Here is a 57,206-nt window from a genome sequence, read left to right as displayed (position 1 = left end):
GGAAAAGCCGCGCAACCGGCCCGTCTCGTCATGGAGTGCGGTCACGACGACGTGCGACCAGAATTTCGACCCGTCCTTGCGAACGCGCCAGCCTTCCGCTTCGGTGCGTCCGCGAAGGGCTGCTTCGGCAAGCTCTTCTGCCGGAAAGGTGTCCCTGGTTTCCGTGGGATAGAAGCGGGAAAAATGCTGCCCGACGATTTCCTCGGCGCCATAACCGGTGATCCGCTCGGCGCCTTCATTCCAGCTTATCACCCGTCCTGACGTATCGAGCCCGAAGATGCCGTAGTCGCTGACGCCTTCGACCAGTTGCCGAAAGCGCTCCTCGCTCTCGGTCAGGTCCGCCTCGCGTTTTTTCAGAAGGACGCTCGCATCTTCGAGCGCCTGTCCGAGACTGCCGAGTTCATCGCGGAAGGGATCCGCCACCGTCACGACCTCGCCTTGCGACAGCCGATGCGCCTCAGCTTTCAGCGCATGCACACGGCGCACGATGCTTGCCGAAAACAGGAAGACGGCGACGAGCGCGCCGGCAAAACCAAGAAAGCCGGCTGCGATCATCAGGCTTCGCGACAGAGTGCGAACCCGGTCCGCGGCCTCGGTCCTCGCGTGAAGCAGATCCGCCTCCCGCCGGCTCATCGCGTCGATTTCCTGTCTCAGCACATCGAGGACCTGCTTGCCCTCGATGAGCTTGGCCGCAAGGTCCTCGCGTCCGCCGGCGCGCAGGATGTCGGCCTGTTTCAGGAGTTGGAGACGATCGACTTTCGCGACGACCAGGCTGCGGATGCGTTCGAAGCGGCTCTTCTGCTCTTCATCCCGCAATCGCCGGCCGACCTCGTCGAGCACGACAGGCAATCTGTCCTCGGCTCGGTTGAAGGGATCAAGAAAATCGGCTCTTCCGGTCAAGAGATAACCCCGCATCGCGGTGGCCGCTTCGGCGATCGAGGCATGGATCTCTTGAATACCCGACTGGATCTCGAGCGTGACCCGCACCTGATCCTCGGCAATCCGGCTTTGCCGGTCGGCCACGAAGACGGAAGCGAGAGCCGCAAGCAGCAGCGCCAGCGGCACAGTGATGATGACGATACCCTTTGCCCTCAGCGGAAGGTCGGCGAAGCGTAGCGCCTGCCGGCGCGTCGTCGCGGTCATTGCTGTTCTTCCCTGGATGTTGACACGAACCCGCCACGCACAGCCATGACGGCGGCTTGCGTCCGGTCGCCAGCGCCGAGCTTGCCGATGATCCGCTCGACATGGATCTTCACGGTACCAGGTGAGATTTTCAAGGCCCGGCCGATCTCCTTGTTCGTCAGGCCCTCGGCCACCTTCGACAGGACTTCGCGCTCCCGGATGGTCAGCGTCTCCAGAGCGCTGCTGTTGGTTTGCGGCTTGGTGGCCGCGCGGCGCAACAGCCTGGCAACGAGCGGACCGTCGAAGAAGGCGTCACCCTGAAGGACGCGCCGGATCGTGCGGAGAATGTCTTCCCGGCTGGCATCCTTGAGCAGGTAGCCCGTAGCGCCTGCTTCGATCGCCGCTTCCAGGTAGTCGAGGCTGTCATGCATGGTGATGATCATGACGCGTGTCCCCGGCGACACGCGCCGGATCTCCCTCGTCGCGGCGAGGCCGTCCATGCGCGGCATGCGGATGTCGAGGAGAGCAAGATCCGGCTTGTGCTGCGTACAGGCCTCCACCGCTTCGACGCCGTCGCGCACGTCCCAGGCAATATGAAAATCGTCTTCGCCGCCGATCATGGCGATAAGACCGGCACGGGCGATGTCATGATCGTCGGCGACAAGGATCGATGCCGTCATTCTGATGTCGTCTCCTGCTGAAGAGGGGCGGCGGCGCGGACATGCGTGCCGCCCGAAGACCCGGCCTCGATCTCGATCCGGCCGCCGAGCAGCGCCAGCCGTTCCCGCATGCCGACGATGCCGAGTTGCCCGCCCCGCATCTGGGCATGGCGCAACTCGCCGATGCCTTTGCCATCATCGATCACTTCGAGATGCGCTTCGCCCTTACCGTCCTCGAAGAGGCGCACGACCAAGCGGCTCGCCTCGGCGTGCTTAATCACATTGGTGATCGCTTCCTGCGCGACGCGATAGAAAATGATCCCCGTCGATGCCGGCCAGCGATCGGCGGCGGCATCGAGATCGGCGATCACCTCGAGATCGTCGATTGCATCGAGACGCGTGCGCAGAGCCGCGGCGACGCCGAGATCATCGAGCTCGGGCGGGCGAAGATCGGCGATCGCCCCCCTGAGATCCGCAACGGAATGGCGCGCGAGTGCGGCGAGCTGGTCGATCTCGGGCTTCAGGACATGCGCCTCGCCGATGCGGGCCGCTAGGTTCTGCAGGCGATAGCTGAGACCTGCTGCCAGCTGCGCCGAGCCGTCGTGAAGATCGAGCGCTACTCGCTGCCGCTCCTGCTCCTGCGCCTGGATCAGTTGCGCGACGAGGGCTGCGAGCTCGCTGCGCTGCCGTTCCAGATCACCGAGAAGCGCCTGATTTTCCGCCGCCTGCCGATCAAGATTGTAAGCGTCGGCCAGTTGACCTGCCACTACCTCCAATGTCTGCCGATCGTCGGCGTCGATGGCGCGGCCTCTCGATGGACCGATCAACGTGAGGTGGAAACCGGAGCCGTCCTGCGAGGTAAACAAGATGCTGTCGCTTCCCGGGCTCGTCGACTTGCCGACCATCAGCTGCACCGGCAGATCTCCCTGCAAGGATGGAAAAACGAGCTCGGCAAAGGCTGCTCCCGCGAAGTCGGCGAGCCGCGATAGAACCTCCTGGGCAGCCGTTTCGAAGGCTTGGGTGTCAAGCAGGTTTCGCGCCTCGATGATGAAGCGCAGCCGGGCCGCGCGCGCTTCCGCCGCCCGGTAAAGGGCCCTCAATTCTGTGACGTTCGGCGCATGCGTCGTGCCCGTATCGTGGTTCATGCCTGACGGTGCTGCTCCGAGATGAATGACGCGGGCACGATAGTCATTCCGGCAGGAATGTCATCTATGCCGTTCGGCAGACCCGATCGGAGCCACCCGGCAGATGGGGCAGCGGCATCGGGCACCTTAGATGTTGGTCATGCGGTCGACCGATGCGATGTCCGCCGGAACCGCTACATAGGAAAGTCAAAATGCGTACCATCATTGCTGTCGCCCTCGTTCTCGGTTTCGTTCAGGTCCAGTCGGCTGCGGCGGCTACCGCAACCGCAACCTGTGCGCCGACAAGCGAAGCGGAAATCGCCAAGCTCTTCGACCGCTGGAATACCTCACTCGCGACGTTGAGCCCCCAGGAGGTCGCCAAGAACTACAGTGAGGACTCCGTGCTTCTCGCGACCTTGTCGGACAAGCCTCGCCTGACCCAGGCGGAGCGGATCGATTATTTCGAGCATTTCCTGGCGAATGAGCCCAAAGGCCACATCGATAGCCGCGACATCCAGATCGGATGTAACTGGGCCGTCGACGTCGGCACCTACACCTTCACCCTGAAGGACGGTTCGAAGGTTCCCGCCCGCTACACCTATACCTATGAGTTCAAGGACGGGAAGTGGCTGATCACCTCGCACCACTCTTCGATGATGCCGGAGACGTAAGGCTTCACCGGCCTGCCGGTCCGACAAGGAGATCCCGTGTTCACCTCACGCGGGGTCTCCTGACTGCCAACCACTCGGTCGTCGTTCCCCCGAGCTATTACCTCCGGTCGATGGCAGCGATTGCTTGAGGCTGCGGTCACTTTCGTGCCGAACAGCAGCAGGACGGGCTCGAACATGACGAAAGAGAGGCCATACCGTGTGAGCCCCCTCTACCCCGCAAAGCCCTGAGTAAGTCCGCGCCCGAAGTTTTGACGGCCAAGTGGGATCGGGAGTAGCATCCATGCGGCAGCGGCAAAGTGGTCAAAGCGGCCGGCCCCGCGGAGATGCAATGATGAAGCACAAACCTCTCCTCCTGACGGTCGTGGCGCTGGCATTTGGTTCCGCATGGCCAATTTCCGACGCGTCCGCTGCCGCGCAGCCTATCTTCTGGAGTGCTTTACGGCCGGCCGATCAGGCCAAAGCGACAGTGCCGCTGTCGGGCAAGGCGGTGAGCAGCCCACAGGGCGAAACGCTCGCCTGGCGTGGCGAGGAGCATCCGATCGAATTGACGGGCTTCGTTCTGCCGATCGACCAGGAAGGCGATCTTGTCTACGAATTCATGCTGGTGCCTTGGGCCGGAGCCTGCAGCCACATGCCTTCCCCTCCGCCCAACCAACTGGTTCGTGTCGTTCCGGAAAAGCCTTTGCACCTGGCAAGAATGTACGAAACCGTCGCCGTAATGGGTACCCTGCGGCCCGGCTTGGATCAGTCGCAGTTCTTCATGATCGACGGCGTGCGCGTCCTCACCTACGGCTACAGCATAAACCATGCCCAGGTAGCGACAGTAACGGCGACGACCGATCCCGATCTGCTGTCACTTTCGCCTTTCGGCATTCTGCCTCGCTAAAGTGCTGCGATCATGCGACGCCACCCCGCGCTCGTCATTCCTATCCCTGTCATAGGAATCCAGCCACCGCGCTTCTGCGCGCTGAATGACTCTTATCAAAGCAAGGAGGTCTCCCGCGCCCAAGGGCTTAGGCGCACTGGATCTCTGTGACAACAAGCACAGAAATGAGGGAGAAGAAGCGATGCGGTGGAAGCGCAAGACGATGAAAAAAATGCCCGGGCGCAGCCGAAACTGCGCCCGGGCGAAATACTGTCGATCAGACGAGATCGAAACGATCGGCGTTCATGACCTTGGTCCAGGCCGCGACGAAGTCTCTCACGAACTTCTCCTTGGTATCGGCCTGGCCGTAGACTTCGGCAAAGGCGCGAAGCTGCGAGTGCGAGCCGAAGATCAGGTCGACGCGGGTGCCGGTCCATTTGGCGGCGCCAGTCTTGCGGTCGCGGCCTTCATAGACGCCTTCCTTGCCGGCAAGGGGAACCCACTGCGTGCCCATGTCGAGCAAGTTGACGAAGAAATCGTTCGTCAACGTCTCGGGACGCGAAGTGAAGACGCCTTGCTCGGGGTCGCCTGCCTTCAGCACGCGCAGGCCGCCGACGAGGACGGTCATCTCGGGGCCGGTCAGCGTCAAGAGCTGGGCACGGTCGACGAGTGCTTCTTCCGGCTTCATGAACTGATGGCGCTTGCCGTTCACATAGTTGCGGAAGCCGTCGATGCGCGGCTCGAGTGCTGCGAAGGAATGCGCGTCGGTCTGGGCTTCGGAAGCATCCGTGCGGCCCGGCGTGAAGGGCACGCTGACGGCGTTGCCGCCGGCCGCTGCCGCCTTCTCGACGCCGGCAGCACCAGCGAGAACGATCAAGTCGGCGAGCGAGATCTTCTTGGCCCCGGTCTGGGCAGCATTGAATTCCTTCTGGATGCCTTCGAGAACGCCGAGGACTTTGGCGAGCTGCGTCGGCTGGTTGGCGTCCCAGTCCTTCTGCGGGGCAAGGCGGATGCGCGCGCCGTTGGCACCGCCGCGCTTGTCGGAGCCGCGGAAGGTCGAGGCCGACGCCCAGGCGGTCGAGACGAGTTCCTGCACCGTGAGGCCGGTGGCGAGAACCTTTTCCTTCAGGTCGGCAATGTCCTTGTCGTCGACAAGCGGGTGGTCGACGGCCGGGATCACATCCTGCCAGATCAGGTCTTCGGCCGGAACTTCCGGGCCGAGGTAGCGCACCTTCGGTCCCATGTCGCGGTGGGTCAGCTTGAACCAGGCGCGGGCGAAAGCGTCGGCGAACTGGTCGGGATTTTCGAGGAAGCGGCGCGAGATCTTCTCGTAGACCGGATCGAAACGCAGCGCGAGGTCGCTGGTCAGCATGGTCGGCAGGTGCCTCTTCGAGGCGTCGTAGGCATCCGGAATGGAGGCTTCAGCGTTCTTGGCCTGCCACTGATGCGCGCCACCCGGGCTCTTGGTCAGCTCCCATTCGAAAGCGAACAGGTTTTCGAAAAAGTAGTTGCTCCACTGGGTCGGCGTCTGGGTCCAGGTCACTTCGAGGCCGCTGCCGATGGCATCGCGACCGACGCCGGTGTTGAACTTGCTGGTCCAGCCCAGGCCCTGAGCTTCGAGCTCGCCGCCTTCCGGGTCGACACCGACAAACGACGGATCGCCAGCGCCATGGGTCTTGCCGAAGGTATGCCCGCCGGCGATCAGCGCCACGGTTTCTTCGTCGTTCATCGCCATACGGGCGAAGGTTTCGCGGATGTCGCGGGCGGATGCCAGCGGATCCGGGGTGCCGTTCGGACCTTCCGGGTTGACATAGATAAGGCCCATCTGCACCGCGCCAAGCGGCTCTGCCAGTTCGCGTTCGCCACTGTAGCGTTCGTCACCCAGCCAGGTTCCCTCAGGACCCCAGTAAAGTTCTTCCGGCTCCCAGACGTCGGCGCGGCCGCCGGCGAAACCGAAGGTCTTGAAACCCATGGATTCGAGCGCGACGTTGCCGGTGAGGATCAACAGGTCAGCCCAGGAGATACGGTTGCCGTATTTCTGCTTGATAGGCCACAGCAGGCGGCGGGCCTTGTCGAGGTTCACGTTGTCCGGCCAGCTGTTGAGCGGCGCAAAACGCTGCTGGCCAGCCCCGGCGCCGCCGCGGCCATCGGTGATGCGGTATGTGCCGGCGCTGTGCCAGGCCATGCGGATGAACAGGCCGCCATAGTGACCGAAATCGGCCGGCCACCAATCCTGCGAATCCGTCATCAACGCGTGAAGATCCTTCTTCAGGCCGTCGAGATCGAGCTTCTTGAACTCCTCGGCATAGTCGAAGGCTTGGCCGAGCGGGTCGGCGCGGCCGGAATTCTGGTGAAGAATCTGCACGTTCAACTGGTCCGGCCACCAGTCGCGGTTGGATCGGCTGCTGCGAGGCGTATTGCCGTGTGGCACAGGACATTTGCCTGCGCTGTCAGTGGGGTTGTCCATGATCGTCTCCTTCATTGCTTGATCTGTCTGCGCGTAAAAAAGATGAGCCGAGCTGGCGCCCCACTCTCCCCTTGCAGTCTTCATATCGGATGCATGTAATAAATTTAAGTTGGATTTACTGATCGTTGCGATAAGCTGAACTTATGAAGAATCTTACCCTGAAACAGCTACGTTATTTTGAAGCACTGGCTAGAGATGGCCGCTTCCGACGTGCCGCCGACGCCTGTGCGATCTCCCAGCCGGCATTATCAATGCAGATCAAAGAACTTGAGCAAGAGTTGGGCGGTGAGCTTTTTGAGCGCAACGCGCGTGAGGTGAAGCTGACCGCTTTCGGCCAAAGCGTCGCACTCAGGATCCGCGATATCCTGCGTGGCGTGGACGAGCTGGCGGATCTGGCGCGTGCCGCGCGCGATCCTTTCCTGACGCGGCTGCGCATCGGCATCATCCCGACGATTGCGCCCTATCTGTTGCCAGCGATCATCAACGATCTGAACAGGAGCTTTGCCGGCATCCAGATCGAGGTGCGCGAGACGCAGACGTCAAAGCTGGTTCACGAGTTGGCGCAAGGCCAGCTGGACACGGCAATCGTTGCCTTGCCGGTGTCCGAGCCCTCGCTGACCGAGCTCGAGCTCTTCAAGGAAGAATTCGTGCTGGTCCGGCGGCCCGAAGACGAGGGCAAGCCGGTGCCCGAACGCGAGGCGCTGCGCGAAATGCGGTTGCTGCTGCTTGAGGAAGGCCATTGCTTTCGCGATCAGGCCTTGTCGTTCTGCAAGATAGGGCCGGCCCGCCCCCGGGAAGTCATGGAAGGCAGCTCTCTCTCCACCCTGGTTCAGATGGTCAGCGCCGGGATAGGCATCACCTTGATCCCGGAGATGGCTGTTCCCCTCGAAACGCGCTCGGCGCATGTTTCGATCTCGCGCTTCCAGTCTCCGCAGCCGTCGCGAACGATCGGGATGATCTGGCGCCATTCGACGCCCATGGCCAAACAGCTCGTGCAGGTTTCCGAGGCGGTCCGCCGGTCGGCCGACAGCATGCGCGAAAAGTATATCGCGCGGTGATGGACCTGACATCGCCTCGCCTCAAGATCGCCGCTTGAACGTATGCTCCGCTGCCGGAAACTGTCGCGATCGGACCTCTTCGGCGTAAGCGGCGGCGGCGGCCGAAATCCTCTTGCCGAGTTCGTCGTAGCGCTTGACGAAACGCGGGGTGAAATCGTTGAAGAGCCCCAGAATGTCGTCGGAAACCAGAACCTGACCGTCGCAGGCGGAAGAAGCGCCGATACCGATGGTCGGGACGTGCATGGCGGCCGTCACCTCCCGGGCGAGCGGCTCCACCGTGCCCTCGATGACGACGGCAAAGGCTCCCGAGCCGCCGATGGCATGGGCGTCACGGCGGATCTTCGACGTCTCGTGTTCGGTATGGCCGACGGAACGATACCCGCCTGCGGTTTGAACCTGCTGCGGCATCAGGCCGATATGCCCCATGACCGGGATCCCCCGCTTGGTCAGAAAGGCGATGGTCTCGGCCATCTCCTCGCCGCCCTCCAGCTTGACGGCATCGCAGCCAGTTTCCTGCAGGATGCGCACAGCGTTGCGGAAGGCGATCTCCTTCGATTCCTGATAACTGCCGAACGGCATGTCGACGACGACGCAGGCCTTGCCGACGCCGCGCATCACCGCCTTGCCGTGCGCGATCATCATGTCGAGCGTCACGCCGATAGTGGACTCCATGCCGTAGAGCACCATGCCGAGCGAATCCCCGACCAGCAGGAGGTCGCAATGCTCATCGAGCAGCCGCGCCATAGGTGTCGTATAAGCAGTCAGGCAGACAATCGGCTTGCCGCCTTTCATAGCTGAGATGCGCACTGGTGTAAGGCGCTTCTGAATTCCGGCCGCGCTCATCGGGTCACTCCCTTTCCCGGCAAGCTCCGCCCGCCGACAACCCTGTTGTTCCCGATCACTCGGTTGTCACTGACGACCCTATTGTCGAGAAGCCGTGTCGAGCCGACCCGAACGAACAGCGCCACGACGACAGGATCTGCGATCGACGTGACCAGCTGCAGCGTCGAGGCATCCCTGACAGCGACGACCTCGGGCTTTGCCAGAGGTTCGCGATTGAGAAATGCCGTGAGCTTTGCCTCGAGTTCCACCGGATCGGTCAAGCCCTCGGCGACCAGGCGCTCGGCCTCGTCAAGGGTCTGTGGGACGATCACCGCGGCACGCCGCTCCGCCTCGCTGAGATAGACGTTGCGCGACGACAATGCGAGGCCGTCGCTATCCCTGACCGTCGGCACCGATATCACGCGCACCGGCAAGGCCAGATCGTCCACCATGCGCTTGATGATGACGACCTGCTGGTAATCCTTCTCTCCGAAATAGGAGGTCTGCGGCTGCACGATATTGAAAAGCTTGCAGACGACAGTGGCGACGCCGGCAAAATGCCCCGGCCGCACCGCTCCTTCGAGTTCGCGCCCGAGATCCGGAACGTCGACGACAGCAAGCATCGGGCGGGGATACATGTCCTCGACGCCAGGTGAAAAAAGGAAATTGACGCCGGCTTGCCTTAGCATGGCGGCGTCGCGTTCCAGATCGCGTGGATATTTGCTGAGATCTTCCGCCGGGCCGAATTGCAGCGGATTGACGAAAATCGAGACGACGACGATGTCGTTCTCGGCGCGAGCGCGCGAGACCAGCTCCATATGACCGGCATGGAGATAGCCCATCGTCGGAACAAGGCCGACGGTCCGCCCCTGCCGCTTCAGCGCATCGAGCGTATGGCGCAGCTCGTCAATGCTCGAGAAAACCCGCATATATCCTCCCTGGGCCGGTCACTCCATCTTGGGCGCGGATAAGAAGTGTAATCGATGCGGCGGGTCAATGCATATTTCTCGATAAAAACGATTAGATGCATCGGCGGCTGGCCTTTTTGCGGAATAGAAAGAGGCTGCACTCCAGCACGACACCTAAGTACAATTTCCGCTCCGCTCTCGCGAGGCTAGCGTCCCAATGGGCACTCATTGAGGATGAATCCGGTTTCCCCCCGCGCCAGATCGAGTGACACGATCGCATTTTCTCATTTAACACCGGCCCGAAACGGGTTGACCGTTCACGGGACTTGATAAAACGATACGTCTCGTTTATATGAAATCAGGTTTCTCGCTCTGAGTGATACGCGGTCCCAACGAACGGAATGGCGATGGGGCACTCAACTATCAGATCGAGTCACCTGTGGACCGTTAGCGGCCGGATGGCTCGGCAGCTGTCGGCGGAGAAAGCCGGGTTGTTAAAAAACGGACCGAGGGTCCTGCGAACGGATGAAAAGATGTCGTGGTTGCGAAAGAAGAAGGAAATGGACGAAAGATCTGGAACCAATGTCACTGCCCTGGTGGCCGCGCCTCAGGAAAAGGTTGTCGCGCCTGGACACTCCTCTGCGCCGCCAGTCGTGGCATCTGCGGCGTCACTCATTGTCCCGGTATCCGCAATCGTCATAGCCGTTGCAGCCGTCGTTGCGGCCGGGGCAAATTGGGATTGGTGGGTTGCAAGACGTGCGGTGCAGTCCACCGAGGACGCTGCAGTTTACGCGGACATATCCTCCATCAGCGCTCGCGTCAGCGGCACCATCGACTTGGTGTCGATCGATGACTATTCCCATGTAAAGGCTGGCGACCTCCTGTTCTCGATTGATCCCAGGCCGTACGAAGTTGCGCTCCGCGCCTCGAAGGCAAAGCTGGATGCAGCTCAGGCGCAGCTTGGGGATAACGACACCCAGCGCTCGTTCCAGCTTACCCAGATCGATGTCGCACTTGCACAGCGGGAGGCCGCGAAAGCGGATGAGATCCAGGCGAGCAAGGAACTGGAACGACAGACACGTCTTGGTATCGACGGCAGGGCAAGCTCGATCCAGACCCTCGAAAAGGCCACTGCGGCGCACGAGCGTGCATTGGCGAGTTCGAAGACGGCGCGAGCCACAGTCGTTGCCCAACAAGTCAAGCTTGACGTGCTGTCGAAGCAGCGTGAGGTCCTTAAGGCCAACGTCGACACTGCTGCTGCGGATGTTGCCGCGCGTGAACTCGAATTGGGCTACGCAAATGTGCGCGCACCCGTCGATGGCGTGGTCGCCAGACGAAACGCGCAGCGTGGAAACTATGTCAGCGCCGGCACAAGCCTGATCTCAATCGTTCCGCTTCCTCAGGTGTACATCCTTGCGAACTATAAGGAAAACCAATTGGGACTGGTCAGGGAAGGACAAGCGGTCGACATATCGGTCGATCTGTTGCCTGGGGCAAAGCTGCATGGAACGGTTTCGAGAATTTCGCCCGCAAGCGGATCGACATTCGCGCTGCTGCCATCCGACAACGCGACCGGCAACTTCACGAAGGTCGCTCAACGCCTGACGGTTCGGATCGAACTCGACCCAAACCAGCCGAACTTTGACCGCCTTCGCCCTGGCATGTCGGTTATAACCCATATCTCCACAAAGGCCGACCATCATGCCTAGGATGAATCATCCGAACGACCTGCCACGCCAGGGATTCGTCGCGGTCGCTTTGCTCATGGCGTCCATATTAACTGCCTTTGACATACGTGCTGTAAGCATTGGGTTGCCGGACCTGCGAGGCGCTTTTGGCTTGACCTTTGACGAGGGGGCGTGGCTTGGCACCTTCGCCACCGCTCCACAGATTCTGGCTGCTCCGAGCGTCGGATGGTTGATCGCGGTCTTTGGGGTTAAAAGAGTAATGATCGCGCCGACCATCTTCTACTCCGCAATATCCTTTCTCATACCATTCTCCAGCAACTTCGAAATGCTGGCCGCACTGCACGCCTTAAGAGCGGTTTTGCTCGGCCAGTTCGTCGGCGCGACGCTCATGACGGCTTTTCGGAACATCGACCGAAAATTCTGGATTTTCGTACTGGCATTTTACGTTTTGAGAATCCCATTCGCGCAAAATCTCGGCCTGTATACGGCCGGAAGCTATACGCAGACCATAGGATGGCAATGGCTGTACTGGCAGGGCGCACTCGTCGGGCCCCTGATTGGCATCCTCTTCTGGTACGGCGGCAAGCCGACGCCGGTCGACCGTATGCTCCTCAATCGAGCCGACTGGGGCGGAATGGCTATCTTTGGCGTGGCTCTGACGACGCTCTACTTTGCTTTGGACCAAGGCAATCGATTGGACTGGTTTCGGTCCGGCCTCGTCATCTCGCTCCTTCTCGCCACAGCGTTTCTCGCGTGCATCTTCCTGTGGCACGAGGCTCGCGTGCAGTATCCCTGGGCACACATCTCGATCCTGTTCGCAAGAAACATCGCACTGGGCTTCGCCGCTATTGGCTGCTTTATGACAGCGAGTCTCGGGAGTTCCTTGTTGGAGCCGAGCTTCCTGATCGCGGTGGCACATTTGCGACCGGAACAAATCGGTGACTTCGCCGCACCTTATGCAATTCTCCTTCTGGCCGGCGCAACTGTCACTGCAGTCGCCCTTGTCCAGACTCTCAAGCAGCGAGCCGCGTTGATGATCGGCTTCATCTGCTTCGCTCTATCGGCGTGGCTTGGCACGCAGTTGACCAGCTTATGGTCGCTACCGGAGTTCCGACTGATCGTCATCCTTCAGACGTTCGGTGAAGAAATCGTATTTCTGGCCGCGGTCGCGACGTTGTTCAGCAACGTAAATCCAGCGAGGGCAATATCGCTCACCGCATATGTACAGGTCATGCGATTGATCTGCTCGGAAACTGTCACGACGACGATGAACACCTGGATACGGCAGCGGGAACAACTCCACTCCTATCTTATCGGCTTGCATGTTACGGGCGCGACGCCCGGGTGGAATACCACATTGACGCAACTCGGTTCGGGTTCGGCGGCGCGGGGTGTCGGCGTGCTGGCGAGCGTGGTGCAAAGGGAGGCGAACGCCGAGGCCTACATTGATGGTTTTTGGATCACCTTTGCGGCCGCGATTGCGGGGCTGGTTGTCGTCTCGCTTATGGCACCATCCCCCTCTCATCCGCTGACGACACGATAAATGATCCCACCGCGCCGCCGTATTGGGATCGCGATTGTCCGTGCATCAGGGGGAAGTGTCGTGGACGACCCGTCGGTTGCTTTCTTCATGAAGAAGGCGGCGCGTGTGCAGCCGTCGCTCGGCATTTAGGCGCCAGGAAGCGTTCGCTCTTAAATATGCCATCCAATCTAAATCTAGGGACTTAACATGGAAGTCACTCATATGCTCCGCTACAAAAGAATTCCCCTCTCCGACGGCGCGACCTCGATTCCGGCATTGGGTTTCGGTACGCTGATTCCCGATCCTGCCACCACCAAACGTGCCGTTGCCGCAGCGCTTGAAGCTGGGTTCCGGCATCTCGATTGCGCGGAACGATATGGCAATGAAGACGCAGTCGGAGAGGCGATGCGCGACGCCTTCGCCGCGGGCACGGTCCGGCGCGAAGATGTATTTGTCACGACCAAGCTCTGGAATACCAATCACCGTCCGGAGCGGGTGCTTGCTGCATTTCAGGCGAGCCTTCGACGTCTTCAGGTCGATTATGTCGACTGTTATCTCATCCACACCCCTTTCGCATTTCAACCCGGCGACGAGAATGATCCAAGGGACGAACACGGCGAGGTCATTTACGATTCAGGAGTGAGTCTAATCGACACTTGGCGCGCGCTTGAGGCGCTTGTGGACAGTGGCAGGTGCAGGTCCATCGGCCTGTCGGATGTTACGCTGGAAAAGTTGAAGGACGTTGTCGCGGTTGCGCGGATCAAGCCGGCCGTGGTGCAAGTGGAGTCGCATCCGTACCTGCCGGAATGGGAGTTGCTTGAATTTTGCCGAGAGCACGGGATCGTCCTGCTGGCCTTTGCGGCTCTCGGGCATGGCATGGAGCCCAATCTGCTCGAAGATCCGGTCATTAAGGCAATAGCTCATCGCGTCAACAAGACGCCGGCGCAGGTTGCGCTGGCCTGGGCAGCGCAGCGTGGCACTGCCTTCCTCACCACCTCGGTCACACCCAGCCGGATCAAGGAGAATTTTGACCTTTCCGAATTGCCGGAAGACGCGATGCAGCAGATCCGAGATGGCATAAAGACGAACATTCGCTTCAACGGCGTCATCGAGACTGGAGTCCCGGGTTTCATTCCTCGGGCCGGTCCAACTCAAGGCAGTCGGTGAGTGGGAGTTTTGGGAGATTTCCGAAGCGCTCCTGAGGCGTCCGCCATGGGTTCTGCCCCATTGCCTGTTGATCGGTGACATCGAATTGGGCTACGCCTGAACGATGATCACGACCCCAAATGCTGTCTCGGCGAGAAAACGAACCTCCATCGGATCGCGTCGCAATCCGGAGGCGGAGGCCGCAGTACTGGCAGCCGCGAGGGAACTCATCTCGGAGAAAGGCTACGCGGGATTTTCCGTCGAAGAAGTCGCGCGAAGAGCTGGAGCGGGAAAGACGACAATCTACAGATGGTACCCCACGAAGGCAGATCTCTTTATCGCGATCTACACGATGGAACGATCGACTTTTGTGACGGTGCCCGACGTCGGGAACCTGGTCGAAGAGCTGGTGCAGTACACGACGAGTCTCTGGCGTTTCTGGTCCTCCCACCCGGCCGGAGCTGCGTTGAAGGGATTAATCGCGGAGGCACAAGGCACCGAAGAAGCGTTGGGAGCACTGCGCGACAAGTTCCTTCCGGACCGTACCGCCGACCTGAGGCATATATTGACCAGTGGCGCGGCCCGCGGCGAAATACGCCTCGAGGAGGTCGATGACAAGGTCTCGCTTTGGGTGGGGTTTAGCTGGTTTAAACTATTGATCGGCGAACTTCATGACGAAGACGCGATTGCGCGTGTCATGATGCAGATCGCGGGTGCCCCACGACACGTTCAGTCCTGAGCGTCATGCCACTGCCAGCCTTGTCCCGCCTAGTTGAGATGCATGGCCGCGAACCCCGTGAAATTGTCCGTTTTTCCAAATCAAGGATTTGATCCCAACAGAGATTGGTTTCCTGCATTCGATTCCTCGCGAAGAATCGTTTTGAATTGAATTCCTATAGGCTCTGATGTCGCATCCCACAGGCTTGCAGTGGAACCGACGATGTGCGACTTCCGTTGCTCGCCCTGTCCGTCAAGATACCATCACAGTCGGTCGCTATGGACGTTACATGGAGGACGCATGGACAAGCCCTGGAAGATCAGCCGCGGACCGATTGCGGCAACCGAGGTCGACGTGGAGAAGGCAAACGCGATCAACACGTTGTTGATCCGGCCGGTTGGCGTCCTTCCTGCCAAGGCGGGAGATCCGGTCCTTCCGTTTGCCGTCGGCCTTTTCAACGAACTCCGCCCGCTCCTCAAGCCCGATGCCGGCGTCACAACGCTCAGGCGGGCGACCGCGGCCTATGTCCACGGCCGGCGCTACTACTTCGCCAGCGCCCAGCCCGATTCCATGCGCCATGACCTTGACGGTGAACCCGTCGAACCACTGTCGCCCGAAGACCGGCTGGTCGCGCAAAAACGCTTCCTGAGCCTCAAGCAAACCACCGGCAAAGCCGACGTGCCAGAGCCGACAGCGCCGGTTCCCGCTCCGGTGTTGAGCAAAAGCGAACAGATCCGCGCAGCCCTTCTCGGCAAAAGGAACGCCGCCAGCTAGAGCTGGCTGACGGCTTTCTCGTAGCAGTGTTCTATAGCGTTTCCATTCGAGGCCGGGGGCGCGGAAAACGCGCCCCCGGTCGAAGCCCGGCCGAAGGGGAGGGGCAATCGGCCGGGTCAGTTCAACGGGGCTTCGCCTGATGTGATCCGCTGCTCGTCTCCGGCAAACAGATGAACCGCATCGTGGATTGGCGCGATCCTCAGCACCTCGCCGGGGGCTGCCCTGATCCGGTCCCTGAAAACGCAAGTGAGCGTCTGCGTTCCCAGCCGGGCGATGAGCAGCGTTTCCGAACCCGTGGGCTCGACGACCACCGTTGTTACATCGATGCCGGCCGGGTCCAATCGGAGATGCTCGGGACGAATGCCGTAGGTCACGGCTTCAGGCGGACGGCGCTCGCTCGGCAGGAGCAGGCCATCGGCGGTTCGAAACCCGTCTTCCGTCATATTGCCGCTGATGAAATTCATCGCCGGGGAGCCGATGAAGCCGGCGACGAAAAGGTTGTTCGGCCGATCGTACAATTCCAGCGGAGAGCCCGACTGCTCAATCAGGCCGTCCTTCATGACGACAATCTTATCGGCCATGGTCATGGCTTCGATCTGGTCGTGGGTGACATAGATGGTGGTTGTCTGCAGCCGTTGATGCAGTTCCTTGATCTCCGAGCGCATTTGCACCCTGAGCTTGGCATCGAGGTTCGACAGAGGCTCATCGAAAAGAAAGACGGCCGGGTCTCGCACGATTGCCCGCCCCATCGCCACGCGCTGTCTCTGGCCGCCCGACAGTTGCTTCGGATATCTCTCCAGGAGACTTTCGAGTCCGAGGATCTTCGCGGCGTTGCCGACCCGCTGATCGATCTCCGTCCGCGGCATTCGTTTCAGCCGCAGCGAAAAGCCCATGTTCTTCGCAACGGTCATATGCGGGTAGAGCGCATAATTCTGGAACACCATGGCGATGTCCCGGTCCTTGGGCGCAAGCTCGTTGACGATATGCTTGCCGATCTGGATCTGCCCCGAGGTGATGCCCTCAAGGCCGGCAATCATCCTCAAAAGCGTGGATTTGCCGCAGCCCGAGGGGCCGACCAGAACGACGAACTCGCCGTCACCGATGTCGACCGAGACGCCTTTGATGGCTTTGAACGCGCCGTAATCCTTGCGCGCATTGTTGACCGAAACATGGGCCATAACAGTCCTCCCGAAATCGCTATCAAAGTCCGCTCAGGACATTTCTCAAATAATCGAGGCCGAGGCGCTCGCCCTGTTTGCGCGCGGCCAAGTCCTTGCCCGGCCAGCCATAGGCGGCATCCTCATGTTCGATCGACAGCGTGCCGTCGAAGCCAGCCCCGCGGGCCTGGCGCAGGAAACGCGGCCAGTCGATCACGCCGAGCCCCGGCAGCTTGTATTGCCACCAGCCCTTGCTGTGATAGCCGACAGCCTGCAAGCTCTCCGGATCGATTGCCGTGTCCTTGGCGTGAAGGATGGAGATGCGATCCTTCACCGCCTCCATCGCCTGATAGGGATCGACGCCGATGCGAATGAGGTGCGAGGGATCGAATTCCAGCCCGAAGCGGGGATCCCTGATTCTCTGAAAAAGCTCCTGCCAGCCTCTTGGCGTCGTTCCGATGAAATTGTCCTTCGGACCCGGCCAGTTCTCGATTGCAAAGGTCAGGCCGTATGACTGCGTCTCAGCGATCAGGCCGTTGGCGAAATCGGCGAAGTCATCATAGTTGGCTTCGTCGCTTGCAGTGTCGTCCCGGCCGGGGAAGATCACAAAGATTGGCACACCCGCTTCACCGATCGCGCCGGCAAAGTCGGCGGTCTTCGCCCGAAGCGCCCCACGCTTTGCGCGGTCAGCATCGAGCTGATTGCCGAAATAGGTGATTGACGACACGAAGAGGTTGCGGCTGCGTGCGAGCGCGACGGCGGCCTCCACCTGATCGGGCGTCTTGATATGGCCGCCGACATCGATCTCGATTGCGTCGAAACCTGCCGATGCGGCGAAATCCACCACTTCCTCCAGGGGGCGATCGTTGAATGTCGAGGTGTAAAAGCCGATCCTCACCAAAATCCTCCCATCTTCACCAAAATCCGTTCTTCACCAAAATCCGTGGGCCTTGCCGGCCGTTTCAACTGTTCAGGCGGTCCATGTTCTTGAGTGGCGAACGTGTGCGTTGAGCAGCGTCCGCCGATGCGAGCATGAGGGCTGCGGCCATCGGCATGGCCGCCGCCCCCATGGCCGAGGCATCCTCTCCGAGCGAGGCGCGATGAAGCGAGGGAAGGCTGGTGTCCTCGGCATCGAGATGCTCGTGCACATAGCGCAGCAATTCATCGACAATGCGGATCGGCAGTCTGCCGCCGACGAGGACGGCGTCGGGGTCGACGATCATGCCGATATGCTTGACGGCGACTGCCAGATGCGCGCTCATTTCCTTCAGCCACTGCGACACCAGGCGCCTGCCATGCGCATCCAACGTCAAGAGATCGTGCGGAACACTCACCTCGACGCCGTGCTGCGCGAGGAAATCATAGAGGAAGAACAGCGAGAATATCTCGCCGAGAAGCTGGACCTTATGGGCCTTCCCGTCCCCGCCGTCGGCGATCGGAAGCCAGCCAATTTCTCCGCTGAGGCCCATGGCGCCACGATGACCGTTGCCGTCGAGCACGAGGCCGCCACCCGGGCATGGATTGATGGCGATGTAGAAAAAGCTGCTGCTTTCAGCACCCAGTCCGTAATCGAGTTCGGCCAGGGCTGCGGCATTCGCTTCGTTCTCGATGAAGACAGGATGCTGCGTCAGGTTTTCCAGTGCGGCGCGCACGTCGAATGCCGTCCATTCCTGATAAGCCTCGGGCTTGCCGAGGAGCGAAATCTCTCCAAGCCAATCCGGCATCGCCAGACCGATGCCGGCGAGGCGCGCGTCGTCGATGAGCCGGCTGCGCTGGAAATGCGAAATAGCATCGGCCGTGAGCTGCAGGAATTCCGCCGGCAGGATGAAGCGTTTCTCGTGATGCACGCGGGCGCGGACATTGCCGACGGCATCGACGGCCAGGATCGTCAGATGGTCGCGATCGATATTGATGCCGATGGCAAAGCAGGCATCCGGATTGATTTCGAGTTCGATTGCCGGCTGGCCTCTCAACCCATGCCGCCGGCGGGCTTCCATGATCAGGCCCTCATCCAGCAGGCGATCGACGATCCGGGCGATTGCCGGTTTGGTAAAACCCGTCCGCCTGGCAATTTCAGCGCGCGAAATCGGCGCTTGGCGATGAATGCAGCGCAGGACGACAGCCCTGTTATGCTCGCCTGCATCTTCGACATTGGCGCCGGTCAGATCCGGGGACAGTCTGGCGCCGAGTGCCTGGTTCATGCTCGAAATCCTTCCTTGCACATAGCCTGAACCGCTGGTCATCCCTTGACCGCGCCGCTGGTCATCGCACCGAGGATCAGCCGCTGGAGCGACAGGAAGGCGACGATCGCCGGAACGACCGCGATCAGGCAGGCGGCGGCAAGCAACTGGATGGACGAGTCGGTTTGCATCCCGCGGAAGTTAAAGATCCCGACGCCGATCGGCATCAGATCATTTTTCGTGAGCAACAGAAAAGGCACCAGAAATTGCGACCAGCCTGCAATCACCGTGATGATGAAGACCGAGGCTATGCCCGGCGCCGATAATGGCAGAACGATGCGCCAGAAGACGGAAAACCTGTTGCAGCCGTCGATCATGGCCGCTTCGTCGAGGCTGCGCGGGATGCCGTCGACCGTGCTCTTCAACAGCCAGGTCGCCAGCGGAACGCCCAGCGCGATGTAGACCATAACGACGGCAAAATGCGTATCCAGCAGGCCGAGACGGTTCATGTAGCGATAGAGCGGCACCATGATGACAAGCGGCGAGATCATCTGGAAGAGAAGCAGCCCCATCATCGACAGGCCCTTGCCCCGGAATTGAAATCGGGAAAAGGCGTAAGCCGCTGGCAGTGCGACGATCAGGACGCCCAGTCCGCTAAGGGCGGCAAGTTTGAGCCCGTTCCAGAGATAGATCGGAAAGTAGCTGTTGTTGAGAACGGTGATGAAGTTGTCGATGGTGGGATTGTTTGGAATATATCGCGCCGCGCCGCGATAGATCTCGCGCTTGTCACGCATCGCCATCGACAGGAGATAGGTGAGGGGGCCGGCGAAGAACACGAACATTATCAGCATGAACAGATAGCTCATGGCATCGCCGAGCCGCGTTCCGGTCCGTCCGCTCATTGCTCTTCCTCCTTCGGCAGGAACGACGCATAGACGAAGGCGAGCCCGAGGCTGATGATCAGCATGAGCACGGAGAGCACGCTGCCGCCGGACAGGTCGTAGTTTCTAAAGACGATATTGAAGACGTAGAGCGAGATAACCTCGGTCGCACGCCCAGGACCGCCGCCCGTCAGCGTGATGATTGCATCGAAGGTATTCACCGTCTGGATCGTAATCAGGATCATGTTGACGAGGATTGCCGCACGCAACTGCGGAAGCGTGACGAAGAAAAACTGCTGCGATGCCGTCGCGCCGTCGACCTCAGCCGCTTCATAGAGCGAGGGATCGATCGACTTCAGCGCCGCATACATGACGACCATCGAAAATGCGGTGCCGCGCCATATGTTGGAGATGAGGGTGGACCACGGCGCAATAGCAGGGTCCGAGAGCCAGGCGACAACAGGCATGTGCATCAGCCTGAGAATGCTGTTCAGCGCGCCATAAGGCGCTTCGGAAAAGAGCATCTGCCAGATGATGCCGCCGGCAATTCCGGGGACGACCCAAGCAACCAGCGCCGTCGTCCTGAGGATGGTGGTGCCGAACAGGCCGCGCTTTTCGCCGCGGATGACCACGACAGCCACCGCAATACCTAAAATCTGCTGACCGATGACGCTGCCGCCGACAAAGATCAGGGTCGCCCATAAAATGTCGGGCAACTGCGGCGAGCTCAACGCATTGGTGATCGACCCCAGCGTATAATCCTGATTGTCGCCGATCAGCGTCGCATTGGTGAATGAAAGCCTGAATACATCGATGACGGGATAAAGATAGAAGATGCCGATGACGACGATCACGGGCATGATCCAGGGCAGGGGCGCACCGGCGAAACGGCGCATGAACGATCTGCTTTGAGGCGGGCTGTCAACCTCGATGGCGATGGGGCTCATTAGCTTCTCTGTCCGGGGTTTCGCTGGCGCATCGGCCCGAAAATCGGAATCGATTTTCGGAAAGCACGATGCGCAGATTCAAAGTCTTACAGCGTCCTTTGCGCGTCTGAAAAGACGTGCGGCGCTGTAGGTCGACGGCGCCTGGCGGGCAGGCGCCGTCGCGCTCAAAAGCACTAGAGTCGCTTGTAAGCCTCCAGCGCCGCGTTGTAGGCGGCATTCAAGGCGTCTTCCGGCTTTTTGGTGCCTGAGAGCACGTCGCCCATCATGATCTGGATCTGGTTGGAGATTTCGGGATAGATCGGCACACCCGGGCGTGCCTGTCCGTCGACCAGAGCCTTGGCGAAGGTCTTGTTGGCTTCGGTGGAGAAGACCTCATATTTGTCGAACAGCGATTTCCTGGTCGGCAACTGCTGCTGCAGCGCGTTTGCCGGCCCCATATAAACCTCGCGGGCGAGGTTGGCGCACATCTCGACCTTATCCTTGTCCTTGCTGAAGGAGGCGATCGTCCAACCGCCGGTGCCGGTCGAACGCTGATCGGCGCTGGGGCCGGGGATCGGCGAGAAGGTCCAGTTGTTGAACTCGTCCTCGTCGAGCGTGGCCTTCAACTGCGCATATTGCCAGTTGCCGCCGATGAAGAGAGCCGTCGTCGCCGCTGCGGCCGCAGCATTCAAATCGTCATAATTCGCGATCGTGCTGACGCGCTTGGGCGCGGCACCCGAATCGACGAGATCCTTGAAATAATTCAGGGCCTTCAGGAATTTCTCCTTGTTCTCGCCTTCGCCGAATACCGGCTTGCCTGAATCATCGACGAGCTTGCCGCCCAGCGCCCAATAATTCGCGAGCCAGTCGAACGTCGTCCCTTCCCAGCGCCCGCCATTGAAGAGGACACCTTCCATGCCCTCCTTGGTAGAGGCGAGCGCGGCCTTTTTCAGGTCGTCCCATGTCTGAGGCGCATCGGCAACGATCGACTTGTTGCGGTAGAGCACACGAAGATCGGTATCCCACCACCAGGCGCGGACCGTCTGGTCCTTATCCGTGATGCCACTGCGGATGAAGGGGAAAAGGTCATCCACTTCCTCCTTCGAAAAATACGGCGTGAAGTCCGCAAGCACGTGATTGACCATGAATTGCGAAAGCACGAAGGAGTCGACAGCGGCGCAGTCAGGCGCGTTGCCGGCCTTGGCCTGCTCCAGCATCTTGGCCTGTTCGGTGCCGATGTCCGAGGACATGAATTGCATCTGCAATTTCCAGTCCGGATGCTTCTTGATGAAATCGACGAAGAGCTTCTGATAGCCCTCGGCGATCGCCGGATCCGAATTGTTGGGACTGTCGTTCGTCAAACGGACGACGAGGGATTTGGGCGCATCGGCAAGGCCGATCCTGTCCTTCGTGGCAAGTTCCTGGGCAAATGAAGTAGATGCTGAAAATAACATGGTGCTCAGCGCAAATGCGCTGACGGTGGCGCTCTTCATGATGGGTCTCCTCCCCATTTTGAACGGATACAGCCTGGCGGTCGGTTGACCTCTCCTCATTTCCGTGCTGCATTAATTAGATTAAGTTACTTTGATTTGATGTCAAGCCACAGCTTGGAAGGCCAGACCTGGGAGGTTAGATGCTGGCGACAATCAACAGCAGCTAGTGCACAGTTCCGGAAAATCGAGATCGATTTCCGGAAAAGGATCTGCGCCATGAATGTGATGGAGCGTCCCGCGCGGCGCACCCACCGCAATTTTCCTGAAGAAGAGCACGAGGCAATCGCGGATGGCCGCGATGGAGTGAGTGCGGTTTGCCCTGGCTAAACTACGGCGGGGGAGTTAATTCTATGGAGGATAAGATGCGTTTACTCATTCTCGGTACCGGCGGCATGGCCAACCAGCATGCCGCCAACTTCAAGGCGATTGAAGGCGTCAGCGTCGTGGGCGGCGTCGATGTCGTCCCGGAAAGGCTCGCGGCCTTTTGCACCGAACATGGCATCGCCAACCATTTCACGACCCTTGAGGAAGCTCTCGCCTGGGGCGAATTCGACGCTGTCGCAAATGTCACGCCGGACCGCATTCACCACCCGACGACGCTACAGGCGATCGCAGCCGGCAAGCACGTCTTCTGCGAAAAACCGCTCGCCACCGATGCGATCAAGGCCATGGAGATGACCGAGGCCATCGAGCGATCGGGCAAGGTCGGCATGGTCAATTTCACCTATCGCAATTCGCCCGCCCTCCAGAAGGGCCGGCAGATGGTTCTCGCCGGCGAAATCGGGCAAGTGCGCCATGTCGAGGCGTCGCATCTGCAAAGCTGGCTGGTCGGTCGTCATTGGGGCGACTGGAAGAGCGAAAGCAAATGGCTGTGGCGGCTGAGCAAGAAGCATGGATCCAACGGCGCGCTCGGCGATATCGGCATCCACATCGTCGATTTCGCATCATACGGTTCAGGGCTTGACGTTGCTCATGTCTTCGCGCGGCTGAAAACCTTCGACAAGGCGCCGGGCCACAAGATCGGCGAATATGATCTTGATGCGAATGACAGCTTTACGATGAATGTCGATTTCACCGGCGGGGCGATCGGGACGATCCAGGCGACGCGCACGGCGGCCGGACAGATGGATCAGCTGCGCCTCAGGGTCTATGGCGAAACCGGCTCGATCGAGATGATCTACGATACCGGAAAATCGACGCTTCGCGCCTGTCTTGGCGAAGACGTGCACACGGCGACCTGGCGTGACGTCAGCTTCGATCCGGTCGAGACGAACTACCAGCGTTTCGTCCAGGCCGTGCGGGCGGGAAAGACGCAGGAACCATCATTCCGGCGGGCGGCCAATATCCAGAAAGTCCTGGACAAGGCGCTGGCCTCCGATCTCAGCCACGCCGATGAAGCGCTCGGCTGAGTTGGCCAAGCGCGCAGCGCGTTTGGGCCATCACGCCGAAGCTGGCGGCAGCAGCAAGGTGTTGAGGAAGGGCAGGAGGGCGGCACCGAGCGCAACGCCGCCGCCGCTGAAGCTCGCGGGTTTCATCGGTGAGATCCAGGGCGTCAGCAACGGTCTCGTCGAGGTATCGCGCCGCTCGATGGAAAGCTGATGGATCAGCGCTTCGATCACGCCCTGCGGCAGATCGCTGCCGATCATGACGACGCTCGGAGCGAGGAATCCAGCCATGGCGATGATCGGGTCGAGCAGATGGCCTGCAGCTTCCCGTATCCATTGCGACAGTGATGACGAGGGGAATTCTTCCCCTTGCAGCAGGCGGGTGAAGTCCTGGTCGCCGATCCGCGATCGCAGGGATTCGAAACCGACGACGGTATTGAGCTGGACATTGTCGGGGCCTGTCAGCATTTCGCCGATGCTGCCTGCCCGGCCATGCACGCCAGAATAGGGAATACCGCGAATCAGAAAACCGGCCTGGACGTCGTCGTCGATGATGATCATCGCAAGTCCGCCTTCCCTGCCGGAGCTGCCGATCGTGCGCTCGGCGAGAAGGCTCGCCGTACACTCGTTCTCGACATAAGGACGCGCGATCGTCGACATCGCGGCGATCTGATCGCTTTGCTCCTCCGTCCAGTCGTTGGCGGCGATGCCAAGGCCGATGATCGGCAAGGCAGCGTGGCGATCAACCATATTCCTGACAGTCGCATGCGCCACGCCGACCCTGTCTGCGGGGTCCACGCTGAAATAGACCCGGTCATGGACCTGGCCGCTGAGATCGATGAGCACGGCCTCGCCGCGCCTTTGGCGAAGCTTGACGCCGATCGAGAAAGCGCCTTCCGGGCGCAAGGCAAACTCGGTGGCGCTCGCACCGCCACTGAGCCCGTTGCGGCGGTTGGAGCTGACAAGCTTCTCTTCGGCCAGTCGGCGAAGAATATTAGTAATCCCCGGGCCGGTCAGGCCGCAATGCCGGCCAAGCTCCATCCGCGTCAGCGGGCCGTGGCGGCGGATGGCTTCCAGGATGACGCGAATGTTCCGGTCGGCGATTTCACCGGACCGCAGGCCGACTGTTTTGGCACGCGGAGCGCCTGTGTCCTGGGTTTGAAGCCGACGCGGCCCTGATCGAAGATACCGCATAGTCGCCGTCCTTAGAGCTATACGACGCTTTTGTATCACGCCATCGTCTGCCGCAATGAATTTCTTACGGACTTGACGCCAAATCAAAGTTACTTAATCTAAGAGCATCGGGACTGTTGGAGGAGCGGGACCGGGCAAGTCGCGATGTCGGTCGCGCCATCTCCCCCAAAACCATGACCACGGCTCCAGAAGCTTGACGACAAAATTGTCAGCCGTCGATTTTAAACAGGATAAGCCATGCCTCTGACCATTGCCCAGCGCCTTGATCGTTTGAAAGTTCGCATTGCCGAGTTGGCTCATTGGCGGGATAGACAAAGTGCTCCGATCGACGGCTGGACTTTCGAGGGCGAGCCGATCGCACATCAGCAGGATTGGCCGCACCGCCAGGGGGTGGTGCATTTTGCCGCGACCGCTGAAGCGCCGGAGGCGTGGCCTCTGGCAGATATTCGCCTGCAACTCGATCTTGGTGGCGAGAGCCTGATTACTCTCAGCTACCCCGACGACGAAACCGAAACATTCGGTCTCGATCCCTATCATCAGGAATTCCCTCTGAAGGGCCGGCGTTTCTCGATCGCGACGGAAACCGTCGCCCGCTTTCCATTCGGCGAACCCAATCGCGCTCCGCGGCTCAACAAGGCCCGGTTTATCTGGCTCGATGGTCCAGCTCACCGCCTGCATCTTCTGTTGAAGCAGGTTGCCGAGGCAATCGATGTGCTGGGCGAGCATGAAGTCGTGCCGCGTCTGATGGATGCCGCCGAGCATGCGTTGCGCAGCCTCGACTGGCCATCGGATACGGCCGCCTATATCTCCCGCACATCCGGCGCTGTCATGCAGCAGAAGATCTGGGAACTGCCGGAGCTTGAGACAAATCCGGCGGGCCTCACGGACGAACAAAGCGGCTCGGCAGCCACGGCCTTCGAGGCTCTGACGGCGAGGTTGAGGGAGTTGCAGAAGCGCTTCCCGCCGAATGGAGAACTGCTGCTGACGGGCCATGCGCATATCGATCTGGCCTGGCTTTGGCCTTATCGCGAGACGCGGCGGAAAATGCGGCGCACCTTCAACACGGCCCTGTCGCTGATGGAGCGCTCCGAGGATTTCCGCTTCAATCAATCGACCGCCCATTATTACGCGCAGATGGAAGAGGAAGACCCGGAGCTTCTCGAGCGCATCAAGAACAAGGTCGCGGACGGAAAGTGGGAAACCGTCGGCGGCATGTGGGTAGAGCCCGACACGAATATGCCGACCGGCGAAAGCCTCGCCCGTCAGGTTCTCTATGGCCAGCGTTATTTCGAAAAGACCTTCGGCACCCGCCATACAGTCTGCTGGCTGCCGGATTGCTTCGGCTTTTCAGGCGCGCTGCCGCAAATCCTGAGACAGGGCGGCATCGACAGCTTCTTCACGATCAAGGTCAACTGGAGCGAGACCAACCATATTCCCTCCGATCTCTTCTGGTGGAAGGGCCTCGACGGCAGCCGGGTGCTGACCCATACGTTCGACAATCCGATGCAGGGCTATAACGGCTTCGTGCAACCCGATTGCTACGTGCCGACATGGAAGAATTTCCGCGGCAAGACGCAGCACGATACCTCGCTTCTGGCCGTCGGTTATGGCGACGGCGGCGGCGGCGTCACCCCAGAGATGGTTGAGCGCGAAGTGCAGCTACGCGATTTCCCGGCTATCCCGCAGGCACGCTGGGGCACCGTCAAAAGCTATTACGAGCAGGCGCACCGCACCGCGGGGGAAAAGAACCTTCCGGTGTGGGATGGCGAAATCTATCTGGAACTGCACCGCGCCACGCTGACGTCGCAAAGCGGCGTCAAGCGCAAGCATCGCCAGGCCGAACGGGCGCTGATCACCGCCGAAACCATCGCTTCGCTGGCCCATATGCTCGGAGCAGACAGTCCGAGAAGCCTCGAAGCGGATTGGCGCGTCGTGCTGAAGAACGAATTCCACGACATTCTGCCGGGCTCGAGCATCCGCGAAGTCTATCAAGATGCAGAGCAGGAACTGGACGGCGTCATCGAACATGCCAAGGCCGAACAGGCGGCGGGATTGCAAGCGCTGTCGGCCAAGCTGCCGAAGGGCGGGGTCGGCGATGCCCTCGTCGTCGTCAATCCGTCTCTTGCGGCCAGACCGCTCAGCGCAACGCTCTCCGACGGCACGGTCATTGCGGCCGCCGATCTCGTTGCCCCCTTATCCGTCGCGGTCTTCGACAAGGGCTCGCTCAGGCCGGCACGCGGGCTGACGGCAGGCCCCGACCGTCTCGAAAACGACCACCTCTCGGTCTCCATCGGCAAGGACGGGGCGGTTTCGAGCCTCCTTCACAAGGCCACGGGCAGGGAAGCGGTTGACGGCTCGGCAAACCAGCTCTGGGTCTATCCTGCCGACAAGCCGCGCAACTGGGACGCCTGGGACATCGATGCGGATTATGCCGAAAAGGCCGTCCGCCTCGATGCGCCTGACAGTATCACCCTCGTTGAAGACGGACCGCACCGCGCGGCGATCCGCGTCGTTTACCGCTACCGGAATTCGAGCGTCACGCAGACCTATGTGCTGACCGCCAACGCCAGGCGGCTCGACATCGAAACGAAGATCGACTGGCATGACCGCCGCACGCTTCTACGCACCTTGAACCCCGTCGCTGCGCAGGCCCGCAAGGCGACGTTCGAATGCGCCTTCGGCATCGTCGAGCGGGCAACGCACACGAATACGTCCTGGGAGCAGGCGATGTTCGAGGCCGTCGCGCACCGCTTCGTCGATATCAGCGAGCCGGACTTCGGTGTCGCGCTGCTCAACAATGCCAAATACGGTCATAGCGCCCGCGGCAATGTGATCGGCATGAGCCTCGTGCGCGGGCCGATCTATCCGGATCCGCTGGCCGATGAAGGGGAGCAGAGCTTCACCTATGCGTTGATGCCGCATGAAGGCACCTGGCATGAAGGCGGCGTTCTCGACGAGGCGATCGATCTCAATCAACCGCTTGTCGCGGCTGAGGCCAGCGGCCTCTCCACCGGCACTTTTGCGCCGCTTACGGTCACCGGTATCCCCGTTGCATTTTCTGGCCTTAAGCCGGCAGAAGAAGGCGATGGTCTCATCCTGCGCCTCTACGAACCAGCTGGTCGGCGCGGCAAGCTCTCCCTCGGTCTACCTTCCGGATGGGCAGCATCGCAGCCGCTGAACATTCTCGAAGAGCCGATGGAGCGCAAGGGACCTGCCGACATCATGCCGTTCGAAATCCGGACCTGGAAGCTGGAAACTGCCTGACGCTATGTCACGCAGACCAAATCCTTTTTGACTTTGAATGCCGCGGAATGATCGGCGGCATTCAAAGAATGAAACCAGGGTGCAATCACTAGACGGATTCCGCCGGTAGCGTTGCGACCTTCCAGAGCATCGCCTAGGCGGGTTGGCCGCGGGACATTATTTCGGGATGTCCAGCGGCTTGAGGAAGGCTTTGACCATTTCGATGGTGAAGGCGAGATGCGCCTTGCGCCAGTCTTTTTTTGTCAGATCCTGATCGAAAATGAACGACAGCGTGTGTGCATTCGACAAGTGAAACTGACATAATGCCACCATCGTCACGTAATAATGAAGCGGATCGACGTCAGTGCGAACCGATCCGTCCTGCGCGCCGCGCGCGAGAAAATCCGCGATTAATTTGAGCACCGGCGACGACATTTCCCGAACGCGCTGCGATGTCTTCAAGTGCTTGGCTTTTTCGACGTTTTCATTCCTCAGAAGCTGCACTAAACGCAGATCCGAATCGAAATGCTGGTGGATATGCTCAAAGAGCGCGATCAACCCCTCCAACGGGTGGAGATGATCCACATCGATTTTCAGTTCCTGCTGGCGCAGGTTGAAGAGCGCCTCTTCCAGGACCACCACATAGAGACCAGATTTGCCGCCGAAATGATGATAGAGCATGCGGGGGTTTGCGCCGGACGTCGAAAGTATGCGCTCGGTGCGCGCGCCGGCGAAGCCATGTTGCGAGAACTCCTCGCGCGCGGCTTTCAGGATTTTCGCACGCGTGTCGGGCACGGCGCGCATCTTCCTGGCCGGTGCTGTCACCGCTTTCATGTCAGCGCCCATCGTTGCTTTTCTCCCGATCGATTCCTAGCGCAAAATTGAGGATGGCGCGATCCGAACCGCATCCGCCCATCACTGACAAAGGACTCCTTCCGCACTGGAGTTGTGGTGCCCCCAAATGACCGGCAAGCGCGGTGAGTGCAAGTGTCGAAGCGTAAAAGCGGCCGATCTCTTCGCTAGGTGCGTCGATCCGCAGGTGCGGCACGGATGTCACCGGCAGTAGGGCCACAGTACCGGGCGGCAGCCGTTCTCGCAGCCAACCCGCAAAGCTTCGGCGCACCGCTGCTGCCGTCTCATAATCGGCATAGCTGATGGCCGATGCCGAGGCAAAACGCTCACCAATATCCATCGCGAAACGGGGCTTTAGCGCGTCCAGCCGGGATCCAAGGCTGCGGGCAATCTCATAACCCTGGACGGTCGAATAGGCCCACTGCAATTGCGCGGACGGCCAATGCTCGAACACCCGCATCGGTGCCGCATTTGCAAACTGTCGTGCGGCGTCCCGAAAGGCGTGCGCATCCGCCGGATCCAGCATGTCCAACGTATCTTCAACAATCGAAATCGTTAGGCAATCCACATGCTGCGCAGGCGGCAAGAGCACGTCACCGACGCGAGCGAGGGTCTGTGCGTCGCGGGCGAACCAACCAATAGTGTCGTAACTCGGTGCAAAAGGAAGAACGCCATCAAGCGGCACTGCATAGTGGCTCGGTCGCATGCCCCAAATACCACTGAAGGCAGCCGGAACGCGAACCGATCCGCCGGTATCGGTACCGAGTGCAAAATCCACCAGTCGCGCTCCGACCGCAGCGGCTGATCCGCTGGACGATCCTCCCGGCAGCCAATCCGGATTTTGAGGATTGCGCGGTATGCCATAGTGAATGTTGCGTCCTTCCAGGCTGAAGGCCAATTCGTCAGTCACTGTTTTGCCCAGAAACGTGGCGCCGTTGGCAAGCAATCTGGTTACCACGGGCGCATGCGCCGCGGCAGGAGTCGCAGCCGCGCGCCAGTCGGGATTGCCGCCGCCAGTGCGCCGACCGGCAATATCGATCAGGTCCTTGACCGCGAAAGTAAGACCCGCAAGCGAGCCTTGCGCCGTTGCATCCAGACGAAAGATTTCTCCGGGCACGAAGGCTCCGGCAGTATCGACAATATGCTCGTCGTCCATCATCACACTTATGGCAAGGTCTTGAGGACGGCGTCCGAATTGCAGACGAAGCCGAAGCATTTCTTGACGTTCCAGATCGTCGCCTCGGTACAGAAGTCCGGCGAACTGGTGGCACAGCAATCGGCTAGCATGATGCAGCCATAGCCAAGGAAATTGGCATCGGTCAGCGTATGAAGCACGCATTGGTCGGTGTTGCAGCCGGCAAACAGGATGGTGCGCGTGCCGAGATTGCGCAGGATGGAATCCAGCGGCGTGTCCCAGAAACCGCTGATCCTGTACTTGTCGACCCGAACGTCAGCGGGCTGCGGCTTGAGCTCATCGACCACCTCGGCCGCCCAGGAATCCTTCTCCAGGACGTGCGCGCCGTTGGACGGCAGCGGATCGCCGAGCCCGATGCCCTCGCCACTGTTCTTGTAGAGATGAAGCTGGTTCGGCGGCATGTTGAGGAGGTCCGGTCTATTTCCCCAGTTTACCCAGATGACAGGTACCTCAGCTTGGCGGAGTTGCGGAAGGAGTTTCTGCAAAGGCGCGATCGCCGCGCGATCCGCCTCATAGTTGCCGCCGATATGATCCACCCAACCATCCTTGGCACAAAAATCGTTCTGCATATCGATAACCACAATTGCTGTGCGAGCGAGGTCGATCGTCACGCCTTGCGGTTCGGCATCGATTGTCACGACCCTTGGCAAAATGGCGGGCAACGTCATATCGACATTGGTCGGCGTTGCCCGCCAGGCGGTGTTACGGCCCTTTCCGAGGATGCCGCCACTCGTCGTATCTAAGCCCGCCATTTCCCATTCTCCTGCTGCTCTCGAACCAATTGCAGTCGTCGATGCAAGCGTCATGCCATAGCGGGAAAGCCCGGTCTGCCGCAGAAAATGGCGGTCCACGCACCCGGACTGCAGATCAATTGTGCAGCATTGAGCTGGATCTGGATAATAAATAATCATTTACTTACTTCGTTGCTGCAGACGCCGAAATTTCACGTTGATAATCAGACGGATATGGATCTGGCATAGGCTTTGCGTTCTCTTTTCAACGGGAGCTAAAGCGGTCCACCCGCCATCGTTCCGGCGTTCAATCAACAAAGGGAAGCAAAATGATCAAACGGCGAAATGTTCTCATGGCTATGACCACGCTTGCACTGGTCGGGACGAGCCTTGGCGGCGCGATGGCGCAAACCCCGTTGTCGGTCGGTATCCTTATTCCGGGATCGAAGACCGACAAAGGTTGGATGGAATCGGGTTATGACGGTCTGGTCGCGGCGCAGAAGAAATATGGCGACAAGATCGCCGTTCAGATGATTGAAAACATCAACTATGCAGACATGGAGCAGGCGCTTACGCAGCTCGCCTCCTCTAACGCACTGGTGATAGGCGTCGGCGGCCAGACCCAGGCTGCGGTGATGAAAATCGCGAAGCGTTTTCCCGACATCAAGTTCTCAATCGTCGGCGGCAATGCCGGCGCCGAACTCCCAAACGTCGCCGGTTATGATGTGAAACAGGCCGAGATCGCGTTCGTCGCAGGCGCGGCGGCCGCGATGCTCTCGAAGAGCGGCGCAGTGTCATATGTCGGCGGCATGGAACTCCCGTCGATCGTCAACGCCGGGAAAGAATTCGGTAACGGCGCGAAATACGTCAATCCGAATATCAAATATTTCGAAGCCTATACCGGCGACTTCGATGACCTCGCAAAGGCCAAGGAAGCGACGCTGACGGCGATCGCGCAAGGTGCGGACGTTCACTATCACATCCTGAACCTCGGCCTGCGCGGCATGGAGCAGGCCGCCAAGGAGAAGGGCACCCACATCATCGGCTCTTACACCAATTATTGCGGCACCGATCCGCTCTACTTGGCATATTCGATCACCGGTGTGGGCTTCCAGGTGAAATATGCGATCGACGAAACGATCGGGGGCACATGGAAGGCCGGTTACAAGCCCTTCGGCTTGGCGATGGGGCCGGAAGCTTCCGACATGGCTGTCTGCAACGCCACCGACGAAATGGCAAAGAAGCTCAAGGCCATCATCGAGGACATCAAGTCCGGCAAGATCAAGGTGCTGGAGGGCTGATGCGCAGCGAGAGAAGCATAGGGGCCAAGGCAGCGCCACTCCTTTCGTTGAAGGGTATCGGCAAGCTCTTCGGCGCGTTCGAGGCACTGGCGGGAATCGATATCGATTTTCACCCTTTCGAAGTCCATTGTCTCCTCGGCGAAAACGGCGCTGGGAAATCCACCCTTTGCAATCTCATCTTCGGCATCAATCGCCCCAGTGCTGGCCAAATGATTCTCGAGGGCAGACCCTACCTGCCCTCGAAACCGCGCGACGCGCTAACAAGTGGCATTGCCATGGTTCACCAGCATTTCAGCCTGGTGAATGAACTCTCGGTCATCGATAACCTCCTGCTCGGCCGTGGCTTCGGGCGGCTGGACAGAAAAGGCGAAAGTGAACGGCTCGAGGCGATGTCGCGGCGTTTCGGCCTTGAAATTTCGCCAGCCGCGATCGTCGGCGACCTGTCGGTCGGCCAGCGGCAGCGGGTCGAAATCGTCAAATGCCTCATGAACAGTCCGCGCGTCCTGGTGCTCGACGAACCGACCGCCGTGTTGTTGCCAGACGAGATCAGTGCCCTGCTCGGTATCTGCCGGCAGGTGGCCGAAAGCGGCTGCGCCGTGGTCATGGTTACCCATAAGCTCGCTGAGATCGAGCGCGTCGCAGATCGGGTCACCGTCCTTCATCGCGGACGAATTGCCGCTCGGTCGGATCAGCCCGCGTCCGAGATCAGCCGGCTTGTCGGAGCAATGATCCATCGTCCCGACATCGATCCGGATGCGGTGATTGGTGCCCGAGCCGTTGCCTCCCGCAAGCCTCAAACTCCCGTACGCCCGACCCGCGAAGCCATGCAGATAGATGGGATAACGGTTGTCGATCGTCTCGGTGTCAAGCGTCTCGACGACATCACTCTGACGGTCGGCTGCGGCGAAGTGGTTGGTATCGCCGGCGTTGAAGGCAACGGCCAAAGCGAACTCGGCGCCGTCCTTGCCGGCCTGCTGAGGCCAAGCGAGGGTCGTTGGTTTGCCGGGAACCGAGAACTCACAAAGGCGACCCCGCGCCAGATCACCGGGGCGGGCGTCGGCATCGTACCGGAGGATCGTCATGCGGTCGGAGCGATTTCCAGGATGACGCTGGCGGACAACCTGTTTCTCAATCGCATGCATCAGTTTAGCCGGTTCCGCATGATCGACCGTCGTGCACAGCGAAAGGCGGCCGAACAGGCAATGGCGCGTTTCGATGTTCGCGCCGCCGGACCGCTCGTTCCTTTTGGCAGCCTTTCGGGAGGCAACCAGCAGAAGGCGGTTCTCGGGCGTGAACTGACCACGCAGAATCTCAACTTCCTACTTGCCGCGCAACCGACGCGGGGCCTGGATGTCGGCGCGATCGAAGCGGTCTACGGGCTGGTCCGCGATGCCGCCGATGCCGGCGTTGGCGTACTTCTGATTTCATCCGAACTGGACGAATTGATTTCCGTCGCCGACCGGATCCTTGTCTTCTATCGTGGACGGATCGTCGGTGAACATGTCGCGCGGCCGGAGAACGGCCACGCTATCGGGGCACTGATGTCGGGGCAGGCAGCATGAGTGCAAGCACGACAGCAAATGCATCATCCTTTTCACCTCGCTCCGCCCTTCTGCCCGTGCTTCTTCCGGCTGCTGCCGTGCTTGCGGCCCTGGTGGTGGGGATGATCGTCGTGGTCGCCATGGGTGTAACGCTCGACAAGGCGGTCATGGCATTCTATCGCGGCGCTTTCGGCAATGCATATGCGATCTCAGCCTCGCTCAACCGCGCGGTCGCGCTCGCGCTCGTCGGCGTTGGCTTCGTCATCGCCAACCGTGCCGGCCTGACCAATGTCGGCGGCGAGGGCCAGATCGCTATCGGAGGCATCGTCGCCACCGCATTCTGTCTGATGCCCGGAATGGCAGACCTGCCCCTCGGGCTTTCCTATCTGCTGCCGCTCCTTGCTGCATCACTTGCCGGCGGGCTTTGGGGTGGGATTGCCGGAATGTTGCGGGTCAGGGCAGGCACCAATGAGGTTATTGCCACCCTCCTTCTCTCCTTTATCGCTGTCTGGCTTCTGTACTGGTGCGTGCAATCGGAGAACCTGTTGCGCCAGCCAATGACCAGTGCGGCGACATTGCCCGAATCGCTTGCCATTCCAGAGGCGACTCAGGTGCCGTTGCTGACCGGATCTTACAGCTCCCCGGTAACGCTCGGCCTGCCCATCCTGCTGGGGATTGCAATCATCGCGGCAATCCTGTTGCGCAGGTCGCTTTATGGCTTCGCCCTAAGCGCCGTCGGGCTGAACCCCATTGCCGCCGCCCGGGCGGGTGTGGCGGTCGGTTTTACTATCATATCGGCCATGTGCCTCGCCGGCGCATTGGGCGGGTTGGCAGGCGGCCTGATGCTACAGGGTGAGCAATATTCACTAAAGGCCGGCTTTTCCTCCGGCTACGGTTTCGACGGCCTCGTGGTCGGACTGCTTGCGCGCGGGTCGGTGACGGGCGTGATTGCCGGCGCATTGCTGTTCGGGTTCCTGCGTTCGGGGGGCATTTCCATGGAAATGGCAGCCGGCGTGCCTTCGGCGTTGATCGACGTGCTACAGGGCCTGATCGTCCTGACGATCGCCAGCGCCGCTTATTATCTCGAGCGGAGAATTGCACGATGACGGCAGAGCTCTTCACCCTGTTCCTCGCCTCGACAGTCCGGCTCGCGGTGCCGCTTTTGTTTGCGGCGACTGGAGAACTCGTGTCCGAGCGAGCGGGGGTCGTCAACATGAGCGTCGAAGGCATGATGCTGACCGGGGCTTTCGGTGGTGCGATGGGGGCGGCCTACACCGGATCGCCCATGCTCGGACTCTGCTGCGCCATCCTCGCCGTGCTGCCCATCGCTGTGCTGCAATCGGTGATGACCAACACGCTGCGTGCCAATCAGATTGTCACCGGCATCGGCATCAACATCATGGCTCTCGGCGTGACGACGCTGGGCTACCGAGCCCTTTTCGGTGCAAGATCCCGTGACATCATCCCCGGCTTCGATGCCTGGTCGCCGCCGTTGCTCGGACAAATACCGCTGGTGGGGGGCGTTTTCCAACAAGTGTGGCTGTTTTACCTGGCAGCCGCCATTATCGCTGTCGTTGGCTACGTCCTGGAACGGACCGGCCTAGGCATCGTTTTGCGCGCCGCCGGCGACAATCCGCAATCGGTCATCCGTTCGGGTGCGCCATTGAAGGGTGTCCGGCATGCAGCCGTGATCTTCACCGGGGTGATGTCGGCCCTTGGCGGCGCCTTCCTGTCGATCGGCGACATTCACACCTTTACCGAGGGCATGACAAATGGTGCTGGTTACCTGGCGATCGTCGCCGTGATCTTCGGCAGTTGGCGGCTCTGGCGGACAGTGGCCGCCTGCCTCCTGTTCGGCGCGGCAACCGCACTGCAATTTCAATTGCCGGCCTTTGGCATTCATATTCCGAATGCGCTGTTGATCATGATGCCTTATCTGCTGGCATTGCTGGCTGTTGCTGGTGTGGTTGGCCACCAGACAGCACCGCGGGCGTTGACCCAGAATTAAAAAAACACGCCAATAAGACGAAAGGGCAGGAATCGTGAGAGAACGCAATTATATAGACCCCGGCCGCTCGCCGGCCATCGGCGAAAACGGCATGGCGGCAACCTCGCACCCGGCCGCGACGCTGACAGCGATCGACATTCTGCGCGCCGGCGGCAATGCGATCGATGCCGCTCTGGCGGCGGTCGCTGTTCAGAGTGTCGTCGAGCCGGCGATGACCGGCATCGGCGGTGATTGCTTTGCGATCGTTGCCCCAGCAGGAAAACCCATTATTGCGTTCAACGGATCCGGCCGATCCTGTGCGAGGGCTGATGCTGAGCGCTTGCGTGCGAAAGGCTTGTCGCGGATCGATGAAGAAAGCCCGGACGCCGTCACCATTCCCGGCGCCGTCGATGCCTGGTGCCAGCTTTCGCAGACATTCGGCCGAATGGAACTCGCCGAGATCCTGGCGCCGGCCATTGCGCTCGCAGACAACGGCTTCCGCGTTGCCGGCCGGGTAGCGTATGATTGGGCGCGCGAAGGTAAGCGGCTGGAGCACCATGAGGCGGCGCGTACGCAATTCCTGCCGGGTGGCAAGGCGCCGACGACCGGCGACCGCTTTTCCATACCCGCATTGGCGGCCACCTTGCGGGCGATCGCCGCCAATGGCCGTGCCGCCTTCTATGAAGGCGCCGTTGCCGAGGAAATGGTCTCCGTGCTTCGCGAATGCGGCGGCCGCCATACTGTAGATGATTTCTCACGCCATCGCGGCTTTGCGACCGAGCCGATCGGTGCGGATTTCCGCGGCCGTCGTGTGCTGGAATGCCCGCCAAACGGCCAGGGTCTCGCCGCTCTGCTGATTGCCCGGATCCTTGACGGATTCGATCTGTCGGATGACGCCGTAAGCGAGGCCGATCGTGTTCACCTCCTGGCTGAAGCCAGCAAGGCGGCCTATCATCAGCGTGACCTGCTGATCGCCGATCCGGACCATATGCGGATTTCCGTCGAGGAAGTTCTGAGCGAGCGTTTCGTTGCCGCATTACGATCCAGAATACGAATGGACCGGGCAAGCGAAGCATCGATCTGGGATGGTCCGGTTCATCGCGATACCGTCTACCTGTCGGTCGTCGATCGTGACGGCAATGCAGTTTCGCTGATCAATTCGCTATTCTCCGCGTTTGGCAGCGGCATCTACGCACCGGTATCGGGGGTCCTGTTGCAGAACCGCGGAAGCGGCTTCTCACTGAACGAAGGCCACGCCAATGAACTCGCACCGCGAAAGCTGCCGCTGCACACGATCATTCCGGGCATGGTGGTCCACAATAACTTGCCCGTGATGCCCTTCGGCGTCATGGGCGGGCAGTTCCAGGCGACGGGCCACGCACATTTCCTCTCGCATCTCTACGACCGCGGCTTCGATCCGCAGCGCGCCAACGAGGCGCCGCGCAGCTTCTCCTTTGACGGCAGACTGTCGCTTGAGCCCGCGTTCGGCGATAAGGTCCGCGCCGAGCTGGAAGAGCGCGGCCACCGTACGGAATGGGCAAACGCGCCAATCGGCGGCTGCCAGGCGGTTCTTATCGACAGGGCTCGGGGCGTGTTTATCGGAAGCTCGGATCACAGGAAGGACGGGTTTGCGCTTGGATATTGATACTGAAGGGAACCACCTGCGCGTGCCTCTTCGGTCTTCAAGGCTAGCATGAAAATCAAGGTGCCGGCTGCTGATTACATCTTTCAGGAGCCCTTGCGACGCGGCCAACCAAGCTCAGTCCTCTAAACCAAGGCTCGCCAGCAGGCGGTTGATATAGGCTTCCAACCCGCCGACCATGTCGAAGCGAGTGGGATCGCGCAGCCAGAGCATCTGAAGGCCGTCCATCACGGCGATCAGCTCGGCTGCCATCGCCCGGCCATCGATCTTGCCGTCTATCGAGCCATCGGCAACGGCCCGTTCGAAGGTCGCCGCGATGTCGTTCTGCAGCTGAGTGGCGCGATCGAGAAACCATGCCTTGGCCGGGTGATCCTTCATGAGGCTTTCGGCATTCAGGATGGCGAAGGCCCTGATGACCTCGATCATTTCGGCGTTGCGGCGGAAGACCCCGACCATGCCCTTGAGCAGGCCGCGGAGGTCTGAACGGTAGGGCCCGATGAAGTTTTCGCTTTCGAGATCGCGCTTGTCCAGAATGGCAAGCAGGAGATCGACCTTGGTCGGAAAATGGTGCAGCAGGCCGGGCAGCGACAGGCCGACGTCGCGGGCGACATCGCCGATGGCAGCATTCTGGTAGCCGTCTTCGGCAAAGCGCCGCATCGCAGCCTTCAGGATCTCCGCGCGGCGCGCTTCGCCCTTGCTGGATCTGCGTCGTCGCTTTTCGTCCTGTCCGGTCTTCGATTCGAATAACTCTGCCATCGTCACTCCCGTCGGTTTCTTCTAGCGACAAGCTAGCGATCGGCAACCCTCCCATCGATTTCTCGGGCGCTCTCTATTCCTATATCAGGCGTGATCAGTTGACATCTTAAAAATACCGAGTAATCGGTAGGTTTAAGAACTGCCTTGCGAGGAGACTTTAGCGGCGCCGCCGGATGGATTGGCACCGTACAGAGGGCAGCACTTCGCAATGCCCGAATTCCATTGAAGGGGAGGTTTGCATGATCGATTCCATTCTCGACAAGATGACGCTCGAGGAGCAGGTCTCGCTGCTCTCAGGCGCGGATTTCTGGACGACGGTTCCCGTCGAGCGTCTTGGTGTGCCGAAGATCAAGGTGACGGACGGACCGAATGGCGCCCGCGGCGCGGGTTCGCTGGTCGGCGGCGTCAAGGCGACCTGCTTTCCCACTGCCATCGCGCTCGGCGCCACCTGGAATCCCGATCTCGTCGAGCGCATGGGTGTCGCGCTTGCCCACCAGGCGAAGAGCAAGGGTGCCGCCGTACTGCTCGCGCCCACAGTGAATATCCATCGTTCCGGGCTCAACGGGCGAAATTTCGAATGTTATTCCGAGGATCCGATGCTGACCGCCGAACTCGCCGTCGCCTATATCAAGGGCGTGCAGAGCCAGGGGATCGCCGCGACGATCAAGCACTTCGCCGGCAATGAATCCGAGATCGAGCGGCAGACCATGTCTTCCGATATCGACGAGCGGACGTTGCGCGAAATCTACTTTCCGCCCTTCGAACAGGCCGTCCGGCGCGCTGGCGTGATGGCCGTCATGTCCTCCTACAACCGTCTCAACGGCACCTATACGAGCGAGCATGAGTGGCTGCTGACCAAAGTGCTGCGCGAGGAATGGGGATTCGACGGCATCGTCATGTCCGACTGGTTCGGTTCGCATTCGACGGCCGAGACGATCAATGCCGGTCTCGATCTCGAAATGCCCGGCCCGGCGCGCGATCGCGGCGAGAAATTGGTTGCGGCCGTGCGCGAGGGCAGGGTTGAAGCGACGACCGTGCGCGCGGCGGCGGGGCGGATCCTGCTTCTGCTCGAGCGGATCGGTGCGTTCGAGAAGAAGCCCGATCTCACGGAGCAGGCAGTCGACCTGCCGGAAGACCGGGCGCTGATCCGGCGTCTCGGCGCAGAGGGCGCAGTCCTTTTAAAGAACGACGGCATACTGCCGCTTGCTAAGACGTCGCTCGACCGGATCGCCGTCATTGGACCCAACGCCGCGAGCGCGCGCGTCATGGGCGGCGGCAGCGCGCAGATCGCGGCGCATTATACGGTCAGCCCGCTCGAAGGGATTCGAGCGGCCCTTTCCAATGCCAACAGCGTCAGCCACGCTGTCGGCTGCCGCCATAACCGTCTGATCGAGGTGGCCAAGGGAAAGATCACCGTCGAATATTTCAAGGGGCGTGGTTGTCAGGGCACTCCGCTTCATGTCGAAACCGTCGACAAGGGTGAGTTCTTCTGGTTCGAGCTGCCGTCGGCCGAGCTCGACCCCACCGATTTCTCGGCGCGGATGACGATGCAATTCGTGCCGGAGGAGAGCGGCGCCCATGTCTTCGGCATGACCAATGCCGGACTGGCGCGGCTCTTCGTCGATGGCAGGCTGACGGTCGACGGCGATGACGGCTGGACACGCGGCGAGAACTACTTCGGCACTGCCAATGACGAACAGCGCGGCACGGTGGCGCTCGATGCGGGCAAAGCCCATGCCGTCACCGTCGAGTATGATCCGCCGGTGGCGAATGGAGAGGGGATCAACCTCACGGCCATTCGGTTTGGCGTCGAAAAGCCCTTGGGCGAGGCCGATATCGAGGACGCCGTCGAGACGGCGCTGAATGCCGATGTGGCGCTTCTCTTCGTCGGCCGCGACGGCGAATGGGATACCGAGGGCTTGGATTTACCCGACATGCGGCTTCCGGGTCGGCAGGAAGAGCTGATCAAGCGCGTTGCGGCCGTCAACGCCAACACTGTGGTCGTGCTGCAGACCGGCGGTCCGGTGGAAATGCCCTGGCTCGGCAAGGTTCGGGCCGTGCTGCAAATCTGGTATCCCGGGCAGGAGCTGGGCAATGCCGTCGCCGATGTCCTGTTCGGCGATGTCGAGCCCGGCGGGCGCCTTCCACAGACATTCCCGAAGGCGCTTGCCGACAATTCCGCGATAACAGGTGATCCGGCCGTCTATCCGGGTAAGGATGGGCATGTTCGGTATGCCGAAGGCGTCTTCGTCGGCTATCGTCATCACGATACGCGCGCCGTCGAACCGCTCTTCCCCTTCGGTTTCGGCCTTGGCTATACGCGCTTCAGCTGGAGCGAGCCGCGCCTGTCGGCGAGCGAAATGGGTGCCGAAGGCGTGACGGTCAGCATCGATCTGACCAATATCGGCGATCGGGCCGGATCGGAACTGGTCCAGCTCTATGTGCGTTCGCCAAAGTCAAAGGTGGCGCGGCCGGAGAAGGAACTGCGCGCCTTCGCAAAGCTTTCGCTGCTGCCCGGTGAGACCGGCACAGCCGAAATGAAGATCATGCCGCGCGACCTCGCTTATTTCGACGTCAAGGCCGGCGCCTTCCGCGCCGAACCCGGCGACTACCAGCTGGTGGTGGCTGCGAATGCCGCGAATATCAGGTTCGTCATCGAGCTGTCGTCAGCACTCGAATATGTCCTGCCACCCTCGTATTAAACGCAGGTTGGCGAGATCCATGTCGTATTCGAGCTGAGCCCGGCCGATAGCGCTTGGCGCGTCTGCGCCAAGCGTTGAGTGGTTCGAGCTGGATCAGGCCGCGTCGGGCTGGGTGCGGAGATTGGTGACTACGCGCCGGTTCTGCACCCTGCAGGAGCGATCTGTGCAGTCTCGGACTTCGCGCTCGTTCCCGTAGCCCCTCGCCCACATCCGCTTCGCGTCCACACCCTTGGAGGCAAGATAGGCCATGGCGGCATCGGCGCGCTTCTGCGACAACGCCTCCATTTGGGATGCGGAGCCGGAATCGTCGGCAAATCCCTGCAGCTTGAGCAGCCAAGTCGGGTTCCTGTTGAGCCAGGCGGCTTGGTTATCCAGCGTTGCCATGGCGACGGAATCGAGTGCGGCGGAGTCCTGCTTGAAATAGATCCGTCGGCCGACATTGAGGATGAAATCCTCTTCACTGCCAGCCCCTACATTCTCGAACCCGGGGGCGGGATCGTTGGTCTGGCCGGTCATCGGCGCAGCCGCGGGTTCTTCCAAAGAGGCGATCTCAGTGGTGGAGCAGGCGGCGAGCGCCAAGAGCATGGCCGCGGCGAGAAGGCGCCTCGCATATCCTGTTGTAGCAGACATCAGGGAATATTCCTCACTCGACCGTGGTTGTTTGGCTGACCTGCGCGGCACTTTCAGCCTGGTCGGCGATATGCGGCAGAACCTGCACCGCGGTGCCGATGGGGCAACGCTGGTAAAGATCGATGGCGTCTTCGTTGAACATGCGGATACAGCCGCTGGAGGCATCCTTGCCGATGCTCCACGGCTCCAACGTGCCGTGGAAGCGATAGCCGGTGTCGACGCCGTCGCGATGCAGGTACATGGCGCGGGGGCCAAGCGGATTCTTCGGTGAGCCTCCCGCCACGAATTCGGGCAGTTCAGGATGGCGCTTGCGCATCTCCGGCGGTGGCGTCCAGCGCGGCCAAAGCGATTTGGCGTCGATCGTCGCACGGCCAAACCATTTGAAGCCCTCGCGGCCGACGCCGACGCCGTAGCGGATGGCCGTCTTGTTCTCCATGATCACATAGAGAAAATGGTGTCTCGTATCGACGACGACGGTGCCGATCGGCTCGCTGCTGAAATATTTGACGACCTGGCGGTGCCACTTCCTGTCGATCTTGGCGAAGTCGGTCCTTCGGAACGTCACGCCATTGTCGACGGTGGTGCCGTCGAAAAAGGAAGACGCCGCGGCGAATACCGGTTTCCGCAGCGCGCCGGCGCCAAGCAACGCCAATCCACCAAGCACAATATTTCTGCGAGTCCACGGCATCGGCAATATCCCCCTTAGAGCCAAGCAGCGAAGTATCAGTAAATCAGATTTTTCATTTGCGACAACAGAAAATTCTTCTCCTCCCTCAAGAACGAGATCGAGTTGCGGGTCTCTGGATTGTATTGCACTGGTCGTTACTCCACGAGGACGATGTTACGCGCAGCAAACCCACAGATCATTTGATCCGCTCGACCCGAGCAAACTCAGGGGAAAAGATCGGGGAGTTCGGAGCGTGCGATGCGTCGCAACCTGACCGCTTCTGCCATGTCTATCGAGCGATAAGGAAACCGCAAACGGGTGTCCACGGGTCCCCAATTGCCGATGGCACTCAAAAGTTTATCGAGAGCGGCATTCGAATAGCCAAATTCCTGGCGAAAGGAAACGATATGCGCGTCCATAAACGCGCAGATGCGTCGCTCAAGATCGAGTGCGGCGTCGATATCGTTTCGCATCGAGACCGTCCAGGTCTGAGCACCGCGGGGGCTGAGGCAGGCGACATTGGAAAAGGAGCCAGTTGCCACACCTTCGTTGATGCCGGTTGCGAGATGATGGCCGGGGACGAAGAGTGACAGCCCGGACAGATGCCGGCGCGCCTCGGCATACCAGGGGCCGTCGCCATCGGCGAGCTTGATGCCGATCACCTCAGGCACCGCGGCGCAGACCATGCCGAGCTCCTTTGGCGCCAGCACGCGTTTTGCATGAGGCGGATTGTAGAGGATGAGCGGAATTCCGTCGGCAGCCTCGGCCGCTCGTTTCAGGAAGTCGACCGCTTCGGCATCGGTGAGCGGCCACCAGTCCGGCAAGATGACCTGAATGGCGCGGGGATCGAGCGCGGCGGCGCGGCGGACGCGATTGAGCATGATCAGCGGGTCGGGCTGGCAGGCGCCGATGACGAATGAGGTTGAAGACGTTTTGCAACGCTCGGCCAGCATTGCCTGGATGCAGTCGAACTCCACCTCCGTCTGATTGTGGAATTCGCCGGCGGTGCCATTTGAGTAAATACCATCGACGCCCGTATCGATGAGGATGTCGATCTCTTCGCCGAGCTTGTCGAATTCAATGCTGTCATCGGCTGCGATCGGCAAAAGCAGGCTCGCCCAATTTCCGCCGATGGCGGGATGCGGCGTCTTCGCATTCATCTGTTTTTCTCCGGTGGATGACGGATCAGTTGAGGTCGTCGCGAATGCAGGCCTTGAAGTGGCCGGGAGCGACTTCCCGCAATTGCGGAACGGCGCCGGCGCAGGCCTCGAGAGCGCTCGGACAGCGCGTGCGAAAAACACATCCGCTCGGCGGATTGGCCGGGCTGGGAATATCGCCTTTCAGGATCTGCCTGTTACGGCGAGCGTCCGGATCGGGCGACGGAATCGCCGAGAGCAGCGCGCGCGTATAGGGATGCTGCGGTCTCGCATAGAGATCGGCACTTGGTGCGATTTCCATGATGCGGCCGAGATAGAGCACGATCACCCGGTCGCAGATATATTCGACGACGGCAAGGTCATGCGAGATGAACAGCATGGTCAGGCCAAGCCGCTGCTGCAGGTCGCGCAGCAGGTTGATCACCTGCGCCTGGATCGACACGTCGAGCGCCGAGACCGGCTCGTCGGCGACGATGAATTCGGGCGACAAGGTCAACGCACGGGCAATCCCGATGCGCTGGCGCTGGCCACCGGAAAACTCATGCGCGTATCGATTGATTGCGTCGGCGGGCAGATCGACCTCCGCCAAGGCCGACTGCGCCCGTTCAAGCCTGTCACGGGCGGTGCCGATTCCCTGGATCTTCAGGCCTTCCGTCAGGATCTCGCCGATGGTCATGCGCGGCGAAAGGCTGGCGAAGGGGTCCTGGAAAATATACTGCATGCGCCGCCGCTGCCGTCTGAGCGCCGAGGCGGAAAGTGCCGTAAGTTCCGTCCCGTCGAATCGGACGCTGCCGGACGACGGCTCGACGAGGCGAAGGACGGAACGCCCGATCGTGGTCTTTCCACTGCCGGATTCGCCGACAAGCCCGACAACTTCACCCTTGCCGATATCGAACGAGATGCCCTGGAGAATGTTCAGCCGCGTGCCGCGGGAAGTATAATGTTTCGAAAGGTCGCGGACGGAAAGCAGCGGTGCGCTCATCTAGATCTCCTGCCATCTGATGCAGCGGCTGCGGTGCTGCGGATTGACCTGTTCGAGCTCGGGAACCGCGACGCGACAGGCATCGATCGCGAATTTGCAGCGCGGGGAAAAGGCGCAGCCGCTCGGCATGTTCATCAGGCTCGGGACCATGCCGGGAATGGCGGCGAGCTTTTCGCCGGCCTGTTTCATCCGCGCCGCATCGCCAAGGCGCGGCATCGAGGCAAGAAGTCCCATGGTGTAGGGGTGCTTGGGATTGCGGAAAACCTCGCCGACCGGCCCTTCTTCGACGATCCGGCCGGCATACATCACCGCCACGCGATGGGCGATTTCGGCGACGACGCCGAGATTGTGGGTGACAAAGAGCATGGCCATGCCGCGCTCGCGCTGCAGTTTGAGGAGCAGGTCGAGAATCTGCGCCTGGATCGTCACGTCGAGCGCCGTGGTCGGCTCGTCGGCGATCAGCAGCGCCGGATCGCAGGCGAGCGCCATGGCGATCGTCGCGCGCTGCCGCATGCCGCCCGACAGTTCGTGTGGATATTGGCCGGCACGGCGTCGGGCGTCCGGTATGCCGACGCTTTCAAGCAACGCGACGGCTGCGTTCATCGCCGCCTTGCGATCGGCGCCGCGATGGATGCGGATCGGCTCGGCGATCTGGTCGCCGATGGTGAAGACCGGATTGAGGCTCGACATCGGCTCCTGGAATATCATGCCGATGTCGTCGCCCCTGATCCTGCGCATGCTCTCTTCGTCGAGGGAGACGAGATCGCGGACCACGCCGTTCCCCGTCGCAAGGCGGATACTGCCTGCGGCGATCACGCCGATGTTGCGGGTGAGCAGCCGCATGACGGACAGGCTGGTGACCGACTTGCCGGAGCCGGATTCGCCGACGAGCGCAAGCGTCTCGCCGGCGGCAACGGTCAGGTCGATATCGTTGACCGCCGTGATCTCGCGGCCGCGGATGCGGAAGATCGTTCGCAATCCCTCGATGTCGAGTACGGGTTCGGCGGTCTGTTCCATCAGCCGGCTCAGTTCAGCAGGCCGGTTGCACGCAGGATCTCGTCGATCCGCGCCGTTTCGGCATCGTTGAGGGAGGCACGCGGCCGCGGCATGACGGCGGAATCGATGATGCCGAGGCTGCGCATAGCGGTCTTGAAGGCGCCGATGCCGGCTGCGCCGCCACTGACGCGGCCCTGCGCGACCCAGACGATTTCGAAGAGGCGGCAGAGGCGCTCCTGTTCCTTCTTCGCGGCGACCCAGTCGCCGCGCTGCGCAGCATTCCAAAGGCGGACATAGCCGTGCGGATCGACATTGGCGATACCAGGGACAACACCATGGGCGCCCATCAGCAGGGCGGTGTCGACGACGATCTCGGAGCCGGTCATCAGGAAGACGTCCTTGTGTTCGGCTAGGTCGAGGAGCGCATAGCGGAAGTTGCCGTCATCGCCGCTGGAATCCTTGAGGCCGATTATGGCGCCTTCCCTGGCAAGCGTGACCACGGTCTGGCGCTGCAGCTTGACGTGAACGCAGACTGGAATGTCGTAGGCGACCAGCGGAACATCCACCGCGTCGCGGATATAACGAAAGTGGTCGAGGATCTCGGACTGGCTGGTGACCGTATAGAATGGCGCCGTCACCACGACCGCATCGGCGCCAGCGGCCTTTGCGACCTTCGCATGGGCGATGACGCGATCCGTGGTCGGATCAATGACGCCGACGATCAGCGGTACGCGGCCATTCACCACCCTGGCCGAATGCTCGATGATGTCCCGCCGGGTCTTTTCGTCATGGAAGATCACCTCGCTCGTCGAGCCGAGCACGAATACGCCATGGCAGCCGGCATCGATCAGATGCTCGAGCACGCGTGTATAGGATGGGTAGTCGACGGTGAGATCCGGATTGAGCGGTGTTACGACAGGGGGGACGACACCCTTGAATTTGGTCATTTTCGCTTCTTTCGATTGTCAGTTCAGTTCGGCACGCGGGTCGAAGGCATCTCTGAGGCCATCGCCAATGAAGTTGATTGCCAGGACGGCAAGGATCAGCGCGGCGCCGGGGAAGAGCCATTGCCACGGATATTGTTCGAGCACGGCGGTCGAGCGGGCCGCGTTCAGCATGTTGCCCCAGCTTGCCGCCGGCGGGGCGATGCCGAGGCCAAGGAAGGACAGGCCCGCCTCGAGCAGGATGGCATTGGCGATCTGCAGCGTTGCATAGACCACGAGGATATCGATCGAGTTCGGCAGGCCGTGGCGAAAGAGCAAATGTCCGATGCCGGCGCCCATGCCGCGGGCAGCCATGACGAAGTCGCGTTCACGCAATTCCAGCAGCCGCGAGCGGATCATGCGCGCAAGCAGCGGCCAGGAAAGCAGCGAGATGACCAGCACCGTCGGCCAGATGCCGGTGCCGGCAATCGAGGCGAGCACAAGCAGGAAGATGACGGGCGGCAGGGTCATCACCAGATCGACGAAGCGCATCGAGACGGCGTCCGTCCAGCGTCCGGCAAGCGCCGAGATCGCCCCGAAAAGAAAACCGATGACCGCGGAAAGCGCAGTCGATGCGACGGCGACCAGCAGCGAAATCCGGCCGCCTTCGAGCACGCGCGCGAAGACGTCGCGGCCGACACCGTCGGCTCCGAACCAGTGCGTTGCCGTCGGGCCGCTATTCATGGCCAGAAGATCGATGTCGTTCGGCCGGAAAGCCCACCATAGCGGATAGGAAAGGATCAACAGCAGCATCGGAATGGCAATGCAGACGCCGGCAACGGCTGCGCGGTTGAGCAGAAACCGACTGAAGGCGTGGGCAAGTGGTCCGGGGCTCCGGCGTTCGGAAGAGCGTGCCAGCATGATCAGCCCACCTTGATACGCGGGTCGACGACCGCATAGGTGATATCGGTCAGAAGATTGACGACGATAACGCAGGCGCCGATGACGAGCGTCGCCCCCATGATGACGGGATAGTCACGGGTCTGCACGGCATCGACGAGCAACAGACCCATGCCCGGCCAGTTGAAGACGCTCTCGATGAAGATGGCGCCGCCGATCGCAAGTCCGATGGTGGAGCCGATCAGCGTTACGATCGGCAGAAGGGCGTTACGCAACGCATGCTTGCTGATGACCCAGAACTCGCGAACGCCCTTAGCGCGGGCCGTGCGCACGTAGTCCTGGTTCAGGACTTCGAGCAACGAAGCGCGCATGTAGCGCATAATCAATGCGGCTTGCGCGACAGACAGAAGTGCCGCCGGCAGAATCAGATGATGGAGGAGATCGCCCACCGAGAATTCCTCGCCCGGCGTCAGCATGCCGCCTGATGGCATCCAGTGCAGGCGGACGGAGAAAATATAAAGGCCGATCAGCGCGCTGAGGAAGGCAGGGCTCGAAATGCCGGCAAGCGCAACCACCGACAAGGAGAGATCGGCCAGCGAATTGCGGCGGACGGCGCCGATCACCCCGCAGGTGATGCCTGCAACGATGGCGAAGGCAAGTGCAGTGCCCATCAAGAGCACTGTCGGGCCGATCCGTGACAGCACCAGGCCCAGAACCGGCTGATCGAGACGCTTGATCGAATAGCCGAGATTGCCGGTCAGCGCCTGCTGCAACCAGCCCAGATACTGCGCGGGCAAGGGCTGATCGAGCCCGAGGTTTCGGCGCAGATCGGCGAGGTCTGACGGCGACATCGGCAGGTTCGGATCGATATAGGCATCGATCGGATCGCCGGGTGTGAGGCGCAGCAGCAGGAAGATCAGCATGCTCAGGGCGACGAGCATGCCTATTCCTATGATCAGGCGTCTGAGACTGTATTGGAGCATCGGTAATCCGTCTTATCGGGCCGTCTTGTCCGGCCGTCTTGTCAGGGTGGCCGAGGCCACCCTCAAGGCTTCGCGGAAAACGCCTATTCGGCGATCGACCATTTCTGCGGATTGGCCTGGTAGGGGCCGCCGCCCGGCGCCGGCGTCCAGACGAAATCCTTCACCTTGGTCGAGACGATGCCGTAGCGGTTTGCCACCCAGAGCGTCGCCCAGGGCAGGTTCGTGTTCATCACCTTGCAGACGTCCTGATAGGCGGCATCCCGCTTGGCGCTATCAGGTTCGGCCAAGGCACTATCGAGTGCCTTGGTAAGGTCAGGCATGCGAACCCTGGCGACATTCGGTCCGGCCGGAGGGATCTGCTTCTCGTTGAGGCCGACATTGATGCTTCCGGCGTCCGGCCCGTTCTGCAGCCCGGCATAAACCAACTGGAACTGGGCAATGTCCGGCGTCGCATTGAGCACGATGCTGTTATAGGTCGGGGCATCGACGGCGCGCGGGACGATGTTGATGCCGACCTGGGCAAGCATCGCCTGGACTGCGGCAAGCACGTTGGTCGCCAGCGGCGTGGTGTAATAGGTCAGAAGGGTGATCGGCTTGCCGCCATTGATCTGGTCCCAGCCGGCTTCCGTCAGCAACTGCTTGGCCTTCTCGGGATCATAGGCATAGCTGTCGATATCAGGGGGTATCAGCTGGTCGGCGACATAGGCACAATTGGCTGGCTTGGCCGCACCGCCATAGAGGCTCTGGATGATGGCATCGCGATTGATCGCGTACATCACCGCCTGGCGGACGCGCACGTCCTTCCAGAGCGGGGAATCGTGGTTGAAGCCGAGATAGTTGACGACGAAAGAGTTGCCTTCGATGACCTGGAAGTCCTTGTTGTCCTTGAAGGTCGGCACGTCGTTGGAATCGACATAGGTGAACTGGATTTCGCCGGATCTCAGCGCCGCGATCGCTGCGGCCGGATTGGCGAAATAGCGATTGATGACGCGTTCCAGTGCGGGTTTGCCACCGCGATAATCGGTGTTTGCGGCAAGTTCGACATATTGATCCGAGACGTATTTGGTGAATTTGAACGGACCGGTGCCGATCGGAGCGGTGGACCACCAGGTGTTCTTCGCCAACTGGTCGGCCGGGATAGAGGAGAGCGCATGCTCGGGCAGCATCATCACCTTGGTCATCGTGTCGGGAAAACTGCTGCTGGGGGCGCTGAGCTTGATGACAACAGTGCGATTGTCCGGCGTCTCGACCGACGATATGCCCTTCAGCCGGGCAGCGAGCACCGAGCCGGTTTTCGCATCCATCGCAAGGCCCATGGTGAACTTTGCGTCCTTGGCGGTGAACGGTTTGTCGTCATGCCATTTGGCGTCCGCCAGCTTGAACGTGTAGGTCATCTGGTCGGAGCTGACCTCGTAGGAGCTTGCCAGCGCGCCGACGACCTTCTGCAGCTTCTCGTCATAGGTGATCAGCGGTTCGTAGTAGACGCTGAGCCAGGTGAAGCCGGCGGTCGCGGCGAGCGGATTGAAGTTGCCCTGGAAGCCTCCGGGGCCGACATCGAAGCCGCCCGACAGCGTGGCGGCATGAGCCTGGGTCGCAACGCCCGAAACGACAAGAGCCGGAACGGCAGCCGTCGACAGCAGGGCGCCAAGCGCAATAACAGATAGTCTAGACAGTCTTTTCATGTGTTCCTCCCACGTTTGAACTTGTCTTGTTGTTGGCAATCACCCGGGCAATGCCTTCGTAGTGACGATCCAGACGTCTGCGCGCCTCCTCCAGATCTTTTGCCTCGATCGCATCGACGATCGCGGCATGGTCGCGCCACGTCGCCATCGGATCGGCATTTTCAAGATTGACGAAATCCGACGCCTTGTAGAAGGCGAGCCAGAAGACATCGATCAGCCGCACGAGCGTTTCATTGTCCTGGCAGCGAAACAGCAGTCGGTGGAACAGCTGGTCGTCTTCCGCAAAGGTTTCGCCGCGCTCGGCATGGGCACGCATTCGATTGACGGTGGCGCGCAGCTCGGCGATGTCCTCTTCCCCGATCACTTCGATCGTCTTGCCGATCAATCCCACTTCCAGCGTGCGCCGGATTTCGAGGACTTCCTCGATCTGCCGCAGCGCGCCGCCGAGGCCGTAAGCGAGGTTGTCGAGAAGCGGCTCGAAGGAAAAGGCCTTCACAAAGATGCCGACGCCGCGCCGCGTCTCCAACACGCCGAGCGATTCCAACGCCTTGATGCCTTCCCTCAGCGAATTGCGGCTGACGCCGAGCTGGGTGGCGAGCTCTCCTTCCGTGGGAAGCAGAGTTCCGGGCGCGAGGCCATTATCATCGATATAGGCGCGCAGACTTTCCTGCACGGAGACATGCAACAGCGGGGCGCGCGTCAGCGGCTTCATCGATTTCAGTGTCATGTCGGCCACTTTCTCGCATCGCCAGTAAGATGGATATTACATATCCACTTGTAGGATATCTGTCAAATGGTCAGGTTTGATCGATTGACACCGGCCCTGCTCGCGGCTGTTTGACGCTGTCGTTCTCGGGCGCCAGAACGACAACAGGCAAACACCACAGTTTCCTGGAATGACTTCAGGCAGAGGCTTGACCGACCTCTGAAGCATGGACCACGACGCAGTTGCGACCAGTCTTCTTGGCAAGGTAGAGCGCCGCATCCGCTTGGCGCTGCATGTGCTCTGCCGACACGAGTCCGCTGTTTTGCATCAATATTGCTATTCCGATGCTGACAGTGACCCAGGGGCCGACGCGGGAGGTAGGATTTGGAAGAGACGCAGCTTCTACTCGGCTTCGAATTCTCTCAGCGACCACCCGGGCCTCTTGTTCATCAGAGCCTGGGAGAAAGACGAGAAATTCTTCGCCTCCGTAACGGGCGACCTGGTCCCGCTCGTCTCTCATGCTGCTCTGAATGATGCCGGCAACTTTCACCAGGCAGCGGTCGCCTTCGGCATGTCCGAGATTATCGTTGAGATGCTTGAAGTCGTCGATATCGCACATCAGCATCGCCGCGCCGCTCGTTCGTTTAAGATCCTCGCTCCAGAAATAATGGAGCGTTTCCATCATCGAGCGCCGGTTGGCGACACCCGTCAGCGGGTCGGTCCGTGCCAGCAATTCCAGCTGGGAATTGGCGTCGGTAAGCTCCGCGAGGCGACTTCGATCTCGTAACTCCAGCAAGAAAGTCTTCTGAGCGAAGATGGTTGCGGTGCGTCGGGCAACGACGGTTGCAGCCACACCGCTTGCGAAAAACAGCGTCCCGGCCAGAGCACTGCCCACTTCGATGGCTGGATTGCGCAGTTGAAACACAAGGTAGATACCAAGGGCAGAAGCACCGATCGCCATCGCCCAACCGAGTGGAACGGGAAATATGATAATGGCAGTGACGGCCACAAAAAGCATGATGGTCAAATGCCGCTCGTAAAACTCGCCACCGGTGTTAACGCCCACCAAGGCGACCGACAGGAGGATGAGAAAAACAGCCGAGAGGATGAAAACTCCCTGCACCCACAAAGCGCGCGGCCGCAGGAAGGCTATCGCTGCGACAAGAGCTGCAGGGGGAAGGATTGACGCTGGCCAAAGCATCGACATCACGGTTCCGGTCGGAAGCAAGATCGCGTTGAGGCCCAACGTCAGAACATCGAGCACGATAACCCAAACCATCCACGCGCGGATGATCTTGGCAGTCCGCGGCCAGGAGCGTTCGCGAAAAAGCTGAGCCAGTTCCCCATTGAAGCGGATATCACGCGTGCGTCCACCGAGCAGGCGCTCGACTTGCTCGACAATGGCCGGGCTCAACCTCTGGAGAGGTTTCCGCGAAGACGCCCTTACCGATTTGATAGGAGCTGTGGTTCGCTCGGTATCCATGTGTCGGATTTAGGGAGCAGACGACCGGAGGCAAGACGAGCCGCGAATTCCGCGCCAAAAGACGATATGCTTACCCTAATGATTTTGGACCACTTCACGACAGTATGTTGTTAAGTGTTTCACATCGGTTCAAAGTCTCACCTGTGCCGGGCCTAATTACGGTTCGCCCCCATCGAGACCGGCAGATTGACAGTCGTATCTGTCCGCACCTGGTCCCTCGCACGACAGAACCGCCTCCGTTGGCAATTTACCCGAACAGAACGTTACGGGCTCGATGGTGAGTGCAACCTGTTCGGGAGTGTCGAAGACGCAGTTTTTATCGATTAAAAGGTGACTAAAATAATCATCTTATGTTGACAAGGCCAATTTCGCTCCATAGGTTCCGCCCGCATCCGTGGCGTAGGGACCAATCAATGGCGCGTGTTTTTTTGAACGTTTCTAATAATGTATCGCGAATTTATAGAGATAGCCTATTTGGCACGACAGCGATCGTCCTGATCGGCATTGCAGCATCGCCGGCCTCAGCCCAGAGCGCATCCGCAGATGCCGGCGCGACAGCGCTCGACCCAATCGTCATTCAAGGTGCATCCTCTGATAGCAAGACTGACCGGACGTCCGTTGCCGCCAAGAACAGTTCGGCCGCGACCAAGATTAACACGCCGCTCGTCGAGACGCCGCGTTCAGTCTCGGTCACCACCGAGAAGGAAATTGAGCAGCGTGGCGCCCAAAGCATCATCGAGGCCGTACGCTATTCGGCCGGCGTGACAACCGGACCGAACGGCTTCGATCCGCGCTTCGACCAGATCTTCATTCGCGGCTTCAACGTTACGACGGTCGGCGACTATCGTGACAGCTTGCGTCAGCCCTATATCAATTACGGCATGTTCCGCACCGATCCCTATCAGTTGCAACGCGTCGAGGTGATCAAGGGACCGGTCTCCGTTCTCTATGGCTCGGGATCGCCGGGCGGCCTCGTCAACAAGATATCGAAGCTTCCGACCGAAGAGCCGATCCACGAAGTCGGTATCTCCTACAGCACCAAGGATCGAGCTCAGGCGATGTTCGATTTCGGCGGGCCGATCAGCGAAGACAACGACGATTTCCTCTATCGCATCGTCGGCCTTGCCCGCCGCGGCGACACCAATTTCGATATTGCCGACGACCGCTATTTTCTGGCGCCGTCCTTTACCTGGAAGCCTGACGAAGGCACGACCTTCACGCTTTACGGTCTGGCGCAGGCCGACGAGACCGACTCCAATGTCGGCGCGATCACGACCCTGGACGGCAGAATACTCGACATCAGGCAGAGCGATCCCGATTACGACTACCAGAAGGTCAAGCAGCAGCAGGTCGGCTATCAGTTCGAGCATGAATTCGACAACGGCCTGACGTTCCGGCAGAACCTGCGTTACTCGCATCTCGATCTTCGCGCTCGCTACCTCGGCGTTTCCAGCTGGACCGGGACCGTCGCGCATCGCAACGCCAGTTCGATCCGGGACGAGATGAACGTCTTCCAGGTCGACAACCAGCTCGAGGCGAAGTTTGATACAGGTCCGCTTGCCCACACGATGCTCTTCGGGCTCGACTACACCAATCTCCAGTCGAACTGGGGCTACGGCATCGGCGCCGTCAACTCGGCATTCGATTTTGATATCGCCAATCCGACCTATGGCGTGTCGGGCGCCACGCCGGCCTATAACTTCATCGTAGCCGATGCCGACATGCGGCAGGTGGGTGTTTACGCCATGGACCAGATCGAGGCCGGCAACTGGCGCTTCAATCTCGGCGGCCGCCAGACTTGGGTGAACCAGACGCGTGACACGACCTATCCCTCTTTTGGGTTGAGCGACTCGGAAGACGTCAGCAAGAATGCCTTCTCCTGGCAGGCGGGTGCGCTTTACCTCTTCGACAACGGCATTGCACCCTTCGTTTCCTATGCGACCTCGTTCGATCCGGTGACCAACCGGTCGACATCCGGCAAGATCCTGGAGCCAACCGAGGGTGAACAGTACGAACTCGGCGTGAAGTATCAGCCGCCGGGCACCGATATCCTGCTGTCGGCGGTCGCCTATCACATCGTCGAAAAGAACAAGCCCGTGCTGGTCAATCCGCTGACCCTTGCCTATGACTCGCTCGGCGAAGTGACAGGAAAGGGCATCGAGCTTGAAGCTCGCGCGGCAATCGCCGACGGCCTCGACATCATTGCGGCCTACACCTACAACCATTCTGAGGTCACCGGCGGCGACAACGAGGGCAACACCCCGGCCGTAACGCCCTCGCATGTCGCAAGCCTTTGGGCCAACTATACTTTCCAGGAAACCAATCCGTTCAACGGCCTGTCGATCGGCGCGGGGGTCCGCTATGTCAGCGAGAATTGGACGGATACCGCCAATACCTCGAAGAACCCTTCGAGCTTCTATGTCGATGCATCCGCCACTTATGATTTCGGCGCGGTCGACAGGAAATATGAGGGCCTGACGGCCGCCTTCAATATCCGCAACATTGCCGACGAACGCGACACTGTCTGCAACGAAGGCTTCTGCTATCTCGGCCAGGGCCGCAACATGACCGGCACCCTGAAATACCGTTGGTAAGGCACGGCAATGGAGACAAACGGGGCGTTCCAGCGCCCAACCTCGATCGCTGACCATCCTGTCCCCCACCAGGCCGTCGACCTCGACGATCTGGTGGGCGACAGCCCGTTCTCCTATTGCCGCGGCAAGCTGCTCAGCGCTCTCCCGCAGACGGGCATCGTCGTTTCCTGCAGGGATCTTTGCGACCGAGCGATCTTCGACGAGATCATTGGCCGATATGCGCAAAAATTTCCGGGCAGCGACCGTCGTGCGATCGTCTCCATGTGGACGCTCTATTATTTCAGCATGCTGACGATCGCTCCGAGCGTCCATATGTTCGTGAACCGCATCGCGCTGCCGATGGAGGTCGACCGGCTTTTGCTCGTCTGCAACGAGCAGACAGGCGAACCGGAAGCATTCGTGATGTCCGGCAGGCCCGAGGTGACAAGTGACCTGGCCGGCGAGCTTCACCGGCTGATGCTCGGTCACGCCGAGCCAGTCATCGCGGCGATCGCCGCCAACGCCGGCGTCGCGCCGAAGCTTCTCTGGAACAATGTCGCGGCCTATCTCTCCTGGATTCTCAAAGAGATCGCTCATCGTCAGGAGCCCGACCTCGTCGAAGGCGGCCTGGCGCTGCTTGAAGAGCCCGCATGGCCGTGCGGTCGGCGCAATCCGATGTTCGGCATGATCCGCGCGGCACGGCAGCAATGCGGACTGGAGTTCGCCCGCCGGAAAGTCTGCTGCCTGCGCTACAATCTGCCGGGAGTGGCTGGCTGCGGCGAAGCCTGTCCGCTGCCGGACGGGCGCCATTAGCTCCTATCGGCCCGCCAAGGTCCTGAAGAGACGATGGATGGCAGTCGGCGATGACGAGAAGGGCCGCTCCGATGTAGTGCGCGCTGGTCATTGCCAACGCGCCAGGCAGAGAGTCTCATCGCCTCAAAGCGCGGGTTCACCTGCCTCAACGCTGGCGAGTGGCTTGACCATGAACAGGCATGGATGGTCCTCGTGCCAGAGCTTTGCAAAGACCTCCGCCCGCACAAAGCCGTTCCGGTCATAGAAGCGCCGCGTCGCCTCGAACTGAGGCTCGTCGCGGCCGCGCGGGGCAAGCGTCTTGACCGTCAGCAGCCGGGCACCTGATTCATGGCCGAAACGTTCGGCTGCATCGATGAGATGGCGTCCGGCGCCGCAACCATGATGTTCGGGTCGGGTCGCGATCAGCGCGATCTCGACGGCGCCGGGTGGATGCGGTTTCAGGGCCATCAACGCGGTCACGACGTCGGCTTCGACATAGCCGAATACCGGCAGGTCTTCGATCGCCTGGGCGCTCGCTTCGATGACCTCAGGTTCTGAAAACCAGTCGGGCAAAGCGCCCATGATCGATCGGCAGAGCTCCGCCTTACCTGTCAGGATCTCAACTGTTTTTCCCATTTTTTCTCGCATCCACTCGGTCGATTTAAACTTGACTCTTGTTATCACCTTAAAATAGACACTGCAATCAAATCGTGTACTTTCCTCGAAAAGGAAGGCCAAGACCGCACCGACCAGCAACGACAGAGCCTGATTTTCCATTTGTAAAAAGGGTACAGGACAATGCAAGCATTGCATCGTGATGTGAACGGAAATGCCGTAGTCAACGCCATGATCGAAAACAAGGACAAGCTCCTTAAAACCATTGAAAGCGTTGTCAAATCAAAGTCATACTCCGAGGATATCTTTCAGGATGGCGTCATTAAAGCCTATGGGATCAAAACCGACGACATTCGTTGCCCGATCGGTTACGCCTTCCGGATGGTCTATAATCTCGCACTCGACGAGAGCCGCCGGCGACGTCAGAAGATGAACAACCATAGGTCGATAGACCAGATTCAGGAGATCACGGCTCCCATCCCCACCGTGCTCGACCAGCTCGTCGCTGCCGAGACTTTGCGCAATGTGCTTGCTTCGCTCGAGGCGCTGCCGAAGCGAACCAACGATGCGTTCATTCGCCATCGCCTCAACGGCGTGCCGCAGAAGGATATTGCAGCCGAACTCGGCGTCTCAAGGACCCTCGTCAACTTCATGATCAAGGCGGCAGAGGAACATTGCCATCTGGCGATCGCCGAACCAGCTTCCCGCCCCGATCATGCGCACCGACAGGACCCTATCGTTTCGCTGCGTGCAGCGCCTGCTGCAAATCGCTCCACAACAGTTCCGGCTCTTCCAGACCAACGGCGAAACGAACCGTCTGCTCGCTCACACCGAACCGGATGAAGGAGGTCATCCGGTCGGGGATCTGCAGCGCGACCTTGGCGGGGACCACCAGCGTTTCGGGTCCCCCCCAGCTGACACCGAGACGGATGTCGCGAAGGCTATTCACAAAGCGTGCGACATCGATATCGGGATTGAGGTCGAAGGTAAACAGCCCGGCATACCCCGTCAGCGTCGCCCGTCCGGGATGCTCCTGGAATGCCGGGTGACGAACGCGTGCAATCGCAGAATGCTCCTTCAGCCGCCCGGCTAGCAAAAGTCCGCTGCGCTCATGCTCCTTGAGACGGACACGCAGCGTGCGCATACCGCGCAGCAGCAGCCAGGCCTCGAACGGTGACAGTTTGGCGCCGACATAGGGGTAGGATATTGAATTGATCCTGGCGATGGCCTCTTTCGAGCCGACGACGACGCCGGCGACCGTATCGCTGTGACCGCCGAGATATTTCGAGGCGGCGTGAATGACGATATCGACGCCATGCTGGATCGGTTTTTGAAAGAGCGGCGTTGCCCAGGAATTGTCGATGATTGTGGTAACACCGGCCTCCTTTGCCATGGCCGACAGCGCCG

The 57,206-nt window shown here is 60.5% G+C and carries 49 protein-coding genes (2 of these 49 running past the window's edge); 19 read left to right on the top strand and 30 right to left on the bottom strand.

The window, feature by feature from the left end; genetic code table 11:
- The 3 genes in view from RLCC275e_RS24900 to RLCC275e_RS24890 are tightly spaced (each overlapping or abutting the next) and all read right to left on the bottom strand, a layout consistent with a single transcriptional unit that may run on beyond the window.
- On the bottom strand, positions 1-1,143 hold the 5' portion of the coding sequence (locus tag RLCC275e_RS24900; RefSeq protein ID WP_033183051.1) for a sensor histidine kinase. The gene continues 816 nt to the left of window position 1, outside the view; only the first 1,143 of its 1,959 coding nucleotides appear in the window; its start codon is at positions 1,141-1,143; its stop codon lies off the left edge, out of view.
- Positions 1,140-1,802 carry a response regulator gene (locus tag RLCC275e_RS24895; protein WP_033183052.1) on the bottom strand — a complete coding sequence of 221 codons (663 nt, stop codon included), beginning with the start codon at positions 1,800-1,802 and terminating at the stop codon, positions 1,140-1,142. The genes RLCC275e_RS24900 and RLCC275e_RS24895 overlap by 4 nt, the downstream gene beginning before the upstream one ends.
- Positions 1,799-2,926: a sensor histidine kinase gene (locus RLCC275e_RS24890; RefSeq protein WP_033183053.1), complete on the bottom strand. Its 1,128-nt coding sequence runs from the start codon at positions 2,924-2,926 to the stop codon at positions 1,799-1,801. Before RLCC275e_RS24890 ends, RLCC275e_RS24895 begins: the two co-directional genes overlap by 4 nt.
- A 191-nt stretch (positions 2,927-3,117) precedes the next feature.
- Between RLCC275e_RS24890 and RLCC275e_RS24885 the strand changes: the two genes are divergently transcribed.
- Both RLCC275e_RS24885 and RLCC275e_RS24880 read left to right on the top strand, forming a co-directional pair.
- Positions 3,118-3,576, top strand: coding sequence for an SgcJ/EcaC family oxidoreductase (locus RLCC275e_RS24885; RefSeq protein WP_033183054.1), 459 nt, complete (start codon positions 3,118-3,120; stop codon positions 3,574-3,576).
- A 328-nt stretch (positions 3,577-3,904) separates the two neighbouring features.
- Positions 3,905-4,462 carry a DUF3299 domain-containing protein gene (locus tag RLCC275e_RS24880; protein ID WP_033183055.1) on the top strand — a complete coding sequence of 186 codons (558 nt, stop codon included), beginning with the start codon at positions 3,905-3,907 and terminating at the stop codon, positions 4,460-4,462.
- A gap of 256 nt (positions 4,463-4,718) precedes the next feature.
- Here RLCC275e_RS24880 and katG read toward each other — a convergent pair whose 3' ends face one another.
- Positions 4,719-6,908: a catalase/peroxidase HPI gene (gene katG / locus RLCC275e_RS24875; RefSeq protein ID WP_033183482.1), complete on the bottom strand. Its 2,190-nt coding sequence runs from the start codon at positions 6,906-6,908 to the stop codon at positions 4,719-4,721.
- 143 nt (positions 6,909-7,051) lie between these two features.
- Between katG and RLCC275e_RS24870 the strand changes: the two genes are divergently transcribed.
- Positions 7,052-7,966: a hydrogen peroxide-inducible genes activator gene (locus RLCC275e_RS24870; RefSeq protein ID WP_033183056.1), complete on the top strand. Its 915-nt coding sequence runs from the start codon at positions 7,052-7,054 to the stop codon at positions 7,964-7,966.
- 21 nt (positions 7,967-7,987) lie between these two features.
- Here RLCC275e_RS24870 and panB read toward each other — a convergent pair whose 3' ends face one another.
- Positions 7,988-8,809, bottom strand: a complete 822-nt coding sequence (gene panB / locus RLCC275e_RS24865) for a 3-methyl-2-oxobutanoate hydroxymethyltransferase (protein ID WP_033183057.1) — start codon at positions 8,807-8,809, stop codon at positions 7,988-7,990.
- Positions 8,806-9,717 carry a pantoate--beta-alanine ligase gene (panC, locus tag RLCC275e_RS24860; RefSeq protein WP_033183058.1) on the bottom strand — a complete coding sequence of 304 codons (912 nt, stop codon included), beginning with the start codon at positions 9,715-9,717 and terminating at the stop codon, positions 8,806-8,808. The genes panB and panC overlap by 4 nt, the downstream gene beginning before the upstream one ends.
- Before the next feature lie 437 nt (positions 9,718-10,154).
- Between panC and RLCC275e_RS24855 the strand changes: the two genes are divergently transcribed.
- The 5 genes from RLCC275e_RS24855 (at position 10,155) to RLCC275e_RS24835 (ending at position 15,544) form a co-directional block, all read left to right on the top strand.
- A complete protein-coding gene (locus tag RLCC275e_RS24855) occupies positions 10,155-11,405 on the top strand; it encodes an HlyD family secretion protein (RefSeq protein WP_245494088.1) in 1,251 nt (416 codons plus the stop codon).
- Positions 11,398-12,927 (top strand): MFS transporter, encoded by a 1,530-nt coding sequence (locus tag RLCC275e_RS24850; RefSeq protein ID WP_033183060.1) that lies wholly within the window; start codon positions 11,398-11,400, stop codon positions 12,925-12,927. Before RLCC275e_RS24855 ends, RLCC275e_RS24850 begins: the two co-directional genes overlap by 8 nt.
- 186 nt (positions 12,928-13,113) lie before the next feature.
- Entirely contained in the window at positions 13,114-14,073 is a 960-nt protein-coding gene (locus tag RLCC275e_RS24845) for an aldo/keto reductase (RefSeq protein WP_033183061.1), read from the top strand.
- 103 nt (positions 14,074-14,176) lie between these two features.
- Positions 14,177-14,791 (top strand): TetR/AcrR family transcriptional regulator, encoded by a 615-nt coding sequence (locus RLCC275e_RS24840; RefSeq protein ID WP_033183062.1) that lies wholly within the window; start codon positions 14,177-14,179, stop codon positions 14,789-14,791.
- Between the two features lie 279 nt (positions 14,792-15,070).
- Positions 15,071-15,544: a ProQ/FINO family protein gene (locus tag RLCC275e_RS24835; RefSeq protein ID WP_033183063.1), complete on the top strand. Its 474-nt coding sequence runs from the start codon at positions 15,071-15,073 to the stop codon at positions 15,542-15,544.
- Positions 15,545-15,660: 116 nt separating this feature from the next.
- Here the strand turns inward: RLCC275e_RS24835 and RLCC275e_RS24830 are convergent, their stop codons facing one another.
- The 6 genes from RLCC275e_RS24830 to RLCC275e_RS24805 form a co-directional block, all read right to left on the bottom strand.
- A complete protein-coding gene (locus tag RLCC275e_RS24830; protein WP_033183064.1) occupies positions 15,661-16,722 on the bottom strand; it encodes an ABC transporter ATP-binding protein in 1,062 nt (353 codons plus the stop codon).
- A 22-nt stretch (positions 16,723-16,744) separates the two neighbouring features.
- Complete coding sequence (locus RLCC275e_RS24825; protein ID WP_033183065.1) at positions 16,745-17,599, bottom strand: sugar phosphate isomerase/epimerase family protein; 855 nt, start codon at positions 17,597-17,599, stop codon at positions 16,745-16,747.
- A gap of 64 nt (positions 17,600-17,663) precedes the next feature.
- Entirely contained in the window at positions 17,664-18,902 is a 1,239-nt protein-coding gene (locus RLCC275e_RS24820) for an ROK family transcriptional regulator (protein WP_033183066.1), read from the bottom strand.
- Positions 18,903-18,940: 38 nt separating this feature from the next.
- Complete coding sequence (locus RLCC275e_RS24815) at positions 18,941-19,783, bottom strand: carbohydrate ABC transporter permease (protein WP_003562327.1); 843 nt, start codon at positions 19,781-19,783, stop codon at positions 18,941-18,943.
- Entirely contained in the window at positions 19,780-20,709 is a 930-nt protein-coding gene (locus tag RLCC275e_RS24810; RefSeq protein WP_003562328.1) for a carbohydrate ABC transporter permease, read from the bottom strand. The genes RLCC275e_RS24815 and RLCC275e_RS24810 overlap by 4 nt, the downstream gene beginning before the upstream one ends.
- A 173-nt stretch (positions 20,710-20,882) precedes the next feature.
- Positions 20,883-22,181 carry a type 2 periplasmic-binding domain-containing protein gene (locus RLCC275e_RS24805; protein ID WP_033183067.1) on the bottom strand — a complete coding sequence of 433 codons (1,299 nt, stop codon included), beginning with the start codon at positions 22,179-22,181 and terminating at the stop codon, positions 20,883-20,885.
- Between the two features lie 362 nt (positions 22,182-22,543).
- Here RLCC275e_RS24805 and RLCC275e_RS24800 point away from each other — a divergent pair, with 362 nt between their 5' ends.
- Positions 22,544-23,590: a Gfo/Idh/MocA family protein gene (locus tag RLCC275e_RS24800; RefSeq protein WP_033183068.1), complete on the top strand. Its 1,047-nt coding sequence runs from the start codon at positions 22,544-22,546 to the stop codon at positions 23,588-23,590.
- A gap of 30 nt (positions 23,591-23,620) precedes the next feature.
- Here RLCC275e_RS24800 and RLCC275e_RS24795 read toward each other — a convergent pair whose 3' ends face one another.
- The gene (locus RLCC275e_RS24795; protein WP_033183069.1) at positions 23,621-24,760 is read right to left on the bottom strand and encodes an ROK family transcriptional regulator; all 1,140 of its coding nucleotides are present in this window, start codon (positions 24,758-24,760) and stop codon (positions 23,621-23,623) included.
- A 237-nt stretch (positions 24,761-24,997) separates the two neighbouring features.
- On the opposite strand from RLCC275e_RS24795, the gene RLCC275e_RS24790 reads away from it, so the two are divergent.
- A complete protein-coding gene (locus RLCC275e_RS24790; RefSeq protein ID WP_033183070.1) occupies positions 24,998-28,024 on the top strand; it encodes an alpha-mannosidase in 3,027 nt (1,008 codons plus the stop codon).
- A gap of 156 nt (positions 28,025-28,180) precedes the next feature.
- Here the strand turns inward: RLCC275e_RS24790 and RLCC275e_RS24785 are convergent, their stop codons facing one another.
- From RLCC275e_RS24785 to RLCC275e_RS24775, 3 genes are read right to left on the bottom strand one after another with little or no spacing between them, the layout of a single operon-like run.
- Positions 28,181-28,849 carry a TetR family transcriptional regulator gene (locus RLCC275e_RS24785; RefSeq protein WP_033183071.1) on the bottom strand — a complete coding sequence of 223 codons (669 nt, stop codon included), beginning with the start codon at positions 28,847-28,849 and terminating at the stop codon, positions 28,181-28,183.
- Positions 28,839-30,014: an amidase family protein gene (locus RLCC275e_RS24780; RefSeq protein ID WP_050516841.1), complete on the bottom strand. Its 1,176-nt coding sequence runs from the start codon at positions 30,012-30,014 to the stop codon at positions 28,839-28,841. The genes RLCC275e_RS24785 and RLCC275e_RS24780 overlap by 11 nt, the downstream gene beginning before the upstream one ends.
- A 5-nt stretch (positions 30,015-30,019) precedes the next feature.
- On the bottom strand, positions 30,020-30,802 hold the full coding sequence (locus RLCC275e_RS24775) for a cysteine hydrolase family protein (RefSeq protein ID WP_033183072.1): 783 nt from the start codon (positions 30,800-30,802) through the stop codon (positions 30,020-30,022).
- A 332-nt stretch (positions 30,803-31,134) separates the two neighbouring features.
- On the opposite strand from RLCC275e_RS24775, the gene RLCC275e_RS24770 reads away from it, so the two are divergent.
- From RLCC275e_RS24770 to ggt, 5 genes are all read left to right on the top strand, one after another.
- Positions 31,135-32,082 carry a BMP family protein gene (locus RLCC275e_RS24770; RefSeq protein ID WP_245483569.1) on the top strand — a complete coding sequence of 316 codons (948 nt, stop codon included), beginning with the start codon at positions 31,135-31,137 and terminating at the stop codon, positions 32,080-32,082.
- Complete coding sequence (locus RLCC275e_RS24765) at positions 32,082-33,644, top strand: ABC transporter ATP-binding protein (RefSeq protein ID WP_033183074.1); 1,563 nt, start codon at positions 32,082-32,084, stop codon at positions 33,642-33,644. The genes RLCC275e_RS24770 and RLCC275e_RS24765 overlap by 1 nt, the downstream gene beginning before the upstream one ends.
- On the top strand, positions 33,641-34,729 hold the full coding sequence (locus tag RLCC275e_RS24760; protein WP_033183075.1) for an ABC transporter permease: 1,089 nt from the start codon (positions 33,641-33,643) through the stop codon (positions 34,727-34,729). Before RLCC275e_RS24765 ends, RLCC275e_RS24760 begins: the two co-directional genes overlap by 4 nt.
- Positions 34,726-35,631: an ABC transporter permease gene (locus tag RLCC275e_RS24755; RefSeq protein ID WP_033183076.1), complete on the top strand. Its 906-nt coding sequence runs from the start codon at positions 34,726-34,728 to the stop codon at positions 35,629-35,631. The genes RLCC275e_RS24760 and RLCC275e_RS24755 overlap by 4 nt, the downstream gene beginning before the upstream one ends.
- 91 nt (positions 35,632-35,722) lie before the next feature.
- A complete protein-coding gene (gene ggt, locus RLCC275e_RS24750; RefSeq protein ID WP_050516850.1) occupies positions 35,723-37,255 on the top strand; it encodes a gamma-glutamyltransferase in 1,533 nt (510 codons plus the stop codon).
- Between the two features lie 114 nt (positions 37,256-37,369).
- Here ggt and RLCC275e_RS24745 read toward each other — a convergent pair whose 3' ends face one another.
- Positions 37,370-38,008: a TetR/AcrR family transcriptional regulator gene (locus RLCC275e_RS24745; RefSeq protein ID WP_033183078.1), complete on the bottom strand. Its 639-nt coding sequence runs from the start codon at positions 38,006-38,008 to the stop codon at positions 37,370-37,372.
- Positions 38,009-38,247: 239 nt separating this feature from the next.
- On the opposite strand from RLCC275e_RS24745, the gene RLCC275e_RS24740 reads away from it, so the two are divergent.
- Entirely contained in the window at positions 38,248-40,710 is a 2,463-nt protein-coding gene (locus tag RLCC275e_RS24740) for a glycoside hydrolase family 3 C-terminal domain-containing protein (RefSeq protein ID WP_033183079.1), read from the top strand.
- 93 nt (positions 40,711-40,803) lie between these two features.
- Here RLCC275e_RS24740 and RLCC275e_RS24735 read toward each other — a convergent pair whose 3' ends face one another.
- The 11 genes from RLCC275e_RS24735 to RLCC275e_RS24685 all read right to left on the bottom strand — a co-directional run bounded on the left by RLCC275e_RS24735 (position 40,804) and on the right by RLCC275e_RS24685 (position 51,819).
- Complete coding sequence (locus RLCC275e_RS24735) at positions 40,804-41,340, bottom strand: OmpA family protein (protein WP_003562344.1); 537 nt, start codon at positions 41,338-41,340, stop codon at positions 40,804-40,806.
- A 13-nt stretch (positions 41,341-41,353) separates the two neighbouring features.
- Complete coding sequence (locus RLCC275e_RS24730; RefSeq protein ID WP_003562345.1) at positions 41,354-42,028, bottom strand: L,D-transpeptidase; 675 nt, start codon at positions 42,026-42,028, stop codon at positions 41,354-41,356.
- 203 nt (positions 42,029-42,231) lie between these two features.
- Complete coding sequence (locus tag RLCC275e_RS24725) at positions 42,232-43,167, bottom strand: dihydrodipicolinate synthase family protein (RefSeq protein WP_033183080.1); 936 nt, start codon at positions 43,165-43,167, stop codon at positions 42,232-42,234.
- A gap of 25 nt (positions 43,168-43,192) precedes the next feature.
- The gene (locus tag RLCC275e_RS24720; protein ID WP_003562348.1) at positions 43,193-44,146 is read right to left on the bottom strand and encodes an ABC transporter ATP-binding protein; all 954 of its coding nucleotides are present in this window, start codon (positions 44,144-44,146) and stop codon (positions 43,193-43,195) included.
- Complete coding sequence (locus tag RLCC275e_RS24715) at positions 44,147-45,163, bottom strand: ABC transporter ATP-binding protein (RefSeq protein ID WP_003562349.1); 1,017 nt, start codon at positions 45,161-45,163, stop codon at positions 44,147-44,149. It lies immediately after the preceding gene.
- Between the two features lie 8 nt (positions 45,164-45,171).
- A complete protein-coding gene (locus RLCC275e_RS24710) occupies positions 45,172-46,089 on the bottom strand; it encodes a dihydrodipicolinate synthase family protein (protein WP_003562350.1) in 918 nt (305 codons plus the stop codon).
- 18 nt (positions 46,090-46,107) lie between these two features.
- A complete protein-coding gene (locus tag RLCC275e_RS24705) occupies positions 46,108-46,986 on the bottom strand; it encodes an ABC transporter permease (protein WP_003562351.1) in 879 nt (292 codons plus the stop codon).
- A gap of 2 nt (positions 46,987-46,988) precedes the next feature.
- Positions 46,989-47,948, bottom strand: a complete 960-nt coding sequence (locus tag RLCC275e_RS24700; protein ID WP_033183081.1) for an ABC transporter permease — start codon at positions 47,946-47,948, stop codon at positions 46,989-46,991.
- A gap of 83 nt (positions 47,949-48,031) precedes the next feature.
- The gene (locus RLCC275e_RS24695; protein ID WP_033183082.1) at positions 48,032-49,630 is read right to left on the bottom strand and encodes an ABC transporter substrate-binding protein; all 1,599 of its coding nucleotides are present in this window, start codon (positions 49,628-49,630) and stop codon (positions 48,032-48,034) included.
- Positions 49,614-50,357, bottom strand: coding sequence for a FadR/GntR family transcriptional regulator (locus RLCC275e_RS24690; RefSeq protein WP_033183083.1), 744 nt, complete (start codon positions 50,355-50,357; stop codon positions 49,614-49,616). Before RLCC275e_RS24690 ends, RLCC275e_RS24695 begins: the two co-directional genes overlap by 17 nt.
- Before the next feature lie 175 nt (positions 50,358-50,532).
- Positions 50,533-51,819: a GGDEF domain-containing protein gene (locus RLCC275e_RS24685; RefSeq protein WP_050516842.1), complete on the bottom strand. Its 1,287-nt coding sequence runs from the start codon at positions 51,817-51,819 to the stop codon at positions 50,533-50,535.
- Positions 51,820-52,232: 413 nt separating this feature from the next.
- Between RLCC275e_RS24685 and RLCC275e_RS24680 the strand changes: the two genes are divergently transcribed.
- Positions 52,233-54,413, top strand: coding sequence for a TonB-dependent siderophore receptor (locus RLCC275e_RS24680; protein WP_033183085.1), 2,181 nt, complete (start codon positions 52,233-52,235; stop codon positions 54,411-54,413).
- A gap of 9 nt (positions 54,414-54,422) precedes the next feature.
- On the top strand, positions 54,423-55,205 hold the full coding sequence (fhuF, locus tag RLCC275e_RS24675) for a siderophore-iron reductase FhuF (protein ID WP_033183086.1): 783 nt from the start codon (positions 54,423-54,425) through the stop codon (positions 55,203-55,205).
- Positions 55,206-55,328: 123 nt separating this feature from the next.
- On the opposite strand, the gene RLCC275e_RS24670 is transcribed toward fhuF, so the two are convergent.
- A complete protein-coding gene (locus RLCC275e_RS24670; protein WP_033183087.1) occupies positions 55,329-55,820 on the bottom strand; it encodes a GNAT family N-acetyltransferase in 492 nt (163 codons plus the stop codon).
- A 162-nt stretch (positions 55,821-55,982) separates the two neighbouring features.
- Between RLCC275e_RS24670 and RLCC275e_RS24665 the strand changes: the two genes are divergently transcribed.
- Entirely contained in the window at positions 55,983-56,642 is a 660-nt protein-coding gene (locus RLCC275e_RS24665; protein ID WP_082229829.1) for a sigma-70 family RNA polymerase sigma factor, read from the top strand.
- Here RLCC275e_RS24665 and RLCC275e_RS24660 read toward each other — a convergent pair.
- Positions 56,533-57,206 carry the 3' portion of a PLP-dependent transferase gene (locus tag RLCC275e_RS24660; protein WP_033183089.1) on the bottom strand. It continues 514 nt past the right edge of the window, so the window shows 674 of its 1,188 coding nt (coding positions 515-1,188); its start codon lies off the right edge, out of view; its stop codon occupies positions 56,533-56,535. The genes RLCC275e_RS24665 and RLCC275e_RS24660 overlap by 110 nt on opposite strands.

Source organism: Rhizobium brockwellii (assembly GCF_000769405.2).
GTDB classification, from domain to species: domain Bacteria; phylum Pseudomonadota; class Alphaproteobacteria; order Rhizobiales; family Rhizobiaceae; genus Rhizobium; species Rhizobium brockwellii.
The sequence above is the reverse complement of the archived record's forward strand: the minus strand, read 5'-3'. Positions and strand labels throughout refer to the sequence as shown.

What these genes read in the sequence shown, in the direction of transcription:
- RLCC275e_RS24780 (WP_050516841.1), bottom strand. Translation starts at nt 30,014, where the DNA reads ATGATGGACGACGAGCATATTGTCGATACTGCCGGAGCCTTCGTGCCC.
- RLCC275e_RS24765 (WP_033183074.1), top strand. Translation starts at nt 32,082, where the DNA reads ATGCGCAGCGAGAGAAGCATAGGGGCCAAGGCAGCGCCACTCCTTTCG.
- RLCC275e_RS24800 (WP_033183068.1), top strand. Translation starts at nt 22,544, where the DNA reads ATGCGTTTACTCATTCTCGGTACCGGCGGCATGGCCAACCAGCATGCC.
- RLCC275e_RS24795 (WP_033183069.1), bottom strand. Translation starts at nt 24,760, where the DNA reads ATGCGGTATCTTCGATCAGGGCCGCGTCGGCTTCAAACCCAGGACACA.
- RLCC275e_RS24850 (WP_033183060.1), top strand. Translation starts at nt 11,398, where the DNA reads ATGCCTAGGATGAATCATCCGAACGACCTGCCACGCCAGGGATTCGTC.
- RLCC275e_RS24700 (WP_033183081.1), bottom strand. Translation starts at nt 47,948, where the DNA reads ATGCTCCAATACAGTCTCAGACGCCTGATCATAGGAATAGGCATGCTC.
- RLCC275e_RS24740 (WP_033183079.1), top strand. Translation starts at nt 38,248, where the DNA reads ATGATCGATTCCATTCTCGACAAGATGACGCTCGAGGAGCAGGTCTCG.
- RLCC275e_RS24760 (WP_033183075.1), top strand. Translation starts at nt 33,641, where the DNA reads ATGAGTGCAAGCACGACAGCAAATGCATCATCCTTTTCACCTCGCTCC.
- panC (WP_033183058.1), bottom strand. Translation starts at nt 9,717, where the DNA reads ATGCGGGTTTTCTCGAGCATTGACGAGCTGCGCCATACGCTCGATGCG.
- RLCC275e_RS24785 (WP_033183071.1), bottom strand. Translation starts at nt 28,849, where the DNA reads ATGGGCGCTGACATGAAAGCGGTGACAGCACCGGCCAGGAAGATGCGC.
- RLCC275e_RS24715 (WP_003562349.1), bottom strand. Translation starts at nt 45,163, where the DNA reads ATGGAACAGACCGCCGAACCCGTACTCGACATCGAGGGATTGCGAACG.
- RLCC275e_RS24710 (WP_003562350.1), bottom strand. Translation starts at nt 46,089, where the DNA reads ATGACCAAATTCAAGGGTGTCGTCCCCCCTGTCGTAACACCGCTCAAT.
- RLCC275e_RS24665 (WP_082229829.1), top strand. Translation starts at nt 55,983, where the DNA reads ATGCAAGCATTGCATCGTGATGTGAACGGAAATGCCGTAGTCAACGCC.
- RLCC275e_RS24820 (WP_033183066.1), bottom strand. Translation starts at nt 18,902, where the DNA reads ATGAACCAGGCACTCGGCGCCAGACTGTCCCCGGATCTGACCGGCGCC.
- RLCC275e_RS24745 (WP_033183078.1), bottom strand. Translation starts at nt 38,008, where the DNA reads ATGGCAGAGTTATTCGAATCGAAGACCGGACAGGACGAAAAGCGACGA.
- RLCC275e_RS24835 (WP_033183063.1), top strand. Translation starts at nt 15,071, where the DNA reads ATGGACAAGCCCTGGAAGATCAGCCGCGGACCGATTGCGGCAACCGAG.
- RLCC275e_RS24810 (WP_003562328.1), bottom strand. Translation starts at nt 20,709, where the DNA reads ATGAGCCCCATCGCCATCGAGGTTGACAGCCCGCCTCAAAGCAGATCG.
- RLCC275e_RS24895 (WP_033183052.1), bottom strand. Translation starts at nt 1,802, where the DNA reads ATGACGGCATCGATCCTTGTCGCCGACGATCATGACATCGCCCGTGCC.
- RLCC275e_RS24670 (WP_033183087.1), bottom strand. Translation starts at nt 55,820, where the DNA reads ATGGGAAAAACAGTTGAGATCCTGACAGGTAAGGCGGAGCTCTGCCGA.
- RLCC275e_RS24690 (WP_033183083.1), bottom strand. Translation starts at nt 50,357, where the DNA reads ATGACACTGAAATCGATGAAGCCGCTGACGCGCGCCCCGCTGTTGCAT.
- RLCC275e_RS24720 (WP_003562348.1), bottom strand. Translation starts at nt 44,146, where the DNA reads ATGAGCGCACCGCTGCTTTCCGTCCGCGACCTTTCGAAACATTATACT.
- RLCC275e_RS24775 (WP_033183072.1), bottom strand. Translation starts at nt 30,802, where the DNA reads ATGGCGGGCTTAGATACGACGAGTGGCGGCATCCTCGGAAAGGGCCGT.
- RLCC275e_RS24730 (WP_003562345.1), bottom strand. Translation starts at nt 42,028, where the DNA reads ATGCCGTGGACTCGCAGAAATATTGTGCTTGGTGGATTGGCGTTGCTT.
- RLCC275e_RS24845 (WP_033183061.1), top strand. Translation starts at nt 13,114, where the DNA reads ATGGAAGTCACTCATATGCTCCGCTACAAAAGAATTCCCCTCTCCGAC.
- RLCC275e_RS24805 (WP_033183067.1), bottom strand. Translation starts at nt 22,181, where the DNA reads ATGAAGAGCGCCACCGTCAGCGCATTTGCGCTGAGCACCATGTTATTT.
- fhuF (WP_033183086.1), top strand. Translation starts at nt 54,423, where the DNA reads ATGGAGACAAACGGGGCGTTCCAGCGCCCAACCTCGATCGCTGACCAT.
- katG (WP_033183482.1), bottom strand. Translation starts at nt 6,908, where the DNA reads ATGGACAACCCCACTGACAGCGCAGGCAAATGTCCTGTGCCACACGGC.
- RLCC275e_RS24815 (WP_003562327.1), bottom strand. Translation starts at nt 19,783, where the DNA reads ATGAGCGGACGGACCGGAACGCGGCTCGGCGATGCCATGAGCTATCTG.
- RLCC275e_RS24685 (WP_050516842.1), bottom strand. Translation starts at nt 51,819, where the DNA reads ATGGATACCGAGCGAACCACAGCTCCTATCAAATCGGTAAGGGCGTCT.
- RLCC275e_RS24790 (WP_033183070.1), top strand. Translation starts at nt 24,998, where the DNA reads ATGCCTCTGACCATTGCCCAGCGCCTTGATCGTTTGAAAGTTCGCATT.
- RLCC275e_RS24770 (WP_245483569.1), top strand. Translation starts at nt 31,135, where the DNA reads ATGGCTATGACCACGCTTGCACTGGTCGGGACGAGCCTTGGCGGCGCG.
- RLCC275e_RS24735 (WP_003562344.1), bottom strand. Translation starts at nt 41,340, where the DNA reads ATGTCTGCTACAACAGGATATGCGAGGCGCCTTCTCGCCGCGGCCATG.
- RLCC275e_RS24885 (WP_033183054.1), top strand. Translation starts at nt 3,118, where the DNA reads ATGCGTACCATCATTGCTGTCGCCCTCGTTCTCGGTTTCGTTCAGGTC.
- RLCC275e_RS24870 (WP_033183056.1), top strand. Translation starts at nt 7,052, where the DNA reads ATGAAGAATCTTACCCTGAAACAGCTACGTTATTTTGAAGCACTGGCT.
- RLCC275e_RS24840 (WP_033183062.1), top strand. Translation starts at nt 14,177, where the DNA reads ATGATCACGACCCCAAATGCTGTCTCGGCGAGAAAACGAACCTCCATC.
- RLCC275e_RS24705 (WP_003562351.1), bottom strand. Translation starts at nt 46,986, where the DNA reads ATGCTGGCACGCTCTTCCGAACGCCGGAGCCCCGGACCACTTGCCCAC.
- ggt (WP_050516850.1), top strand. Translation starts at nt 35,723, where the DNA reads ATGGCGGCAACCTCGCACCCGGCCGCGACGCTGACAGCGATCGACATT.
- RLCC275e_RS24680 (WP_033183085.1), top strand. Translation starts at nt 52,233, where the DNA reads ATGGCGCGTGTTTTTTTGAACGTTTCTAATAATGTATCGCGAATTTAT.
- RLCC275e_RS24855 (WP_245494088.1), top strand. Translation starts at nt 10,155, where the DNA reads ATGGCTCGGCAGCTGTCGGCGGAGAAAGCCGGGTTGTTAAAAAACGGA.
- RLCC275e_RS24880 (WP_033183055.1), top strand. Translation starts at nt 3,905, where the DNA reads ATGATGAAGCACAAACCTCTCCTCCTGACGGTCGTGGCGCTGGCATTT.
- RLCC275e_RS24890 (WP_033183053.1), bottom strand. Translation starts at nt 2,926, where the DNA reads ATGAACCACGATACGGGCACGACGCATGCGCCGAACGTCACAGAATTG.
- RLCC275e_RS24755 (WP_033183076.1), top strand. Translation starts at nt 34,726, where the DNA reads ATGACGGCAGAGCTCTTCACCCTGTTCCTCGCCTCGACAGTCCGGCTC.
- RLCC275e_RS24725 (WP_033183080.1), bottom strand. Translation starts at nt 43,167, where the DNA reads ATGAATGCGAAGACGCCGCATCCCGCCATCGGCGGAAATTGGGCGAGC.
- RLCC275e_RS24695 (WP_033183082.1), bottom strand. Translation starts at nt 49,630, where the DNA reads ATGAAAAGACTGTCTAGACTATCTGTTATTGCGCTTGGCGCCCTGCTG.
- panB (WP_033183057.1), bottom strand. Translation starts at nt 8,809, where the DNA reads ATGAGCGCGGCCGGAATTCAGAAGCGCCTTACACCAGTGCGCATCTCA.
- RLCC275e_RS24830 (WP_033183064.1), bottom strand. Translation starts at nt 16,722, where the DNA reads ATGGCCCATGTTTCGGTCAACAATGCGCGCAAGGATTACGGCGCGTTC.